Origin of the sequence: Bordetella hinzii LMG 13501 (genome assembly GCF_001548475.1) — a bacterium.
Taxonomy (GTDB): Bacteria; Pseudomonadota; Gammaproteobacteria; order Burkholderiales; family Burkholderiaceae_B; genus Bordetella; species Bordetella hinzii.
In genome coordinates this window covers 56,372-103,026 of the sequence record NZ_LRUJ01000015.1, presented here as the reverse complement: position 1 = coordinate 103,026, position 46,655 = coordinate 56,372, and the positions used below count along the sequence as shown (strand labels likewise).

Sequence of the window (46,655 nt, the reverse complement as noted above, 5' to 3'; positions counted from 1 at the left end):
CAAGCAGAAGTACGGCAACAAGATTTCCTGGGCCGACCTGCTCATCCTCACCGGCAACGTCGCGCTGGAGACCATGGGCTTCAAGACCTTCGGTTTCGGGGGCGGCCGCGAAGACACCTGGGAGCCGGATCAGGACGTCTATTGGGGCAATGAACGGACCTGGCTGGGCGGCGACCTGCGCTATGGCAAGCAGGCCGGCGGCAAGGACGAAGGCACGGTCGTGGCCGACGAGCAGCTGCATGGCAAGGAGAGCGGCCGCAAGGACGAAGGCCGCAATCTGGAGAACCCGCTGGCCGCCGTGCAGATGGGCCTGATCTACGTCAACCCGGAGGGTCCGGATGGCAATCCGGATCCGCTGGCTTCGGCGCAGGACATCCGCGACACCTTCGGCCGCATGGCCATGAACGACGAGGAAACCGTCGCCCTGATCGCCGGCGGCCATACCTTCGGCAAGACGCATGGCGCCGGCCCCGCCGACCACGTGGGACCCGAGCCGGAGGCCGCCGAACTGGAGAACCAGGGCCTGGGCTGGAAGAGCAGTTTCCGCAGCGGCAAGGGTGGCGACACCATCACCAGCGGCCTGGAAGTCACCTGGACCTCCACGCCGACCCGGTGGAGCAACAACTTCTTCTGGAATCTTTTCGGCTACGACTGGGAACTGACCAAGAGCCCGGCCGGCGCCCACCAATGGATACCCAAGCATGGCGCCGGCGCCGGCTCCATCCCGGATGCGCACGATCCATCCAAGCGCCACGCCCCGTCCATGCTGACATCGGACATCGCACTGCGTGCGGATCCGGCCTACGAAAAGATCGCCCGCCGTTTCTACGAGAATCCCGACGAATTCGCCGACGCCTTCGCCCGCGCCTGGTTCAAGCTGACTCATCGCGACATGGGTCCGCGGGCGCGCTACCTGGGCCCGGAAGTCCCGGCCGAGGCGCTGATCTGGCAGGACCCCATCCCCGAGGTCGATCATCCGCTGGTCGATGACAAGGATGTGGCCGCGCTCAAACAGGCGGTGCTGGCCTCGGGCCTGACGGTGGCCGAACTGGTATCCACCGCCTGGGCGTCGGCATCGACCTTCCGCGGTTCCGACAAGCGCGGCGGGGCCAATGGCGCGCGCATCCGGCTGGCACCCCAGAAAGACTGGGCCGCCAACCAGCCGGAGCAATTGGCCAAGGTCCTGAAGACGCTGGAAGGCATCCAGGCCGACTTCAATGGCAAGGGCGACAAGAAGATCTCGCTGGCCGACCTCATCGTGCTGGGCGGCTGTGCCGGTGTCGAACAGGCGGCGGCGAAAGCGGGCTACACGCTCACCGTGCCGTTTGCGCCGGGCCGCATGGACGCCTCGCAGGAGCAGACCGATGTCGAATCCTTTGCCCCGCTGGAGCCGCTGCACGATGGCTTCCGCAACTTCCTGAAGGGACGTTATGACATCCCTGCCGAGCACTTGCTCATCGACCGCGCCCAGCTGCTGACGCTGACCGCGCCCGAGATGACGGTGCTGATCGGCGGCCTGCGGGTGCTCGACGTGCGCAGCGGCAAGGACAAGCATGGCGTGTTCACCGACCGTCCGGGCGTGCTGAGCAACGATTTCTTTCGCAACCTGCTGGACATGGGCACGGAGTGGAAGCCGCGGTCGCCCGCGCGCGAAGCCTTCGACGGCCACGACCGCAAGACGGGCAAGGCCAAATGGACGGCCAGCCGTGTTGACCTGGTGTTCGGCGCGAACTCGCAGCTGCGCGCGCTGGCCGAAGTCTATGCCAGCGATGACGCGGGCGAGAAATTCGTGCGCGACTTCGTGGCCGCCTGGGACAAGGTGATGAACCTCGACCGCTTTGACCTGAAGTAAAGGCGGTATCGCACCCGGCCCCCGGCCGGCCTTCGGGCCGCCGGGGGTTTTTCATGCGCTCCCGCCTTGCAAAAAAGAATGCCGCCGCGGCATTCTGTCTGGAGCACGGGCGGGATCAGCCGCGCTTGGCGGTTTCCGCCTGGCGCGCGATGCTGCGCGTGATGCTCCACTGCTGCAGGATGGACAGCGTATTGTTGACGCACCAGTACAGCACCAGGCCCGCCGGGAAGAAGAACATCATCCCGCCGAAGACCAGCGGCATGACCATCATCACCTTGGCCTGCACGGGGTCCGGCGGCGTGGGGTTCAGCTTGATCTGCAGGAACATGGTGGCCATCATCACGGCCGGCAGGATGAAGAAGGGGTCGCGCACCGACAGGTCATGGATCCAGAGGATCCAGGGCGCGCCGCGCATCTCGACGCTGGCCAGCAGCACCCAGTACAGCGCGATGAAGACCGGGATCTGCACCACCATGGGCAGGCAGCCGCCCAGCGGGTTGATCTTCTCGGTGCGGTACATCTCCATCATGGCCTGGTTGAGCTTCTGGCGGTCATCGCCGAATTTCTCTTTCAGGGCCTGCAGGCGCGGGGCCACCTGCTTCATGCGGGCCATCGAACGATAGCTGGCCGAGGCCAGGGGATAGAACAGCGCCTTGATGATGACGGTCAGGGCGACGATGGTCCAGCCCCAGTTGCCCAGCAGGCTGTGCAGCCAGGTCATCAGGGTGAACAGCGGCTTGGCGATGATGGTCAGCCAGCCATAGTCGACGACCAGTTCCAGCCCGGGAGCGACGGCCGACATGGCTTTTTGGTCCTGCGGGCCGACCCACAGCTGCGCCTCGGAAGACACGCTGGCGCCCGGCGCCACCTGGCCCAGGGCCTCGATGGAGCGCACCGCGTACAGATTGGGCTGCAGCTGCAGCAGTTCGTTGGCGCGCGGCTTGCCCTGCTGCGGCACCCAGGCCGTGGCGAAGTAGTGCTGGACGATGCCGATCCAGCCGTTGTCGGCCTGCTTGATGTAGTTGGCCTTGTTCTTGGCGATGTCGCCGAAGGTGACCTTCTGGAACTTGTCCTGCTCGGAGTAGACCGCTACGCCGGTGAAGGTGTGGTAGAAGCTGGACGTGCCGGCCGGATCGTTGCCGTCGCGTTCGAGCTGCAGGTAGACCGAGGGGCTTTGCGGGCCGGAGCCGACGTTGGTGACGTCATGGCGCACGTGGATGTCGTAGCTGCCCCGGTCCAGGGTGTAGGTCTTGACCACGCGCAGGCCGCCGGACTCGGCTTCGAAGCGCACGTCCAGTTTGTCGCCCGAGAGTTCGCGCTCGGTCGTGGTGACAGCGAACGGCGTCAGGTGGGTGGGGAAGTTCTGGCCCGAGCCGATCACCCCCGTCTGCGCCGTGTAGGTCAGGTCGCGGGAGTGGTCCAGCAGCACCATGGGCTTGTCGCTGTCGGCGCTGGCGGGATACTTGAGCAGTTCGGCGCGGATGAGCTGGGCGCCGGTGGTGCTGAAGGTCAGGCGCAGGACGTCGGTCGTGATGACCACCTCCTGGGCCTGGGCGGGCGCCGCCGCGGCGCTGCCGGGCACCGAGCCAGGGGCGCCGGCCGCCGCGGGGGGGCTGGGCACCGACGGCGTGGCCGAGGCATTGGCCGGGGCGTTGGCCGTATTGGCGTTGGCTTGCGCGTTCTGCTCGGCGCTGGCCGGGGGCGCGCCGAACAAGGACGGCTTGCCGTTATGGATCTGCCAGTTGTTCCACAGGAGCAACAGCGAGAAGGAAAAAATCATCCAGAGGACAGTTCGTCGAATATCCATGGTGCCTGAGGAAGAGAGAGCGGACCAGCAAAGCCCGCCAGTTTAACTGCAATCGTGTCCGGTACGGGGATGGTTGCCTCGGCAGCCGCCGCCCCGGGTTTTTTGAGCCTGCCCGGGATCCGGAACGGGATCCAGCCCGCCTGGCGACCAGGGGTGGCAGCGGCCGATGCGGCGCGCCGCCAACCATAGACCGCGCACCGCGCCATGGCGTTCAATCGCCTCGATCGCGTAGGCCGAGCAGGTAGGCGTGAAACGGCATTGCCGGCCGATCCAGGGGCTCAGGAAAAACCGGTAGAACCGGATGGGTGCGATGAGCAAGGCCTTGATCATCGCGCGATACGCCCAAAGTGAGCGTCCGCTTCGGTGCGCGCGGCGCGCTTCAGTGCAGTCAGGGACAGCGGCCCCACCTTGCTGTGCAGGCGGACCACATAGTCTTGCGCGGGCAAGGCCAGGCGCTGGTGGCGGAAGGCCTCGCGCAGCACACGCTTGATGGCGTTGCGGGTGGTCGCCAGCGCCGCATGGCGCTTGGCGATGACCAGGCCCAGGCGCGCGCAGGCGGCCTGCCCGTCGGTTGGCGAAGCGGGGGCGGCGCTCACAATGAACATCGCCCCTCGGGCCAACCGCCGGCCTTTCAGGGCGGCGGCAAACTCGGAGGGGCGATGCAAGCGCGCCTCCGCGGGAAGCGTGGCGCGCGACATGGCTGACTGAATCGAAGAGTCGTCCGATTGCCGGAGGGTGACAGGCTTGGGGCTGGGCGCTAGGCCGTGGCCAGGGGCTTGTTGCGATCCGGGCAATGGGTCGGGCTGCGATCGCGTCGGGCTTAGACGGCCAGACGCTTGCGGCCCTTGGCGCGACGGGCGTTCAGGACGGCGCGACCGGCGCGAGTCTTCATGCGCACGCGAAAGCCGTGGGTGCGCTTGCGGCGGGTGACGGAAGGTTGGTAGGTGCGTTTCATGGACGATCCACAAAAAGAACAAAGTCAGTAGGAAGCTGCCTGGAGGTTCCTGGTTGCAATGACCCGGGCGGGTATCCCGGCGCCGGCACGGGGCTGGCCATGGGACGGGGCTCGAGGCTGGGAACATTACACGGCGCTCGCCGAACCGGTCAAACCAGGGTGCTGGTGCAAAAGGGGCCGAAGCAAAGTCCGGTTGGATTCCGGGCGGAACCCCTCGCTGCGTACAACAAAATGGGTGACAGTTCTGCGGCACCCCCGCGGCGGCAATCGGTCTGGCGGGCATGGGTAACACCTGCCGACCCATTCACCAATTTGGGGCGTAACGCTTGCGGCGTAAGCCCCTGAGATACTGGGGGTTTTCGCCGCTTCCCGTGCAGTTCCAACGGAACCTTCTGACAGGCAGAATTCGGAAAAGCCCACCATTTCAGCAAGTTTTCCCAGTCTTGTCAATCAGTTAGGTCGCAGCGTGTACGCCAGGGGCACCCCGGGGCTGTGGATAACTCATGCCCAAAAGCGGTAGAATCGAGGTTTGAACAAGAGCGACATGAAAGAATTCTGGCAGACCTGCGTCAGTCGTCTTGAGCAGGAACTCCCCCCCCAACAAATCAGCGCGTGGATACGGCCGCTGGTCCCGCTTGCCTATGACGAAGCGCAGGCGGTGTTGCGCGTGGCTGCCCCCAATCGCTTCAAGCTGGATTGGGTGCGCAAGAACTTTTCGCATCAGATCGAGGCGCTGGCCACCGAGTGGTATCAGCGCCCCGTGCAGGTGCAGTTCGAATTGCCCAGCCACGGCGCAGCGCCACGCATGTCCATGACGCCGCGCGCGTCAGCCCAACCGGTGCCGCAGGCCGCCGCGCCTCTGGCCGCGCCCGCGGCGCCCGCCGCCCCGGCCCCGCGGCCCGAGGCGGCGCCGCCGCCCGCGCCCGCGGTGCCGATATCGGCCGCCGCCGATGCGGCCAACATCGTGTACGAGCGCTCGCGCCTGAACACCGACCTGACGTTCGAGAATTTCGTCACCGGCAAGGCCAACCAGCTGGCCCGCGCCGCGGCGCTGCAGGTGGCCGAGAACCCGGGCACCTCGTACAACCCGCTGTTCCTGTATGGCGGCGTGGGCCTGGGCAAGACCCACCTCATCCATGCCATCGGCAACGCCATGGTGGCCGCCGGGACGGGGGTGCGGGTGCGCTATGTGCACGCCGACCAATACGTCTCCGATGTGGTCAAGGCCTACCAACGCAAGGCCTTCGATGATTTCAAGCGCTACTACCATTCGCTCGACCTGCTGCTGATCGACGATATCCAGTTCTTCTCGGGCAAGAACCGCACCCAGGAAGAGTTCTTCTACGCCTTCGAGGCGATGGTGGCGCAGCGCAAGCAGATCATCATCACCAGCGACACGTATCCGAAGGAGCTCTCGGGCATCGACAGCCGCCTGATCTCGCGCTTTGATTCGGGGCTGACGGTGGCCATCGAGCCGCCCGAGCTGGAGATGCGCGTGGCCATCTTGCTGCGCAAGGCCGAGTCCGAAGGCGTGCCCATGCCCGAGGAAGTGGCTTTCTTCATCGCCAAGCACCTGCGCAGCAATGTGCGCGAGCTCGAAGGCGCGTTGCGCAAGGTGCTGGCCTATGCGCGCTTCCATGGCCGCGAGGCGCTCAACGTCGATGTCTGCAAGGAGGCGCTCAAGGATCTCCTGTCCGTCTCCAACGGGCAGATCACCGTCGAGAACATCCAGAAGACCGTCGCTGATTTCTACAAGATCAAAGTGGCCGACATGTATTCGAAACGCCGGCCCGCGAATATTGCCCTTCCGCGCCAGGTCGCCATGTATCTGGCCAAGGAGTTGACACAGAAAAGCCTGCCTGAAATCGGTGATCTGTTCGGCGGCCGCGATCACACCACGGTGCTGCACGCGGTGCGCAAGATTTCCGACGCCCGCGCCAAGCAGGCCGAGCTCAACCATACCCTGCACGTGTTGGAACAAACTCTAAAAGGATGACCATGCAACTCGTACAAACCACACGCGATGCATTGCTGAAACCGCTGTCGACTGTGGCGGGCATCGTCGAACGACGCCATACCCTGCCCATCCTGGCGAACATCCTGATGCGCAAAGAGGGCAACAAGGTCGCGTTCATTGCCACCGACCTTGAAGTGCAGATCACCACGCACGCCGATTTCGGCGTGGGGTCGGACAACGAGTCCACTACCGTGGCCGCGCGCAAGCTGCTGGACATCCTGAAGGCCCTGCCGGACACGGGCGATGTCAAGCTGGCGCTGGCCTCGAACAAGCTGTCGGTGCAGTCGGCCAAGAGCCGTTTTGCCCTGCAGACGCTGGCGGCCAGCGAGTTTCCGACCGTGGCCCAGCCCGAGCAGTGGGATGTCTCCCTGACCATGCCGCAGCGCACCCTGCGCCATCTGTTCAACATGGTGCACTTCGCCATGGCCCAGCAGGACATCCGCTATTACCTCAACGGCATGCTGCTGGTGTTTGAACCCGGCCGCGTGCGCGCCGTGGCCACCGACGGCCACCGCCTGGCGCATTGCGCCACCGAGGCCGATGGCATCAGCGAGCGCCACGAGGTCATCGTGCCGCGCAAGACCGTGCTGGAGATGCAGCGCCTGCTGGAAGACTCCGACGAGCCGGTGGCCCTCGATGTGGCGCCGGGCCAGATCCGTTTCCGCTTCGGCGATGTCGAGCTGGTGTCCAAGCTGGTCGAAGGCAAGTTTCCGGATTTCTCGCGCGTGATTCCCACCAATTACACGCGCCACTTCTCCGTGAACCGCGAGGCCCTGCAGGGCAGCCTGCAGCGCGCCGCCATCCTGACGACCGACAAGTTCAAGGGCGTGCGCCTGCAACTGGGCCAGAACGTCATGAAGATCTCGTCTTCCAACGCCGAGCAGGAAGAAGCGCAGGAAGAAATCGACATTGATTACGGCTACGAGGCGCTGGACGTGGGTTTCAACGTCGGCTACCTGCTCGACGTGCTGGCCAACGTCAAAGTGGAAAACGTGCAGTGGTCGGTCATGCCGGACGCCAATGCGTCGGCGCTGATCACCCTGTCAGGCGACGATCAGTTCAAGTACGTCGTCATGCCCATGCGGATCTGATCCGCGCAACGTGGGTGTAGACCGCTGGCGGTTTGCGCCAGCGGATCGGCCGTGAGGCCGCCTTTTATTTTTGAACACAGATATGTCAGATCAACAGAACACCACTCCTGAGAACAACGGCTACGGCGCCGATTCGATCAAGATGCTCAAGGGGCTGGAGGCCGTGCGCAAGCGCCCCGGCATGTACATCGGCGACACCTCCGATGGCACCGGCTTGCACCACATGGTGTTCGAAGTGGTCGACAACGCCATTGACGAGGCCCTGGCCGGCTATTGCGACGATATTGTCGTCACCATCCACACCGACAACTCGATCTCGGTCACGGACAACGGCCGCGGCATTCCGACGGCCATCCACAAGGACGACGAGTTCGGCCGCAGCGCCGCCGAAATCGTCATGACCGAGCTGCATGCCGGCGGCAAGTTCGACCAGAACTCCTACAAGGTGTCCGGCGGCCTGCACGGTGTGGGCGTGTCCTGCGTGAACGCGCTATCCGAGTGGCTGCGGCTGACCATTCGCCGCGATGGCCAGGTGCACGAGATGGAATTCCGCCAAGGCGAGCGCGTCGCGCCCCTGGCGGTGACCGGCACCACTGACAAGCGCGGCACCGAGGTGCGTTTTCTGGCCGACCCGGTCATCTTCACCAATATCGAGTACCACTACGAGATCCTCTCGAAGCGGTTGCGCGAGCTGTCCTTCCTGAACAACGGCGTGAAGATCCGCCTGATCGACCAGCGCCAGGGCAAGGAAGAGAACTTTGCCTTCTCCGGCGGTGTGAAGGGCTTCGTCGAGTACATCAACCGCGCCAAGACCGTGCTCCATCCGAATGTCTTCGCGGTGAGCACGGACTCTTCGGCCGGCGGCGTGCCGGTGGGCGTGGAAGTGGCCATGCAATGGAACGACAGCTACAGCGAAAGCGTGCTGTGTTTCACCAACAACATCCCGCAGCGCGATGGCGGCACCCACCTGACGGGTCTGCGCGCGGCCATGACGCGCGTGATCAACAAATACATCGCCGACAACGAGCTGGCCAAGAAGGCCAAGGTCGAGACCACCGGCGACGATATGCGCGAAGGCCTGGCCTGCGTGCTGTCGGTCAAGGTGCCCGAGCCCAAGTTCAGCAGCCAGACCAAGGACAAGCTGGTGTCCAGCGAAGTCCGCCCCGCCGTCGAGGACGCCGTGGCGCGTTCGCTGGAGACCTGGCTGCTGGAGCATCCCAACGACGCCAAGGCCCTGTGCGGCAAGATCGTCGAGGCCGCGCGCGCGCGCGAGGCTGCGCGCAAGGCACGCGAAATGACGCGGCGCAAGAGCGTGCTCGAAGGCGCCGGTCTGCCCGGCAAACTGGCCGACTGCCAGGAGAAGGACCCCGCGCTGTGCGAGCTCTACATCGTCGAGGGCGACTCGGCGGGCGGCTCGGCCAAGCAGGGCCGGGACCGCAAGTTCCAGGCCATCCTGCCGCTGCGGGGCAAGGTGCTCAACGTCGAGAAGGCGCGCTTTGACCGCCTGATCGCCAGCGAGCAGATCGCCACGCTGATCACGGCGCTGGGCACGGGTATCGGGCCGGATTTCAATATCGAGAAGCTGCGCTACCACCGCCTCATCATCATGACCGACGCGGACGTCGACGGCGCGCACATCCGCACGCTGCTGCTCACCCTGCTCTATCGCCAGATGCCTGAGCTGGTCTCGCGTGGCCACGTCTACATCGCCCAGCCGCCGCTCTACAAGGTCAAGGTCGGCCGCGAAGAGCGCTACCTTAAGGACGAGGTCGAGGAAGCGAAGTTCATGCTGCAGCTGGCGCTCAAGGACGCCGAGCTGATCCCCAGCCAGGGCGCGCCCGCCATTTCCGGCGAAGCCCTGGGCGAGCTGGCGCGCCAATACGTGCTGGCCGACGCCGTGATCTCGCGCCTGTCGCGCGTCTTCGACGTGCCCGCCCTGTCGGCCCTGGCCGAAGGCGTGCAGGTCAACCTGGACGACCAGGCCAGCGCCGAGGCCTCGGCCAAGCGCCTGCACGATGCCCTGCACGACGCCACCAGCACCAATGGCGTGGACGTCACGGCCGAGCTGGAGGAGGACAGCGGCAAATACCGCCTGGTCATCCGCCGCATGCACCACGGCAACGTGCGCATCAGCATCATCGACGCGGACTTCGTGCGCGGCGCCGACTATGCCATCCTGGCGAAATCGGCCCAGACCTTCCTGGGCCTGATCGGCGCCGGCGCCATCGTGGCGCGCGGCGAAGGCGACAAACGCAAGGAACAGTTCGTCTCCGACTTCCGCGAAGCCATGCAGTGGCTGCGCGCCGAGGCCGAGCGCGGGCTGTCCAAGCAGCGCTACAAGGGCCTGGGCGAAATGAATCCCGAGCAGCTCTGGGAAACCACCATGGACCCCACCGTGCGCCGCCTGCTGCGCGTGCAGATCGAGGACGCCATCGCGGCCGACGAGGTCTTCACCACCCTCATGGGCGACGACGTGGAGCCGCGCCGCGCCTTCATCGAGACGCACGCGCTGTCGGCCGGCAATATCGACGCCTGAGCGCGACGGCTTGCGCCGTGCAAAAGGCCGCCCCTCGGGGCGGCCTTTTTTTCATGGGCGGGCATGGCGCTTGCCGCCCGGGGTGGACTGACTGTCAAAGGAGTCGGATCATGACGAGCAAACCGCGAAACCCGAAACCGGCGGCCGACGATACCCGCCGCCAGGACCAGGCCAGCCACGGCGATGCGCAGCACCGCAGCAAGAAAGCCGGCCATGCCACCCAACTGGGCTCCGGCCAGGACCAGCAAAGCCAGCGCCAGCGCGGCGCGGGGGCGCGCAGCCGGCACTAGCCCGGCCTTGCGGGCAGGCCAGGGGCAAAAATTCACGCGGGGCCGCCCGGGATCGTGCGATTCCGGCCCGCGCTTGGCTACACTGGCGCGTGCCCCACCGCTTCCTGGAGAAAGCCCGCATGAACACAGCTACGCCGACGGCCACGCGCGACGACGGTATGGGAAATATCGCCCTGCTCACGGCCGCCGCCGAATGCTTCATGGAGCAGGGCTTTTATGCGACCAGCATCGACGACGTGGCCAAGCGGCTGGGGGCGACCAAGGGGCGTGTCTATCATTATTACCGCTCGAAGACGGATCTGTTCTTCGATGTGCACCGCGAGGGGATGCGGCGCAACTTCGAGGCGGTCAGGCCGGCCATGCAGGGCGGGGCGAACGGGGCCGAGCGCCTGGCCGCGATGTTCCATCGGCATGCGTTGACGATGATGGAGAACCTGGCTTTCGAGACGGTCGTCGTGCATGGCGTGCACATGCATCGCCAGGCCGCGATCACGCCGTCCCAGCGCCGCACGCTTGACGAGCTCATGGTCATACGCGACGACTTCGAGGCCTTGTTCAAGAGCGTGGCGGCCGAGGGCGCGCGCGATGGCTCGCTGCGCACCGACGATGCCTCGGTGGCGGTCAAGGCGGCGCTGGGCGCGATCAACTGGATGGCCATCTGGTATCGCCCGCGCGAGGGCGAGACCCGGCAGGACCGCGAAGTGCTGGCCCGCAAGATCGTCAGCGGCATCATGTCGGGCCTGGCCGCGCGCTAGCCCGCGCCGGCGCGTTCAGTGCTGGGCGAAGTGCTTGTAGCGCCGCTCGGTGTCGTCGCGGCGCGATTCGAGTTCGGTGACCACGGCCGCGGGCGGGCCGCGCCGCATCCATTCGAGCATCTGGTCCACCTGGTCCGGCGTGCCCTGCACCATGGCCTGGACCGTGCCGTCTTCCATGTTCTGCACCCAGCCGGTAGCGCCGACCAGATGCGCGCGCCGCACGGTGGCGTGGCGGTAGCCCACGCCCTGGACCTTGCCATGCACGACGACGAACACGGTTTCGATATGGGGGTCTTGCATCGGTGATTCCTGTAGAAGCGGTGTTGCGCCGCAGCATGGCCGCGCACCAAGGCGAATTATCGGGCGGGCGGCCCGATATCGCCAAGCCGGCATCGTATACTTGCCCTCGCTCCCGGGATGGCCCCGGAGACGTCAGGCGGTGCGCCCAAGCCGCATTCTTCCTTGGATCCATGAGCCAGAATCTCTCCACGATGACCTGCATCGAAGATCTGCGAGCCGTTGCAAAACGCCGCGTGCCGCGCATGTTCTACGATTACGCCGATTCTGGCGCCTGGACCGAAGGAACCTATCGCGCCAACGAGAGCGAGTTCCAGAAGATCAAGCTGCGCCAGCGTGTGGCGGTCAACATGGACGGCCGCTCGCTGGCGACCACCATGGCGGGCATCGACGTCAAGATGCCGGTGGCGCTGGCGCCCACCGGCCTGACCGGCATGCAGCATGCCGATGGCGAGATCCTGGCCGCGCAGGCCGCCGCCGAGTTCGGCGTGCCCTTCACGCTGTCGACCATGAGCATCTGCTCCATCGAGGACGTCGCCCAGGCCACGCAGAAGCCGTTCTGGTTCCAGCTCTACGTCATGCGCGACCGCGAGTTCATCGGCAACCTGATCGACCGCGCCAAGGCCGCGGGCTGCTCCGCCCTGGTCCTGACGCTGGACCTGCAGATCATGGGCCAGCGCCACAAGGACATCAAGAACGGCCTGTCCGCGCCGCCCAAGCTGACGCTGGCCAATATGTTCAACCTGGCCTTCAAGCCGCGCTGGTGTCTGGGCATGCTGGGCACCAAGCGGCGCACCTTCGGCAATATCGTGGGCCATGCCAAGGGCGTGACGGACCTGGCCGCGCTCTCGTCGTGGACCGCCGAGCAGTTCGACCCGCGCCTGAGCTGGGACGATGTGGCCTGGATCAAGGAGCGCTGGGGCGGCAAGCTCATCCTCAAGGGCATCCTGGACGTCGAGGATGCGCGCCGCGCCGCGGCCACGGGCGCCGACGCCATCATCGTCAGCAATCATGGCGGGCGCCAGCTTGACGGCGCGGTGTCGACCATCGAGATCCTGCCGGCCATCGTCAGCGAGGTGGGCTCGCAGATCGAGGTCTGGCTCGACAGCGGCATCCGGTCCGGGCAGGACGTGCTCAAGGCCGTGGCGCTGGGCGCGCGCGGCACCATGATCGGACGCGCCTTCTTGTATGGCCTGGGGGCCTATGGCAAGGCGGGCGTGAGGCGCGCGCTGGAGATCATCTACAAAGAAGCGGACGTGACCATGGCGCTTTGCGGCCGCCGCAATATCTCGGAAATCGACCGCAGCATCCTGGTGCCGGGCACCTATCCCACCTGAACGGGCGAAGACCGCAAGATCCGCAAACGCGGCGCGGGTAAGGTCCGGGTTCAGGAGCCGCGCATGAAACCCACAACCCGAGCCCAGTACGCCGCCCGTCTCGAACCCGTCCTGCAATGGCTGGCGAGCCATCCGCAGGCCAGCCCCGACCTGCACCAGCTGGCGGATCTGGCCTGCCTGTCGCCCTACCATTTCCACCGTGTCTATCGCGCCATGATGGGCGAGACGGTCAGCGACACCGCCCAGCGCATGCGCATGCAGCGCGCGGCCGTGGAGCTGACCCGCGGCCAGGATGACCTGGCCCGGGTGGCCCGCCGGGCGGGCTATCAGTCCCTGGCCTCGTTCAGCCGCGCCTTTGGCGCGAGCTACGGCGTCCCGCCGGGCCGGTATCGCGCGCAGCGCCTCCTGCAACGTTCATCCAAGGAGCCTGTCATGTATACCGTCCATATCCGTCCCTGTCCCGCCCTGACCCTGGCCGCCCTGGCCCACCAGGGCGATTATCAGCGTATCGGCGAGAGCTTCGACCGCCTGACCATGCTGGCCGTCGGCCAGGGCCTGCTGGGCGAGGCGCCCGGCCCCTGGATCGGCGTCTATTACGATGATCCGCAGCAGGTCGCGGCCGCCCGGCTGCGTTCGCATGCGGGCGTGGCGCTGGCGGCCGGCCGCACCGTGGCCGCGCCCCTGGAGACACTGGCCATACCCGCCATGACCTGCGCGGTGCTGGAGTACGTCGGGCCTTATTCCGAGATCGACCACGCCTACAACTGGATGTTCTCGGCATGGCTGCCCGACAGCGGCAGGGAGCCGCACGACTTTCCCATGTTCGAAGAGTATGTCAACGACCCGAGGACCACGCCCGCCGCCGAGTTGCTCACACGCATCCACCTGCCTTTGCGGGGCTAGCATCACAGGGGAAACCTCAAGTCTGCGCGGCGGGGATTGAGCGTAGAATCAAGCCGAAGCCAAATGGCATGAAAGGTCACTCAATGTCCCGCCGCAGCGCCAATTTGCCCACCTTGCGTCAACTGGAGCTCCTGCTGTCCCTGGTGTCGGCCGAGGGCATCGCGGGCGCGGGGGCGAAGATGGGGATGTCGCCGTCGGCGACCAGCCATGCGCTGCGGGCGCTGGAAACCGCGCTGGGCACCGAGCTGATCGACCGCAATACGCCCGGCGTGGCCCTGACCTACACGGCCGAGCAGGTCTTGCCGCATGTGCGCGATGTGTTCGCCTCGCTGCAGCTGATACAGGCCACCGCCCTGGCCGGCGCGGAACTGAAGTCGGGTTTTCTCAAGCTGGGCTCTTTCGGCGCGAGCGCCACCATCAAGGTCCTGCCGCCCCTGCTGGAGCGTTTCAAGGCGCGCTATCCGGGCATCGAGGTCCTTGTCACCGAAAAGCCGGATGAGCAGACTTCGCGCGATCTCATCGAGCGCCGCCTGGAGCTTGCCGTGGTCACGCTGCCCAAGAGCGAACTGGAGACCCAGACCCTGGCCGTCGATGAGCTCGTGGCGGTGCTGCCGCAGGACCATCCCCTGGCCGCCCTGGAGACTGTGCACGTCGGGCAGCTGACCGGCGAGCCCTTCATCCTGACACGCGCCGGTTCGCAGGAGCTGGTCACGCGCCTGTTCGCGCGGCATGATCTGAGTCCGCGCGTGGGCTATGAGGTCCTGCAGTTGATGTCCATCCTGGAGCTGGTCTCCAAGGGCAAGGGGATCTCGGTGCTGGCCAAGCTGGCCCTGCCCGAACGTTACCCGGGCACGGTCTTCCGGCCGCTTGTTCCGAGCACCACGCGCAGGATAGGCCTGGCCTGCCTGAACCAGCAGCGCCTGTCGCCCGCCGCCAAGGCCTTCTGGCAGGAAACGCGGCGGGCCACGGCGGGCAAGGCCTTGTTCAGCTAGGGCCGGCATCGCTTGAACGCAATTTCAATTGGACTTGACCGCGCCGGCGCTTAGACTCTAGACAGCCGGCAGCCGCGGTGCAGGCAGGGCCTTTCCTCGTGCGATCCCAGGCCATCCCGCATCGATGGCCCGCGATCAAAACAAGAGGAGACATCATGAAGAACATGCCTGCAAAGTTTGTGGATTTCACGCGCCGCTTCACCGCGCTGGTGGACAGCGCGGCGGGCAATGAGCAGCGCATCCTGGACAGCGGCACGGGGCTGGTGGCCGAGCTGGTCCAGGAAGACGATTGGCTGCCCGAGGCCTACGCCCAGCCGCACCCCCAGTACTACCAGCAATATCTGCTCTACGCCGATCCCGAGGACCGTTTCTCCGTCGTCAGCTTTGTATGGGGACCGGGCCAGAAGACGCCCATTCACAATCACACGGTCTGGGCCATCATCGGCGTGCTGCGCGGCGCCGAGCGCTCGGAGATGTTCACCCGCGCCGAGGACGGCCATTCCATGATCCCGGGCCACACCGGGATCCTGCAGACACGCACCATCGAGACTCTGTCGCCATCGACCGGCGACATCCATCGCGTCTCCAATGTGTACGAAGACCGGGTGTCCATCAGCATCCATGTGTATGGCGGCAACATCGGCAAGATCTCCCGCCATGTCTTCAACCAGGAAACTGGCGCGCCCAAGACCTTTGTGTCGGGATACTCCAACGAGGCCGAGATCTCCGCCCGCTGACACTTGAGTTTATTTTCAATTGTGAGTGATGTTGTTGAACCATAGACTGCACAGATACCGATTAAGGAGATCACATCGTGCAGGCGGTTCAACCCTCGGCATTGCAAGGCATCCGTGTTCTCGATCTGTCGCGCATCCTCGCCGGTCCCAGCGCCACCCAGCTGCTGGGGGATCTGGGCGCCGATGTCGTCAAGGTCGAGAAGCCCGATGAGGGCGACGACACGCGCAAATGGGGCCCGCCCTACATCAAGGACAAGGCGGGCGTGGAAACCGAGGAGAGCGCCTACTATCTGTGCGCCAACCGCAACAAGCGCTCCATCGCCATCGATATCGCGACCGCCGAGGGGCAGGCGCGCATCCACGAGCTGCTGGGCCGGGCCGATGTGCTGGTCGAGAACTACAAAGTGGGCGGGCTGGCCAAGTACGGCCTGGCCTATGAGCAGCTGAAGGACCGCTATCCCGGCCTGGTCTATTGCTCCGTGACGGGCTTCGGCCAGACCGGCCCCTACGCCAAGCGCGCCGGCTATGACTTCCTCATACAGGGCATGGGCGGCATCATGAGCCTGACCGGCGAGCCCGAGGGCACGCCCATGAAGGTCGGCGTGGGGATCGCCGACGTCATGACCGGCATGTACGCGGCGGTCGGCATCCTGGCGGCGCTACGCCACCGGGATGCGACCGGCGCGGGCCAGCACATCGATATTTCCCTCCTGGACAGCCAGATCGCCTGGCTGGTCAATGCCGGCACCAACTATCTGGCCGCGGGCCAGCTGCCCACGCGCCTGGGCAATGGCCATCCCAATATCGTTCCCTACCAGGTCTTCGATACGGCCGATGCGCCGCTCATCCTGGCGGTGGGCAACGACGCCCAGTTCGCCCGCTTCTGCGAAGTGGCGGGCCTGGCCGGGCTGTCCGATGACGAACGCTACCGGACCAATGTGGCGCGCATCGCGCACCGCGACGAACTGTGCGGCCTGGTGCAGCAGGCCTTGCGGGGCCGCCGGCGCGCGGATTGGCTGGCCGCGCTGGAGGCCGTGGGCGTGCCCTGCGGGCCGGTGAACAACTTGGAGGACGTCTTCGGGGATCCGCACGTCAAGGCGCGCGGCGCCCGCGTGGACCTGCCCTGCGCCTGGGCCCAGGAAGGCCATGTCAGCCTGCTGGCCAATCCCTTGAAGCTGTCGGAAACCCCCGTCGATTACCGCCGCCCGCCGCCGCGCCTGAACGAACACGAGCAGGAGATCCTGGCCGATTGGCTGGCCCCTGCGGCGGCGCGCGCCCACCACGCTTGACCATGGAGAGACAATGACACCGCTTAGCCAAGACCAGATCGCCCTGCAGCAACGCGCCCGCGAGCTGGCGCAGACCGTATTCAAGCCGACCGCCGCCGAGACCGATCGCTCCGAGCAGTATCCTGTGGACAACGTGCGCCGGCTGCGCGAGGCCGGTTTCATGGGGATGACCATCCCCAAGGCCTATGGCGGCCAGGGCCGGAGCTATCTGGACACCGTCATCGTCATCGAGGAAATGGCCAAGGCCTGCGCCACCATGGGCCGCATCACGGTGGAGGCCAATATGGGCGCCATCGGAGCCATCATGCAATATGGCTCGGAAGAGCAGAAGACGCTGGCCGCGCAATGCGTGCTGGCCGGCGACAAGCCGGCGATCTGCATCTCCGAGCCCAAGGCGGGCAGCGCGGCCAGCGAGATGACCACCCGCGCCGTGCGCAAGGGCGATGACTACATCATCAACGGCGAGAAGTACTGGATCACGGGCGGGGGCGTTTCGCGCCTGCACCTGATCTTCGCCCGTGTCTTCGATGACGGGGTGGACCAGGGCATCGGTGCCTTCATCCACATCAAGGAGCCGGGCGCGCAGGGCGACGGCCTGACCGTCACCAAGCGCAGCTTCGCGATGGGCGTGCGTGGCATCCCCGAGACCTACATCAGCTTCGAAGACCTCATAGTCAACAAATCGATGATGGTGGTGCCGCCCGAGGGGCTGAAGCGCGGCTTCGCCGGCCTGATGCAGGCTTATAACGCCCAGCGCGTCGGGGCGGGCTCCGTGGCGCTGGGCATCGCGCAAGGCGCTTTCGAGGAGGCCGTGGAGTACGCCAAATCGCGCCAGCAGTTTGGGCGCGCCATTGCCGAGTTCCAGGGCCTGCAGTGGATGATCGCCGACATGGCCATCCAGCTCAATGCCGCGCGCCATATGCTGCACTGCGCCGCGCAGAGCGGCACGCCCGCGACCTTCGGTTTTCCGGATCTCTCCCTGGCCGCGCAGGCCAAGATCTTCGCGGCCGAGACGGCCAACCGCGTCACCAATGACGCGCTGCAACTGCATGGCTCGTCCGGCTACGGACGCGATCTTCCGATGGAGCGGCATGTGCGCGATGCGCGCATGTTCACCATCGCCGGCGGCACCGCGCAGATCCTGCGCACCCAGGTGGCGTCGTCCATCCTCAAGATGAAGCTGCCGCAGACGCGCGACGGCTATCTCAAGAACCGCTGATCGCTGTCCGCGGGGCATGGGGCCGGGTTTTCCGCCAGGGCGGGACCCGGTTTTTTTGCGCTTTCCGGGCGCCTGGAGGACTTGACCAAACATTCAATTGCGATTGAGCACCGTGCTCATCAAGAATGGCTGCGCATACAAAAAATCCTGCTTCCGGATGTTTCGCACAGGGTCGGCCCGGCGGTTTTGCGTGGCGGCACGGATGGGAGAACGGACGGCGCAGACACAAACAGGAGACATTGCAATGACTGTGCGCTTCGGTGGTAAACGGCAGCCCCTGGCGGCGCTGCTGATCGGCCTGACGGCCGGCCTGGCTGTCCCGCCCTCGGCATCGGCCGACACGAACTGGCCCACCAAGCCGGTCAAGCTGGTGATTCCCTTCTCCGCGGGCGGCGCCTCCGACGCGGCCGGCCGCATGCTGGCCAATGAGCTGACGCAGCGCCTGGGCCAGACCGTGATCACGGAAAACATGCCTGGCGGCGGCACGGCCATCGCCGCGGCCAGCGTGGCGCGCGCCACGCCCGATGGCTACACGCTGCTGCTGGCGCCCACGGGCCAGCTCACCATCCTGCCCGCGGTCGAGAGCAAGCTGCAATACGACCCCGTCAAGAGCTTCCTGCCGGTGGCCCTGGTGGCCTCGTCGGCCTATATCGTGTCGGTCGCGGCGGATTCCAAGATCCAGTCCTTCAGCGACTTGGTGGCCCAGGCCAAGAAGAAGCAATTGAGTTATTCCTCCTGCGGGCCGGCCTCCGTGTGCAACGTCACGGGCGAGCTGCTCAACACCCTGGCGGGCATCAATCTGATGCATATTCCTTTCCAGGGCAGTTCGCCGGCCATCCTGTCGGTGCTGGGCGGCCACGTCGATGTCGCGGTGGATACCGAGGCCGTGCAGGTTCCGCAGGTGCAGGCCGGCAAGCTGCGGCCGCTGGTCATCACGGCCGATCGCCGCAGCCCCGTGCTGCCCAATGTGCCTACAGCCGCCGAAGTGGGACTGCCCGAGTTCACGTCGAGCTATTGGGTGGGCGTGGTGGTGCCGGCCGGCACGCCGCCGGCCATCGTGCAGAAGCTCAATGGCGCGATCAACGACTCGGTCAAGAGCGCCAAGATGCAGGCCTCGCTGGGCGAGATCGGCATGGTCCCGCTGGGCGGCAGCCCCGCGCACTTCTCCGACGTGGTGGCGTCCGACCTGAAAAAATGGACGGCTATCGTCGAGCGCACCGGCATGAAGAACAAGAACTGAGCGCGCGGCTCAGGAGCGGCCGTCGTACCGCTCTATCGTCACCATGCAGGTGTGCGCCGAACATCCCTGGCCGAAGGCGGAGCTGCCTTTGTCCAGGGTCAGCGCATTGGGATTGCCCGCCAGCTCCAGCGGGTAGGGAGATTCATCTTGCGGCTCATACCAGGCGCCGGTGGGCAGGATGGCCACTTGCGGCCGCACCAGGTCATTCAGGTGCGCGCTGGCCAGACACTGCCCCCGGGCATTCCAGACGCGGACCACGTCATGCTCGGCGATGCCCAGCCGCCGCGCATCGTCGGGATGCAGCCAGATGCACTCGCGTCCGTCGTGCTTGGTCGCCATGCTGGCCGGCGCGTCGTCGAGCTGGCTGTGCAGCTTGCCGGCGGGCTGGCGCGACAGCAGATGGAATTGCCGGTCGGTCGTTCCGCGGCCGCCCAGCCACTCGGCGGGCTCCAGCCAGCTCGGATGCGGCGGGCAATCCGCCAGGCGCAATCGTTCCAGCGCCTGGCTGTACAGCAGGATGCGGCCGCTTTCGGTGCGCAGCGGATGGTCTTGCGGGGCTTGGCGGAAGGCTTCCAGATAGGTGTAGTGATCGCGCGTGGGCACGCGCGCATGGCCGCGCGCCCAGAACTCCTCGAACGCCGGCATGGCGTGGTCAAAGCGCTGGGCGGCATCGTGGCGGGTGGATTCGTACAGCGTGCGTATCCAGTCCATCTCGCCGCGCCCTTCGCTGAAGGCGGCCTCCACGCCCAGGCTGGCGGCCAGGTCGCGGCAGATGTCGTAGTCGCTGCGCGCCTGGCCCAGGGGTTCGATGGCCTTGTGCATGGCGATGATATGGTCGCTGCGGCGGGCGCCGGCCAGGTCATTGCGTTCGAGCGAGGTCGAGGCCGGCAGCACGATGTCGGCCCGCCGCGCCGTGGCGGTCCACATCGGCTCTTGCACGACGATGGTCTCCGGCCGCGACCAGGCCAGGCGCAGGCGGTTCAGGTCCTGATGATGGTGAAAGGGGTTGCCCCCCGCCCAATAGACCAGGCGGGTGTCGGGATAGCGCCGCGTCTGGCCCTCGTAGCTGAAGCTGCCGCCTGGGTTGAGCAGCATGTCGGCGATGCGGGCGCAGGGGATGAAATCGGCGTTGGGATTGCGCCCCAGCGGCAGGCTGGGCGACCTGGCCGCCGCCAGCGGCGCGCCCACGCCGCCCAGCGAGCCATAGCCGAAGCCCACGCCGCCGCCGGGCAGGCCGATCTGTCCGATGACGGCGGCCAGGCCGAGCGCCGACCAGAACACATGCTCGCCATGGTCGGCGCGCTGCAGGCTCCAGCTGACGGTGAGCATGCTGCGGCTGTCGACCAGGCGGCGCGCGAGCTCGCGCAAGCGCCCGGCATCGACCTGGGCGATGTCCGCGGCCCATCCGGCCGTTTTGGGCTGGCCGTCGCGCTCGCCGCGCAGATACGCCAGGAAGGGCTCGCTGCCGCTGCAGCAGCGGGTCAGGAAATCGCGGTCGTGGCGGCCGGCCCGCACGATCTCGCCGGCCAGGCCCAGCATCACGGCCGCGTCGGTATTGGGGCGCACCGGCCACCATTCGGCCGGCACCCATGCCGGCAGGTCGTCGCGCGCCGGCGAAATAAGGACAAACCGCAGGCCGCGCTGGACCATGGCGCGCAAATGGGTTTGCAGCATGTGCCGCCCGATGCCGCCGGCCTCGGATTGCGCGGTGCGTGGCGAGAGCGCGCCGAAGACGACCACGGTCTCGCTGTGCCGCGCGATGGTGTCCAGGGTGCTGGCGCCGCCCGCGCAGGCCTCCTGGTCGCCCAGCACATGGCGCAGGATCACCGGCCCGGCGGCGGTGCTGTAGGTGTCCACATGCCCCGTATAGCCGCCGACCAGCGACAGCATGCGCTTGAGCTGCGAGGCCGCATGATGGAAGCGGCCGCAACTGGTCCAGCCGTAGGAGCCGGCGAAGATCGATCCGTTGCCGTGTTCGGCGCTCACGCGCCGGATCTCGCCCGCCACCAGGCCGATGGCTTCATCCCAGGACACCGCCACAAAAGCCTCGTCCGGACGGCGCGGGCCGGGCGCGCGGCGTTCCAGCCAGGACTTGCGCACCATGGGCCGCAGCACGCGGCGGGACGGGTCGGCCCATTGCCTGACGGATTGGATGATGGGCGATGGCGCGGGATCGTGCTCGAACGGTTCGACCGCCGCGATGCGGCCCGCTTCGACGACGAGCGTGTAGGCGCCCCAGTGACTGCAGTGGCTGAAACGTTGTGTGGCCAAGGCGAGGTCCGCGAAGAAGTGTCGTGGGATCGGTCCAATGATAAAGACACCGCGGTTCAAACCAAATTGATTCTTTTCTCACATGGCGCGCACCGATCGGAATTTCCGATGCTCAGGCTGAAAAAAATTTGGCCCGTTCGGATTCATCGATGCCTATCATCGACCCTGAAGGCGCGCCTTCCGTATAGAACAATATCCCGGAGACAAGATGTTCAATCCGCTCATGAGCGTTGACGACATCGCGGCACAGATTGCCGACGGATGTCGCCTGGCACTGCCCGTGGACTACGCCGGCGTGCCCATGGCATTGATGCGGCCCCTGTTGCGCCGCGCCCCGCGCGGCCTGGCGCTGGTGGGCGTGCCGACGGCCGGCCTGCCCTTTGACCTGCTGATCGGCGCGGGCCTGGTGCATAGCGTGGAGACCAGCGCGGTCACGCTGGGCGAGGCGGGCGGCGCGCCCTGCTTCATGCGGGCCATTTCGCGCGGCCTGATCGTCATGAAGGACAGCACCTGCCCGGCCATCCATGCCGGCCTGATGGCCGCCCAGAAGGGCGCGCCGTTTACCTCCCTGCGCGGCCTGATCGGCACCGATGTCCTGCGCCACCGCAGTGACTGGAAAGTGATCCAGAACCCCTGCTCCGAGTCTCCCGACCCGGTGGTGGTGATCCCTGCCCTGCATCCGGACGTGGCGGTCTTTCATGCGCCCATGGCGGACCGCGAAGGCAATGTCTGGATCGGCCGGCGGCGCGAACTCGCGGCCATGGCCTATGCCAGCAAGCGCACTTTCGTGACGGTCGAGCGTATCGTCGAGCAGCGCCTGCTCGACGACGAAAAGACCGCGGCCGGCGTGCTGCCCGCGCTCTATGTGGACGGCATCGCGCAAGCCGGGCGCGGCGCCTATCCCTATGGCCTCTGGGGCGAGTATCCGACCGATATCGAGGCCCTGCAACGCTATGCGCGGATGGCGCGCAGCGAAGAAGGTTTCCGCCAATGGCTGGCCGAGGAGATGGCATGAGCGCGGCAACTTCACGTGAACGCCTGATCGTGACGATCGCCGGGCTGCTCGAGGGCGTGCGGCATGTCGCGGTCGGCGCATCTTCCCCCATCCCCGCGGCGGCGGCCATGCTGGCGCGCGCCCGCGCCCAGGCCGGCGGGGCAGAACCGGTGCGCATCTCCATCCTCGGGTCCGTGGCGCACAACTTCTTCACCAATGGCTCGGCCGAGCTTTTCGATTGCGCCGGCCAGGGCCGTATCGACGCTTTCTTCCTGGGCGGCGGGCAGATAGACGGCCAGGGCAATATCAACCTGGTCGGCACGCAGGGCTATCCGCAAAGCGCGGTGCGCTGGCCGGGTTCGTTCGGCTCGGCCTACCTTTACTTCGTCGTGCCGCGCGTCATCCTCTTTCGCGAGGAACATTCGCCCCGCGTGCTGGTGGACAAGGTGGATTTCATCAGCGCCCCAGGAACCAGCGCGCCCGGGGTGTACCGCAAGGGCGGCCCCTATGCCCTGCTGACCAGCATGGCCCTGTTCATGTTCGAGCCCGCCAAGGGAGGCTTCCGGCTGGTCAATATCCATGCCGGCCATACGCTGGAGGAGGTCAGGCAGGCCACGGGCTTCACGTTTGAGGTCGACGCCGATCTGGCGCAGACGCCCGAGCCCGATAGCGCAACCATGGCCTTGCTGCGAGGCCGCGTGCTTGAAGAACTCAAGGAAACCTATCCCGGTTTTGCCGCACAACTTTCCGAGGAGATTGCCGCCAATGTGGAATGACAAGCCCAACGCCAGCGCCGGTTCTTTGGCCGGCCTTCGGGTCATCGACGCCAGCCGCGTCCTGGGCGGGCCATTCTGTGGCCAGGTGCTGGCCGATCATGGCGCCGACGTCATCAAGGTCGAGCCGCCGATGGGCGACGAGACGCGCGGCTGGGGCCCCCCTTTTGCCGGCGACGCCGCCAGCTATTTCATCGGTGTGAACCGTAACAAGCGCGATATCTCCATCGACATGACCCAGCCCGCCGGCCAGGAGCTGCTCGCGCGCCTGCTGGCCGATGCGGATGTCTTCATCGAGAACTTCAAGATCGGCACGCTGGAGCGCTGGGGACTGGGCCAGGACAGCCTGCGCGAACGCTTTCCGCGTCTGGTGCATTGCCGTATCTCCGGCTTTGGCGCCGACGGCCCTTATGGCGCGCAGCCGGGCTACGACGCGGCCGTGCAAGCCATGAGCGGCCTGATGAGCGTCAACGGCGAAGCGGATGGCCAGCCGCTGCGCATGGGCGTGCCGGTCATCGATCTGGTGACCGGCCTGAATGCGGTGATCGGCATCCTGATGGCGCTGCAGGAGCGCGGGCGCAGCGGCCAGGGCCAGTTCGTCGAATCCACGCTCTACGACAGCGGCGTGTCGCTGCTGCATCCGCAATTGCCCAATTTCTATCTGAGCGGGAAGGTGCCGCAGCGCGTGGGCAACCGGCATCCCAATATCTGCCCCTACGACTCCTTCGAGACGCGCACCACGCCGCTGTTCCTGGCCGTGGGCAATAACCGCCAGTTCGCGACGCTGTGCAAGGTGCTGGGCCGTCCCGAGCTGGCCAGCGATGAGCGCTACGCCAGCAATGCGCTGCGCAACAAGCATCGCGACGACTTGCGCGATACGCTGGTGGCCTTGCTCAAGGAGCACGACTGCATCGAGATTTCGCAGGCGCTGATCAATGCCGGCGTGCCCTGCGGGCCGGTGCGCACCATCGACCAGGTGGTGGCCGACCCGCATACGCACCATCGCGGCATGATCGTGGACATCGACGGCTATCGCGGCACGGGCAGTCCGGTGAAACTGTCGCGCACGCCGGCCACTTACCGCCGCCCGCCGCCCGCCTTTGCCCAGCATACCGACGAGGTGCTGCGCGAACGGGGCATCGATCCGGGCGACTACGAGGCCGTGCTGCCGCGCCAGCCTGCCGCTTGAGGCCGCGCTCCACGGGGCGGGTGCTGCCTTGCGGTAAGGTAGCGCTTTGTCCCCGTGGGCCGGTTGGGCTTTGCCATGCTGATTCGATCCTTACGCTCCTTTCTCGCCCTGCACCGCTACGGAACCATCGTCGCGGCCGCGGAAAAAGTCCATTTGTCGCAGGCCGCGATCAGCGTGCAGCTCAAGAACATGGAGGACGAGCTGGGGGTGGCGCTTTTCGTGCGCACGCGCCGCTCGCTGGAGTTCACGGCGGCCGGGCACCAGATGGTGCCGCTGGCCGAGCAGATGGTGTCACTCTACGAGGAAATGAAGGCCTTGCAGACCGGGCGACCCCTGGGCGGCGTGCTGTCGCTGGGGGTCATCATCAGTGCGCTGGCCGGCGTGATGCCCGAGGTCTTGCGCCAGATGACCGAGGCCAATCCGGGCCTGGAGGTGAAGATCATCGCCGGGATCTCCGGCGACCTGGTCGCGCAGGTGGACCGCGGCGCGCTGGACATGGCCATCGTCACGCAGCCGCCGGAGCGCTTTCCGACCAACCTGGCGGTGCATCATCTGTACAGCGAGCCTTTCGCGCTGATCACCCCGGCCCAGGCGCCTTGCGACGATGTGGTCAAGGCCTTGAATTCTTCCATGCCCTACATCGCCTTTGATCGCGGCACATGGGCCGGCCGCTTGATCGATGAATACCGCCTCAGGAGCGGCCTGATCAACCGGCCGTCCATGGAGCTCAATTCGCTCGACGCCATCGCCGGTCTGGTCAGGCAGGGGCTGGGCACCTCCATCGTGCCGCTCATCCGTGGCGCGAGCTGGCATCGGAGCAGCGATCTGCATATCGTGCCCCTGCCCAATTTCGTGCGCCCGGTGTCGCTGGTCACGCGCCAGGACCAGCGCGATCCCATGCGCATCGCCCTGCTGGACGCCATCAATACGGTGCTGGCCCGGGCCTGTTCGCGCTAGGGGGCGGCACGCGCCGGCCCTCTAGGTGAACGCGGTGAGCGCCTGCCGCACCGCCGGGCGGCTTTGCACCGTCTCGAACCAGGCGCGCAGGCGGGGATGCTCCGGCCACAGGATGCCGTGTTTCTCGGAGGCGCGCAGCCACGGAAAGACTGCCATGTCGGCGATCGAATAGTCGTCGCCGCCGAAATAGGCATGCGAGGCGAGGTGCTGCTCCATGACGCCGTGCAGGCGCTTGACCTCGTTGCCGAAGCGTTCGATGGCGTAGGGCAGCGTCTGCGGCGCGCTGTGGCGGAAATGATTGGACTGGCCCATGACCGGGCCCACCGCGCTCATCTGGAACATCAGCCATTGCAGCGTCCGATGGCGCGCCGCGCCATGGGCGGGCAGGAACTTGCCGGTCTTCTCGGCCAGGTAGATCAGGATGGCGCCAGACTCGAACAGCGTCAGGGGCTGGCCGCCGGGGCCGTCGCTGTCGACCAGCAGGGGAATCTTGCGGTTGGGGCCCAGCGTGCTGAAGGGCGGCTGGAACTGATCGCCGCGGCTGATGTCGACCGGAAGCAGCCTGTGCTCCAGCCCGCATTCGCGCAGCATGATGTGGACTTTGTGGCCGTTGGGCGTGGCCCAGGAATACAGATCGATCATCGCGCCTCTCTCCTGTGAGGATGAGAAATATAGGAGAGAGGCGCCGCGAAGAACATCAAGTAATTGCAATGCTGAATATCGGATTTCGCGATACTCGGGTCAACGCCCCAGCTGGAAATCCACGCTGTCGGGCCGGCCCGGCAGGTGCAGGCTGGCGCGCGCCGGCGGCGTGGTGGCGATAATGCGTCCGCCACGCAGCACGGCCAGGCGCGTGGCGCGCAGGCGCAGCGCCTCGACCGGATCGCGCGCCTGCAGCAGGACCAGGTCGGCGCGCTTGCCGACTTCCAGGCCGATGTCCTTCAGGCCCAGGATGGCCGCCGGGGTGACCGTCACCGCATCGAAGCAGGCGCGCATGGCGTCGCGGCCGGTCATCTGCGCCACGTGCAGGCCCATGTGCGCGACTTCGAGCATGTCGCCGCTGCCCAGGCTGTACCAGGGGTCCATCACGCAATCGTGGCCGAAGGCGACCGGGATGCCGGCGGCCAGCAGCTCGGGCACGCGCGTCATGCCGCGGCGCTTGGGGTAGCTGTCGTGGCGGCCTTGCAGCGTGATGTTGATCAGCGGGTTGGCGATGGCCGCCACGCCGGCTTCGCGCATCAGCGGCAGCAGCTTGGAGACGTAGTAATTGTCCATCGAGTGCATGGACGACAGATGCGAGCCCGTCACGCGGCCCTGCAGGCCCAGGCGTTGGCTCTGGTAGGCCAGGCTTTCGATGTGGCGCGACAGCGGATCATCGCTTTCGTCGCAATGCATGTCCACCAGCAGGCCGCGCTCGGCGGCCAGCTCGCACAGGATGCGCACGGACTCGGCGCCGTCGGCCATGGTGCGCTCGAAATGCGGGATGCCGCCGACCACGTCCACGCCCATGTCCAGGGCGCGCTGCAGGTTCTGCAAGGCATTGGGCGAGCGCAGCAGGCCGTCCTGCGGGAAGGCCACCAGCTGCAGGTCCAGATAGGGCTTGACCCGCTCGCGCACGTGCAGGAGGGCTTCGACGGCCAGCAGGCGCGGATCACAGACGTCGACATGGCTGCGGATGGCCAGCAGGCCGCGCGCCACGGCCCAATCGCAATAGGCCAGCGCGCGCTCGACCAGGGCTTCCTGGGTGAGCAGGGGCTTGAGTTCGCCCCATAGCGCGATGCCTTCGAGCAGCGTGCCGGATTGGTTCACACGCGGCAGTCCATAGGACAGCGTGGAGTCCATGTGGAAATGGGCATCGACAAACGGCGTGCTGACCAGCTGGCCGCCGGCCTCCAGCGTCTGGCCGGCTTCTGCGGCCAGGCGCGGCGCCATGGCCGCGATGCGGCCATCCTCGATGCCGATGTCCAGGGGGCCGCGGCCGTCGGGCAGCATGGCGTTGCGGATGATGAGATCAAGCATGGGAAGTCCTTGGAATCAGCGCTCGCCCTTGCGGTAGGGCTTCATCAGGGCCTGGGGATAGGCGGCGCGGCGCGCCACGATGACCAGGGCCAGTATGGAAAGAATGTAAGGCAGCATCAGGTAGACCTGGTACGGCAGCGCGGGCAGGCCCGGCAAGGCGCCTTGCTGCAGGCGCAGCTGCAGGGCGTCGAAGAAGGCGAACACCAGGGCGCCGGCCAGGGCCTTGCCCGGCCGCCAGGAGGCGAACACCACCAGGGCCACGCAGATCCAGCCCCGGCCGTTGATCATGTTGAAGAAAAAGGCATTGAAGGCGGCCAGCGTGAGAAAGCTGCCGGCCACGCCCATGAGGGCCGATCCCGCGACGATGGCGCCCATGCGCAGCTTGATGACCGACAGGCCCTGCCCTTCGGCGGCGGCGGGGTTCTCGCCCACCATGCGCAGCGCCAGCCCCATGGGGGTGCGGTTGAGCAGCCAGGCGATCAGGGGCACGGCCACCAGCGCGCCCAGCGTCATGGGCGTCAGCCCCGCAAGCACCGGGCCGACGAGCGGCAGCCCCGCCAGGAATTTCATTTCGGCATAGGGCACGATGGTCGGCGGCGTCTCGACCTTGGGAAAGCTTACGCGGTAGGCGAAATACGACAGGCTGGTCGCCAGCATGGTCACGCCCAGGCCCGAGACATGCTGCGACAGGCCCAGGGGCACCGTCAGCACCGCATGCAGCAGGCCGAACACGGCGCCGGCCAGGGCGGCGGCCAGCACGCCCACGTAGAGCGGCGCGCCGAGATAGACGGCCAGCCAGCCCGTAAAGGCGCCGGCCACCATGATGCCTTCGATGCCCAGATTGAGCACGCCGGCGCGTTCGCACATCAGCACGCCCAAGGTGCCCAGGATGAGCGGCGTGGCCAGCCTGAGCGTGGCGATCCAGAAGCTTGCCGATCCCAGCAAATCCATCCATTCCATTGCGAGATCCTCAGGCGGGGTTGCGGCGCAGCCGGTATTGCGAGAACAGCGTGGCCACCAGCATGGACAGCAGCGAGGCGGCGACGATCACGTCGGCGATGTAGTTGGGCACGGCGATGGCGCGGCTCATGCTGTCGGCGCCGACCAGCATGCCGGCCACGAAGATGCTGGCGGCAATGACGCCCAGCGGATGCAGGCCGGCCAGCATGGCGACGACCACGCCGGTGTAGCCATAGCCGGGCGACATGTCCAGGGTCACGTAGCTGGTGCGGCCCGCGACTTCCAGCGCGCCGGCCAGGCCGGCCAGCGCGCCCGACAGCATGGCCGTGCCCAGCATGACGCGATTGACCGGCAGTCCCAGAAAGCGCGAGGCGTGCGCATTGGCGCCCACCGCGCGCATCTGGAAGCCGAAGACGGTGTAGCGGTTGAGCAGCCACAGGCCGATGGCCAAGCCGACGGCCCACAGAAGGCCGGTATGGGCGCGGGTGCGCTCGATCAGCTTGCCCAGTTCCAGGTCGCTGTTCAAGGCCACCGATTGCGGCCAGCCCATGGCCATCGGGTCCTTCATGGGCCCGTCCAGCATCATGGACACGAAGAGCAGCACGATGAAATTGCCCAGCAGCGTGGTCACCACTTCGTCCACGCCCAGGCGTGATTTCAGGATGGCCGGGATGAGCAGCAAGAGCGCGCCGGCCGCGGCGGCGGCCAGCAGCATGCCGCCAAAGAGCAGCGGCGCCGGCAGGTCAAAGCCCGTGCCGCCATGCATGCCGCCCACCGCCACGGCGGCCAGCGCGCCGAGGTAGAGCTGGCCCTCGGCGCCGATGTTGTAGAGGCGCGCGCGAAAGGCCACCGCGCAGGCCAGGCCGGTCAGCATGAGCGGCGTGGCGCGCGTGAGCGTCTCGGACAGGGCAAAGCGCGAGCCGAAGGCGCCGTCGAACAGCAAGGCATAGGTGCGGCCGATGGGCGCGCCTGCCCAGGCCACCAGCAGGGTGCACACCAGCAGGGTGAAGACGATGGCCGTCAGCGGCGCGACCGCCAGCACGAAGCGGCTGGGTTCGGGACGCCGCTCCAGGATAAGACTCATTTTGAAACTCCAGTCATGGCCAGCCCCACGGTGGCGGGGGTCCATTGGTCCACCGGCCGGTCGGCGACAAGCTTGCCGGCGCACAGCACGGCGATGCGGTCGGCCAGCGCGAAGATTTCTTCGAGATCTTCGGAGACCAGCAGGATGCCGGCGCCGCGCTCGCGGGCGGCCAGCAGTTGTTCGCGCACATAGGCCACCGCGCCGATGTCCAGGCCCCAGGTGGGCTGGTCGGCGACGATGAAGCGCGGCCGGCGCGACAGGGCGCGGCCCAGGATCAGCTTCTGCATATTGCCGCCGGACAGGCTGCGGGTGCGCACATCCAGCGAGGCGGCGCGCACGTCGTACTGGCGCGCGATGTCCGCGGCATGGGCGCGCGCGGCCTGCGCGCGGATCAGCCCGTGGCGGGCGAAGCGCGGATCGCCGAGGTCTTCGACGATGGCGTTTTCCCACAAGGGACTGTCGCCGATCACGCCTTCATGATGACGGTCTTCCGGGATGCGGCCGACCTGCGCGGCGGTCCAGCCGGCCGGCGTGTGCGGCGCCGGGGCGTTGGCGCTGCCCAGGCGGATGCTGCCGTCCGACGGCTGGCGCAGGCCGGTCAGCACCGACACCAGCGCCTGCTGGCCATTGCCGGCCACGCCGGCGATGGCGACGATTTCATGTTCGTGCACGGTGAGATCCAGGGCGTCCAGCAGGGGGACTTTGCCGGAGGCGGCCCGCACCGTGACCTGGGACAGGCGGATGACGGGCGCCAGCGGGTCGCGCGGCGCGGCCGCCTGGACGCGCGGCATGACGACCTTGCGGCCCACCATCAGTTCGGCCAGTTCGGCGGCATGGGTGTCGGCCGTGGCGCGCTCGGCGACCAGGCGGCCGGCGCGCAGCACGGCCACGCGGCGCGATACCGCCATCACCTCATCGAGCTTGTGCGAGATGAAGATGACGGCCAGGCCCTGCTCGACGAAGCCGCGCAGCGTGGCGAACAGACCCTGGGCTTCCTGCGGCGTGAGCACGGCCGTCGGCTCATCCAGGATAAGGATGCGCGCGCCCCGGTACAGGGCCTTGAGGATTTCGACGCGCTGTTTTTCGCCCACCGACAGCGTGCCCACGCGCGCGTCGGGGTCCACGGCCAGGCCAAAGCGTTCGCCCAGCGCCACCAGCTTGCGGCGCGCTTCGCGCCGCGCCGAGGCGAGCTTCCAGAGCGATTCGGTGCCGACCATGACGTTGTCCAGCACGGTCATGTTGTCGGCCAGCGTGAAATGCTGGTGGACCATGCCGATGCCGGCGGCCAGCGCCGCATCCGGGCGGCCGGGCGGCAGCGGCTGGCCAAAGACTTCGATGCGTCCCGCATCGGCCACGTAGTGGCCGAACAGGATGGAGACCAGGGTGGACTTGCCCGCGCCGTTCTCGCCCAGCAGGGCGAGCACCTCGCCCGCTTCCAGCGCGAGCGAGATGTCGTCATTGGCCGTCAGGCTGCCAAAGCGCTTGGTAATCCCTGTCAAGCGCAGGGCAGTGGCGGCTGGCTTCATTTGCTGGACTTGGGTTCGCTGTCGACGACCTTCACGGTGAAGCTGCCGTCCAGGATGGCCTGCTGGCGCGCCTGGACACGGGCCATGACCTCGGCGGGCACCTTGCCCTCGAAGGTGCCCAGCGGCGCGAGTTCGGAGCCCTTGTACTTCATCAGCGAGTATTGGCCGTAGTCTTCGGCCTTGAAGCTGCCGGCCTTGACCGCGTCCAGCGCGTGCGCGATGGTCGGCTCCATATTCCACAACGCCGAGGCGACCACGGTTTCCGGGTATTGGGCCTGCGTGTTGACCACGTTGCCGATGGCCAGCTTGCCGCGCTCCTTGGCGGCGTCGGACACGCCAAAGCGTTCGGCATAGAGCACGTCGGCGCCCTTGTCGATCATGGCGAAGGCGGCTTCCTTGGCCTTCGGGGGATCGAACCAGGAACCGATGAAGGTCACCGTGAAACGGGCCTGGGGATTGATTTCCTGGGCGCCCGCCATGAAGGCCTGCATCAGGCGGTTCACTTCGGGGATGGGGTAGCCGCCCACCAGGCCGATCTGGCCGCTCTTGCTCATGCCGGCGGCGATCATGCCGGTCAGGTAGGCCGGCTCCTGGATGTAGTTGTCAAAGACCGAGAAGTTGGGCTGCTGCGGCTTGCCCGAGGACCCCATCAGGAAGGCGGTCTTGGGATAGTCCTTGGCCACCTTGCGCGCGGCGGCCTCGACGGCGAAGGCTTCGCCCACGATGAGGTTGTTGCCCTGCTCGGCGTATTGGCGCAGCACGCGCTCATAGTCGGCGTTGCTGACATTCTCGGAATAGACGTAGTCGATATCGCCGTGTTCCTTGGCCGCGTTCAGGGCCTTATGGATGCGCGATACCCATTGCTGCTCGACCGGCACGGTATAGATCGCGGCGACCTTGGTCTTGGCCGGCGCCTGGGCATGGGCCATGCCGCCGATCAGCGCCAGGCTGGCGGCCAGGCCGAGTTTGAGCAGACTGCGACGCGCAGCACCACGAAAAAAGGATGTCATGTGAGTTCCTATGGAGGTCGGGACCGGAGCGGCGGCGCGGCGCGCCCGCCCCTGGCGAAGCAAGTTGTATGCCATTGTCGCGACGCGCGAAAGTCGGGCAAACCTTCGGGCGGACTGGCACCGCGGGGGGGAATTGTACGCACCAGGACGGCGCCCTGCCTGCACCCTGGGGGGGCCCGGCCGACACGCGGACAGGGATGTTGCCCGGTTTGGGGGCGGTCCGGCCTACACTTGGCGCATTGGCCGCCGCGGCCCCAAGGCTTCGTTTTATGCACGATATTCTGTCCCTGTTAGCCCAGTACGGCGGCTGGCTGGTGTTCTTCAACGTCCTGACCGAGCAGGCCGGCCTGCCGGTGCCGGCCTATCCCCTGCTGGTGGCCGCGGGCGCCATGTCGGCCGGCCCCGGCGATTGGCTGCTGGCCTGGCTGCTGGCGGCGCTGGCCTGCGCCTTGGCCGACACGGCCTGGTACCTGGCCGGACGGCGCTATGGCGGGCGTCTGCTGGGCCTGGTCTGCAAGCTCTCGCTGTCCCGGGATTCCTGTATCCGCCAGACCCAGGGCCTGTATCTGCGCGTGGGGCCGCGCTCGCTGCTGGTGTCCAAGTTCCTGCCCGGCGCGGGCGCCCTGGCCACCATCATGGCCGGCCTGACCGGCACCCCGTACCGGCGTTTCCTGGCCTATCAACTGGCCGGCTCCCTGCTCTGGGCGGGCTCGGGCTTGCTGTTGGGCGCCCTGTTTCGAGGCATCGTGACCGATGTCCTGGACGCGCTGGGCCACTATGGCGTGATGGGGCTGGGCATGCTGGCCGGCCTGTTGGCGCTGTATCTGGCCGTCAAGGCGCTGCGGCGCATGATCCTGGTGCGCAGCCTGCGTGTGGTGCCCCGCCTGAGCCTGGAGGAAATGTTGCGCTGGCAGGCGGACGGCCGGCCCATGGTGATGATCGATGTGCGGCCCGAAGGCCAGCGCGAAGCCCAGCGCATCCCCGGCGCGATCGCCCTGGATGTGCGGGCGCCGCTGGAGACGCTGCAGCTGCCCGAGGCGCGCATCGTGGTCTATTGCGCCTGCCCGAACGAGATTTCGGCGGCCCGCCTGGCCGCCAGGCTGCGCGCGGCCGGTTTTGTGGATACCTGGGCCCTGGCCGGCGGCTACGAGGCCTGGCTGCGCCGTGAACAGGCTGGCACCGGCCTGGCGGCCGATAATGCCGGCCACTGAAGAGATGAGGAGATGGGCATGAGGATTCTGGTGTTGGGCGCCGGCGGGACCGGCGGTTTCTTTGGCGGCCGGGCCCTGGAGGCCGGCGCGGATGTGAGTTTCCTGGTGCGCCCGGCGCGGGCGCAGAAGCTCCAGGCCGAGGGCCTGCGCATCAAGAGCCCGGCGGGCGACGCCACCCTGCATCCCAAGCTGGTCACGGCCGACACCCTGGCCGCCGATTACGACGTGATCATCCTGAGCTGCAAGGCCTATGACCTGGACAGCGCCATCGAGGCCCTGCGCCCGGCCATGGGCGAGCAGACCACCGTGCTGCCCATCATGAACGGCGTGCTGCAGTACGACATCCTGGACCGCGAATTCGGCGCGCACCGCGTGCTGGGCGGCCTGTGCCAGATCAATGCCACGCTCGGGCCGCAAGGCGAAATCGTGCAGATGGGCACGATGGCCAGCCTGGTCTTCGGCGAGCGCGCCGGGCAGCCACGCAGCGCGCGCTGCGTGGCGCTGGAGGCGGCGCTGGCCGACGCGGCCTTTGCCAGCCGCCTGAGCGAGAACATCCACCAGGACATCTGGGAAAAATTCGTCTTCCTGACCACGCTGGCCGCGGCCACCTGCCTGATGCGCGGCTCGGTGGGCCAGATCTGTTCGACCGACGGCGGCATCGAGTTCATGCGCGATTTGTTGCGCGAATCGCAGCAAGTCGCCGCCGCCAGCGGGCACCCGGTGCGCCCCCAGGCCGACGCCGCGGCCATCAAGCTGCTGACCGATCCCGCGCAGCCCATGACCGCCTCCATGTTCCGCGACCTGCGCCAGGGCTTGCGCGTGGAGGCGGAACACATCGTGGGCGACATGGCGCACCGCGGCAGCACGCTGGCGGTGGACACGCCGCTCCTGCGTCTGGCCCGCAGTCATCTGCAGGTCTATCAGGCGCAGCGCGCGACTGGTGCGTGAATTGCAATAGTGTGTCTGCCCGGGCGGGATAGGCGGCCGGCCGGGCGGCGGCTAGCATGAAGGCATTCGTCGGCGCCTGTTCCGGGCGCCCGTTCAAGGAGTGCATTCATGAAAGTCGCCCTGATAGGCATTACCGGCCGCGTGGGTTCGCGCCTGGCCGATGAACTGCTGCGCCGCGGCCACCAGATCACGGGCATCGCCCGCCAACCGGCCGAGGTGGCGCCGCGCCAAGGACTGACGGTCAGGCAGGGCGATGCCGCCGCGCCGGCCGCGCTGGCGCCGCTGCTCGCCGGCCACGACGCGGTCATCAGCGCCGGGCGTTTCGTGTCCATGGACGCGGGCGCCCTGCTGGCGGCGGTCAAGGAGGCCGGCGTGCCGCGCCTGTTGGTGGTCGGAGGCGCCGGCAGCCTGGAGGTGGCGCCCGGCCGGGCCTTGATCGATACGCCCGAGTTTCCCGCCGCCTACAAGCCCGAAGCCAGCGCCGGCGCGCGCTTTCTGCAGACGCTGCGCGGCGAAACCGCCGTGGACTGGACCTTTCTGTCGCCGGCCGCGCTGTTCGAACCGGGCACGCGCACCGGTCATTTCCGCCTGGGCGGCGACCAGCTGATGGCCGACGCCGCGGGCAACAGCCATATTTCGATGGAAGACTACGCCATCGCCCTGGTCGATGAGCTGGAGACGCCCCGCCACAGCCGCCGGCGCTTCAGCGTGGCCTACTGAGGCCGTCCACCGTTGTATTGAGCCGACCGGCCGCCGCGGGCGGCCGGCTTTCCCTTACACTGGCCTGCCACGATCTCGGGGCAAGGCATGAAGAAGTTCAAGACGTTGATGCTGGCCTGGACGGCCTGCGCCTGTCTGGCGGCGGCTTGCGCGGCCCAGGCGCAGGGCATCCAGCAGAACAAGGAACTGGTGCTGTCCTTTTTCCGCCTGATGTTCCAGGAACACCGGGTGGAAGAGGCGGTGTCGCGCTACGTGGATAAGCGCTATGTCCAGCACAACCCCTACCTGGAGTCGGGCACCGCGCCGCTGGTGGATTTCTTCGTGCTCTATTTCGAGCAGAATCCGCAGGCCTCGGCCGAAATCAAGCGCGTCATCGCCGAGGGCGATCTGGTGGTGGTGCACAGCCTGTGGAAAGAAGCCGCCGAAGACCGCGGCCAGGCCGTGGTCGACATCTTCCGCGTGGCCGAGGGCAAGATCGTCGAGCATTGGGGCGTGAGCCAGGAGATCCCCGAGAATCCCGCCAATGCCAACGGCATGTTCTGACCGCAGGACACAAGCATGCAACGCATCTATCTCGCCGGCTTCGACGTCTTCCGCGCCGATTCGCTGGCCCATGGCGAGCGCCTGAAGGCCTTGTGCCGCGAATACGGCTATGAAGGCCTGTATCCGCTCGATAACCAGGCGCCGGCCGGGCTTTGCGGTCCGGCGCTGGCCGACTGGATCTACCGCCAGAATGTCACGCTGATCCGCCGGGCCGATCTCGTCATGGCCAATCTGAACCCCTTTCGCGGCGCCGAGCCGGATTCCGGCACGGCCTTCGAGGTGGGCTATGCGGTGGCGCTGGGCAAGCCCGTGTGGGCCTATGCCCAGGATGGGCGTCCCCTGATCGAGCAGTTGCCCGCGCAGCGCGCCCCCGATGGCCGGCATGTCGATGCCGAAGGGTATACGGTCGAGGATTTCGGCCTGCCCTTGAACCTCATGCTGGCCTGCGGCGCGCGCTGGGTGCAGGGCGATGCGCGCGCCTGCCTGCGCCGGCTGGCCGCCGGCGCCTAGACGCCGCCCTGCCTAGGCCGCGGCCGCCAGCGCCTCCTGCCGCGCCAGCAGGTGGCTGGCCAGTTCGGCGATGGTCAGCGCCACCAGGCCCTGGGCGGCCGCGTAGCGCTCCAGCGCGGCGCCGCGCATCATGGTGCCATCGGCATTCATCAGCTCGCACAGCACGCCGGCCGGACGCAAGCCCGCCAGCCGGGCCAGGTCGACCGAGCCTTCGGTGTGGCCGCGGCGGGCGAGCACGCCGCCGGCTTGCGCGCGCAAGGGGAAGACATGGCCCGGGCTGACGAGGTCGCCGGCCTGGGCGCCGGGGGCGATGGCCGCGCGTATGGTCGTGACGCGGTCCACGGCGGACACGCCCGTGGACACGCCGTTGGCCGCCTCGATGGAAACCGTGAAGGCCGTGGCGTAGCGGCTCTGGTTACGTTGCACCATGGGCGCCAGTTCGAGCCGATCGAGGGTCTCGCCCGGCAGGCAGAGGCAGACGATGCCGCTGCCGTCGCGGATCAGCTGGGCCATGACGGGCACGGTCAGCTTGTCGGCGGCCACGATGAGGTCAGCCTCGTTTTCGCGGTCGAAATCGTCCATGAGGATGATGGGGCGGCCCAGGCGCAAATGATGCAGGGCGCGGTCCAGCCGCATGGAAAACGGCTGGGCAAACAGCGGGGAAATGGTGTGAGTGGACATTGAAACGCTCTCGCTAGAGTAAATGGGCGAAAAACGTTCCAGGGCTACGACAGCCAAACGCAATACCGCCTGGACGCCTGGCCCGGGCGGGTTGTGCCGGCACATCTTCTTTCATCCGGACTATGACCGTCGGCCCTGGCATCTCACCAGATCTGCTGACCCCGGCGTGTGCCGGGCGCTCGCGGGCTCGCCGCATTGCGCGGCATACCGCCGGTGGGGAGTTTCACCCCGCCCTGAAGACGTACTGCAAGGCCGTGTGTTTCCGACACGGCAAGCGAGATTGTACGCCGCCGCCGCGCCGGCGGGGAAATAACCCCATGAACGGCGGGCAGGCATTGTTCATGTCAGCCGGACAATGAATTCCATTTCCGGCCATTGCCCCGGCGCGTTGGAGTGTCTATCTTCCATGGGTGGTAATGCATCAAGGAAAGTCATGCCGATGGAAAATGAAACCGTTTTGGTTGTGGGTGCAACGGGTCGGTTTGGCAGTCTGGTCGTTCCGGCGCTGAAGTCCCGCCAGCTGCGCGTGCGGGTGCTGGCGCGCCATTCGGCCAAGGCCCAGGCCGCCCTGGCCGCCGGCGCCGACGAGGCCGTGCTGGGCGATCTGCGCGATCCGGCCAGCTTGCTGGCCGCGGCGCGCGGCGCCACGGGCGTGTACTACCTCGGGCCGGCGCTCGTTCCCGACCAGAAGACACTGGGCCTGAACATGGTGGGCGCGGCACGAGCGGCCGATGTGCGGCGCTTTGTCTTTTCCTCGGCCATCCGGCCGCTGGACGATCCCCAGGCCAAGCGGGATGTGGAAAACGCCTTGTATGAATCCGGGCTGCAATACACCGTGCTGCGTCCGGCGCACTTCATGCAGAACCTGCTCGATATCTGGCCGGCGGTGCAGCGATCGGGGCTGCTGGCCGAGCCCTACGACAGTTCGGCGCGGCTGGCGCGGGTCGATTATCGCGATGTGGCCGAAGTGGCGGCCATCGCGCTCAGCGGCGACCGGCTGGCGCATGCCTCGCTCGAACTCTGCGCCGAGGGCATGCACAACCGCCATGATGTCGCGGCGATGATGAGCCAGTTCCTGGGGCGCAACGTGCGCGCCGGCGTGCAGGATGTCGGCAGCTGGGCCGAGCAGGCCCGCCTGCGCTATGACCCGCAGCAACAGGCGCAGATGCGCCGCGTGTTCGACTATTTCGACCGCCAGGGGTTGCAGGGCAACGCCATCACGCTGCGCGCCGTGCTGGGGCGCGAGCCCCGCAGCCTGCGCGACTTCCTGGCCGAGATGGCGGGCGTGGCCCGCCCGGTCCGCGCCCGCGCGCGGCCCGCGCCGTCGCGCACGCCGCCGCGGACCTCGCAGCTCAGCTGGATGGATCTGTCCTGAGCCGCCGGCTCAGGCCGCCTTGGCCGTTTTTTTGCCGGCCTTTTTCTTCTTGGGCAGTGCCAGCATGGTGCCGCGGCAGTTTTCCGTGCCGCACAGGCAGCGGTAGCCTTCCTTCAGGGTCTTGGTGATCTTGCCGTCGAGCACCAGGCCATAGTCATAGGCCAGTTCTTCGCCGCGCGCGATATCGCGCAGCGCGACGATGTATACGCGCTTGCCATGGCGGCCTTCCTGGGCTTCGCAATTGGGCGTGCAGGAGTGGTTGATCCAGCGGGCGTCATTGCCTTGGTCGCCGCCGTCGATGACCTTGCCCGAACTCAGCGCGAAGAAAAAGGTGTGGAAGGGGTCGTCCGGATTGGTGGGATGGCGCCGGTCGGCCTCGGCCGCGCTGATGCGCTCGCCGCCGTACTCGATGATGCGCGTGCCCGCCGGGATCTTGCGCGCGGCGAACACGCCGTTGCCATGCAGCTTGGAGCGGCGCACGGCATACCAGGGTTTTACGGTCTCGGTGGTCATGGAGAGGGGCTTTATGCAGGAAGCCGCGGAAGTGCGGCCGGGCGCGCGCCATTATATCGGCCGCTTCCGGACAGGCGTATAGTGGGCCCGCTATCTTTCCCGGTCCGCCGCATCATGATCGTCCGCCCGCGTCCTTCCGCCCTGGCCTTGCTCTTCATCCTGCGTGGCTCCATCCTGCCGCGCATCGCGGGCAAGCTGCTCTTCATGATCGTGGTGGCCTGCGCCGTCGCGGCGGTCCATGCGGCCGGCGACTTCACGCCCGGACACCTGAGCGCGGTGCCGTTCTCGCTGTTCGGCCTGGCCCTGTCGGTCTTCCTGGGTTTTCGCAACAACGTCTGCTATGACCGCTGGTGGGAGGCGCGCAAGCAATGGGGCGAACTCATCGTCCAACTGCGCGCGCTCTCGCGCGAGACGCGGGCCGTCTGGGGCGCGCCGGCGCAGGATGCCGAGGTGCAGCGCCAGGTGCGGCGCCTCATCGCCTTTCCCCATGCGCTGGCCGCGCGCCTGCGCGAGCAGGATGAGCGGGCGGCGGCCGCGCCCTGGCTGGATGCGCGCGATGCCCAGGCCCTGGAGGGCCGTGTCAATCCGCCCGATGTGCTGCTTGGCCTGCTCAACCAGACCTATCGCGAGGCCGCGCAGGCCGGCCGTTTCGGCGAAGTGGTCTACCAGGGCCTGGTGCAGCGCCTGGGGGCCTGCGGCGCCGTGCAGGCCGCCTGCGAGCGCATCCGCTTCACGCCCACGCCCTTCGCCTATTCCCTGCTGCTGCACCGCACGGCCTGGATCTTCTGCCTGCTCTTGCCTTTCGGCCTGGTCGGCACGCTGGGCGCCCTCATGCCGCTGGCCGTGGCCATCATCGCCTACACCTTCTTCGGCCTGGACGCGCTGGGCGATGAGCTGGAGGACCCTTTCGGCCTGGACGACAACGACCTGCCCCTGAACGCGATGGCGCGCCAGGTGGCCATCGACCTGCTCGAAGGCCTGGGCCAGACCGACCTGCCCCCGCCGTGGAGGCCCCGGCGCTATCAGCTGGACTGAGGCGGCGGCACGAGCGGCAGGCGCGCCTCCTTGAGGCTGCGCAGCACGAAGCCGGATTTGCTGTGGCGTATCCCCGGAATGCGGTAGAGGCGCTCGCGCAGCAGGCGCTCGTAGTCGCGGGTGTCGCGCACCGCGATCCGGATGTAGTAGTCGTAATCGCCCGAGACCAGGAAGGCCTCCAGCACCTCGGGGATCTCGGCCAGCGCGCGCCCGAACTCGTACAGCGTTTCTTCGCTATGGCTCTCCAGCGTCACGTGCACGATGACCGTGTCCATGAAGCCCAGCTTGGCCGGGTCCAGGTCGACGGTGTAGCCGCGGATCACGCCGGCGTTTTCCATGCGCTTGATGCGGTTCCAGCACGGGGTCGATGACAGGCCCACCGCCTGGCCGATGTCGGCCAGGCTGGCGCGGGCATTGTCCTGCAAGACCTTGAGTATGGCCAAGTCGAATTTGTCCAGATTCATTTTCTTTGAATCCGCAATTGAAAAGATAAATTTACTGCTAATTGCGGTCCAGTGTGGAAAAGAAGATAAAAATTCTGCCGAAAGTCCCATAAGATGTTCAGCATGAATGACCGTCTCCACGCCCAGGCGCTCGCCGCCCTCGACACCTCCGATGCTGTCGACCCCCTCCCCGTTCCCGCGGCCGCCAATGGCGCGCAGATCCTGTTGCAGACCCTGATCGACCTGGGGGTGGATACGGTGTTCGGCTATCCGGGGGGGGCCGTGCTGCCGCTGTATGACGCGCTGCACGCCGAGCCGCGCCTGCGCCATGTGCTGGTGCGCCACGAACAGGCCGCCGTGCATGCCGCCGAGGGCTATGCCCGCAGCACGGGCCGCACCGGGGTGGTCTTCGTCACGTCCGGGCCGGGCATGGCGAACACGACCTCCGGCCTGCTCGACGCCATGTGCGATTCCATCCCGGTGCTGTGCATCAGCGGCCAGGTCGCCACCAGCGCCATCGGCACGGATGCCTTCCAGGAGTGCGACGCCATCGGGATCTCGCGTCCGGTCACCAAGTGGAACACCCAGATCCGCCGCTGCGAGGACGTGGCCGACGTGGTGGCCCGCGCTTTCACGCTCACGCGCCAGGGCCGCCCGGGCCCGGTGCTGGTCGATTTGCCCAAGGATGTGCAGCTGGCGCGCCCCTGTGCCGATCACATCGAGCCCAGCGCGGCCCAGGTGGCGGCCTCGCGGGCGCGCCGCCAGGCGGGCAAGACCGCCCTGCGCCTGCCCGCCGGGGCCCTGCGCCGCGCGGCGGCCATGATCGCCCAGGCGCGCCGGCCGATCTTCTACGGCGGCGGCGGCCTGATCAATTCAGGCAGCCAGGCCTGCCAGGCCTTTGCCGACCTGGTGCGCCAGACCGGCGCGCCCTGCACGCTCACGCTCATGGGCCTGGGCGCCTTCCCGGCCTCCGATCCGCAATTCGTCGGCATGCTGGGCATGCATGGCACGCTGGAGGCCAACCTGGCCATGCACCACGCCGACCTGGTGGTATGCATCGGCGCGCGCTTTGACGACCGCATCACCGGCAAGCTGTCGGAATTCTGTCCGCATGCGCGCAAGATCCACGTGGATATCGATCCGGCCTCGATCAACAAAGTGGTGCGCGTGGACGCGGCCCTGGTGGGCGACTGCCTGCCCATGCTGCAGGCCCTGAGCGCCGAACTGGCCGGCCAGTCCCTGCCCGCGGCGCGCCTGGCCGGCTGGTGGGCCCGCATCGAGGGGTGGCGCGCGCGCGATTGCCTGGCCTGGCAGCCGCAGCCCGACGCCATCCTGCCCCAGCAGCTCATGGCGCGCCTTGACGCCGCCTTGAGCGGGCAGGACGCCATCGTGTCGACCGATGTGGGCCAGCATCAGATGTGGGCCGCGCAATACCTGCGTTTCGACCGGCCCGGGCGCTGGCTGACCTCGGGCGGGGCCGGCACCATGGGTTATGGGCTGCCGGCGGCCATCGGCGCGCAGGTCGCGCATCCGGACAAGACCGTGGTGTGCGTCAGCGGCGACGCCTCGGTGCTCATGAACATCCAGGAGTTGTCCACAGCCATGCAGCACCGCACGCCGGTCAAGGTCGTGCTGTGCAACAACGGATATATGGGCATGGTGCGGCAGTGGCAGGAATTGATCCACGGCGGCCGCTACAGCCACAGCTATAACGCATCGCTGCCGGACTTCGTGGCGCTGGCGCGCGCCTTCGGCTGGGGGGCGGCACGGGTCGAACATCCCGATGAGCTGGACGCGGCGCTGGCGCAATGCCTGGCGCATGACGGCCCGTTCTTCCTCGACGTGACGGTGGCGGCCCAGGAAAACTGCTTTCCCATGATGCCCGCCGGCGAAGGCCACCATCGCATGATGCTGGCCGCCGGCAAGTGGTTCGAGGAATGACGCGGCGGCAGCGCGCCCGGCCGCGGCGTTACACGCAGCGGCCGCCGTCGACTTCCAGGCAGGTGCCCGTGATGAAGGCGGCTTCGTCGGAGGCCAGGTAGAGGCAGGCGTTGGCGATGTCCTGCGGGGTCGAGAAGCGGCCCAGCGGGATGGTGCCCAGGAAGCGCTGGCGATTTTCCGGCGTGTCCGGCACGCCCATGAAATCCGCCAGCAGACCGGTGGCGCCGATGACCGGATTGACGCAGTTCACGCGGATGTTGTCCGGGCCCAGTTCCGCGGCCATGGACTTGCTGGTCGTGACCACGGCGCCCTTGCTGCCGTTGTACCAGGTCAGCCCGGGACGCGGCCGGATGGCGGCGGTCGAGGCGATGTTGATGAAGGCGCCGCCGCCGTTGGCGCGGAAGTGCGGCACCATGTGCTTGGCCGTCAGGTAGATGCTCTTGACGTTGATCGCATAGATGCGGTCGAACTCATCTTCCTCCACCTCCAGCATGGGGCGGTTGCGGTGCGTGGTGCCGGCATTGTTGACCACCGTGGTCAGGCCGCCGAACGCCTTGAGCGTGGCGGCCAGCAGCGCGGCGATGTCGTCGCTGCGCGAGACGTCGGCGCGCACGAAGACCGCGCGGCCGCCGGCGCCGTTGATGCTGTCGGCCACGCGCTTGCCGCCGGCCTCATTGATATCGGCCACCACGACATTGGCGCCCTCGCGCGCGAACGTCGTGGCGATGCCCTCGCCGAAACCCGAGCCGGCACCGGTCACGATGGCCGTTTTTCCCTTCAGACGCATGTTGTCTCCTTGTGGTGTATCAGTCGTGCTTGATGGCGATGGTCTTGAGCACGGTAAAGCCGTAGAGCGCTTCGAAACCCTTCTCGCGGCCATGGCCGCTGGCCTTCACGCCGCCGAAGGGCAGTTCCACCCCGCCGCCGGCGCCATAGTTGTTGATGAAGACCTGGCCGCTGCGGATCTTGTGCGCCAGGCGCAGCTGGCGCGCGCCATCGCGTGTCCAGATGCTGGCGGCCAGCCCGTATTGGGTGGCGTTGGCGATGCGCACCGCGTCGGCCTCGTCGTCGAAGGGGATGGCGACCAGCACCGGGCCGAAGATTTCCTCCTGGGCCAGCAGGTGGTCCACCGGCACGTTGGCCAGCAGCGTGGGCGCCTGGAAATACCCGTCGGCGCCATCGACCACGGTGCCGCGCGCGGCGGTGGCGATGCCGTCGGCCTCGGCCTGGCGCAGGAAGCTCTGCACCCGGTCGAGCTGGCTCTTGCGGATCAGGGGGCCGCAATCCAGGTCCAGGCCGGCCGGACCGGCGCGCAGGGCCGAAAAAGCCGCCGACAGGCGCTGCATGACCTTGTCGTAGATGCCGCGCTGGATCAGGATGCGGCTGCCGGCCGAGCAGGTCTGGCCGGCGTTTTGCACGATGGCGTTGACCGCCACCGGGATGAGGGCGTCCAGGTCGGCGTCGTCGAAGACGATCTGCGGCGACTTGCCGCCCAGTTCCAGCGTGGCCGGCACGTGGTTCTCGGCCGCCGTCTGGGTCACCAGTACGCCCACGCGCGGCGAGCCGGTGAAGGAGATGTGGTCGATGCCGGGGTGGCGCGCCAGCGCGTCGCCGGCTTCGTGGCCATAACCGGTGATGATGTTCAGCGCGCCCGGCGGCAGGCCGACTTCGGCGGCCAGCTCGGCCACGCGCAACAGCGACAGGCAGGCGTCCTCGGCCGGCTTGACCACGCAGGCATTGCCCGCGGCCAGCGCGCCGCCCACGCTGCGGCCGAAGATCTGCAGCGGGTAGTTCCAGGGCACGATGTGGCCGGTCACGCCGTGCGGCTCGCGCAGCGTGAGCACGGTGTAGCCATTCTGGTAGGGGATGGTCTCGCCCATCAGCTTGTCGGCCGCGCCGCCGTAGAACTCGAAGTAGCGCGCGATGGCCGTGACATCGGCGCGGGCCTGCTTGATCGGCTTGCCGCAGTCGCGCGATTCGATCTGGGTGAGTTCGTCGTGGTGTTCGAGAATCTTGAGCGACAGGGCCAGCAGGAGCCGGCCGCGCTCGGCCGCCGACAGGCTGCCCCAGGCGCCCTCATAGGCGCGCCGCGAAGATTGCACCGCGCGGTCGATATCGGCCGCATTGCCGCGCGCGATTTTTTCGTAGACCGCGCCGGTGGACGGATCGATGACGTCGATGGTGTCGCTGGTCGAGCCAGGAACAAACCGGTTATCGATGAAATGCTGCTTCATGCCTGACCACCCTTGAAGAAAGAATAATGAGAAAAAGCCACAGCAAAACAAAAACATCGTCGCCGCCGGCCGGCGGACGGGTTCAGAACTGGACGGAGAGGCCTCCGTCGACGGCCAGCACCTGGCCATTGACGAACGCGGCCGCTGGCGAGGCAAGGAATACGGCCGCGCCGGCGATTTCATGGGGCTGTCCCCAGCGGCCCATGGGGTTGCGTGCCGCCAGCCTGGGCCCGACCGCCGGGTCGGCCACCATGGCGGCATTGGTTTCAGTGGCGAAGGTGCCCGGCGCGATCGCATTGCTGGTGATGCCGGCCGGACCGAACTCGGCGGCCAGGGCGCGCATCATGCCGGTCAGTCCCTGTTTGGCGGCCGGATAGACCGCGTCGCCGGCGCGGGCCAGTTCGCCGACCACCGATGTGATCGCGATCAATCGGCCGCTGCCCTGGCGCAGCATGCGCTCGGCGGCCAGCTTGGCCAGCATGATGCCGGCCACCAGGTCGGTGTCGATGAGTTCGCGGATTTCGGCCAGGTCCAGCTCGCGCAACGTCTTGCGGTTGCGCGCGCCGACGTTGTTGACCAGGATGTCCAGCCGGCCGCAGCGTGCATCGATCTCGGCGAAGGCCGCCCGCATGTCCTGCTCGTCGGCGACATCGAAGGGCAGCGCCGAGGCGGCCAGGCCGGCTTCGCGCAGGCGCTGCGCGGCGGCCTCGGCGGCGGCGGCGTTGCGGCCGTTGATAAGCGCATGCGCGCCGCTGGCGGCCATGGCGCGGGCGATTTCCCAGCCCAGGCCCCGGGCCGAGCCGGTGATCAAGGCCACCTGGCCGGTCAGCGAGAACTGCTGCAAATAGGACTGCGAGGGAGGAAGCGTTGGCGCGGACATCATTCGCGGAATTCAGGAGCCCAATGCAGCAGTCTACGCTCTAACCAGGTGACGCAATAGACCAGAACAATCCCCACCACCGACAGCAGCGTCACCGCGGCGAACATATCGGTGGCGTTCAGGGTGGCCAGGGCCGTGATCATCAGATAGCCCATGCCGGTGGTCGAGCCGACGAACTCGGCCAGCACCACGCCGATCAGGGCGAAGCTGATGGCGTTGGGCAGGGCCGCGAATGTCCAGGCCGCCGCCGTGGGGATCTGCACCCGCCACAGGATCTGGCGCGGCGAGCCGCCCAGGGTTCGGCAAAAGTCCACCAGTTCGCGCTCGACGCTGCGCCCGCCCTTGTAGGTATTGAAGAACACCAGGAAGAACACCACGAACCACGACGTCACCACCTTGGAGGCCAGCCCCAGGCCGAAGAACATGGTGATCAGCGGCACGAAGGCGATGCGCGGCATGGAGTTGAAGGCCACGATGAAGGGATTGAAGATATCGGCCAGGAGGCGGCTGCGCGCCAGCGCCAGGCCGACGGCAAAGCCGCTGCCCACGCCCACCACCAGGCCGACCAGCGTGGCCTGCAGGGTCAGCCAGAGATGGGGCCAGACGGATTGCGGACCGGGCTGCAGCCATTGCCACAGCCGCAGCGCCACGCGCGAGGGCTGGCTGATGAAAAAGGGATCGAACAGCGTGTTCTGCACGAACCACGGAATGCGGGTCAGCCCTTCCCAGGCGCCCAGGATGAGCGCCAGCACCAGGACCTGCCAGGCGGTGATGCGCAGGCGGCGCGAGACGGCCTGGCGGCGTTCTTCACGCAGATGCCGCGCGGTGTCGGGAGAGAGAGTAGCGGGATTCATCGTCAAGCGGGTCAGGCGGCGGCGCGGAATTGCTGGCCCAGCACGGCCCACAGGCTTTGCACATGGGCGGTGAACTGGGCGGTCTCGCGCAAGGTGAAGACATCGCGCGGATGGGGGATGGTGATGCGCTCGTCCAGCAGCACCCGGCTGGGCGGGCCGGACAGCACCACGACGCGATCCGACAGCGTGATGGCCTCGTCCAGGTCGTGGGTGACCATGACGATGGTCTGGCCCAGGTTGCGCCAGATCTCGCCCAGTTCGCGGTGCAGATGGGTCTTGGTGTGCGTGTCCAGCGCGCCGAAGGGTTCGTCCAGCAGCAGGATGCGCGGCTCGACCGCCAGGCTCATCAAGAGCGCCACGCGGCGGCGCATGCCGCCGGAGAGCTGGTGGGGATAGGCATGGGCAAAGCCTTCCAGGTGGCCCAGCGCCAGCAGTTGCTGCACGCGCGGCGCGATCCGCGCCGTGGGCACGCCCATGAAGCGCAGGCCCAGCGCCACATTCTTGCTCACGGTGTACCAGGGCAGCAAAGTGTCCTTCTGGAAGATATAGCCCAGCCGCGGCGGCACTTGGCCGTGCACGGGTTGGCCGTCGACGCGGATCTGGCCGGCCGACGGCGGCAGAAAGCCCGCGATCATGTTCAGCAGCGTGCTCTTGCCGCAGCCCGAGG

The 46,655-nt window shown here is 67.3% G+C and carries 45 protein-coding genes and 1 riboswitch (1 of these 46 cut by a window edge); of the genes, 25 read left to right on the top strand and 20 right to left on the bottom strand.

Going from position 1 to position 46,655, the window contains the following annotated elements:
* The coding region (gene katG, locus AXA74_RS12175; protein WP_060833160.1) for a catalase/peroxidase HPI at window positions 1-1,852 on the top strand (1,852 nt) is incomplete at its 5' end.
* A gap of 115 nt (window positions 1,853-1,967) precedes the next feature.
* Here the strand turns inward: katG and yidC are convergent.
* The 4 genes from yidC to rpmH form a co-directional block, all read right to left on the bottom strand.
* Window positions 1,968-3,659, bottom strand: coding sequence for a membrane protein insertase YidC (gene yidC / locus AXA74_RS12170; RefSeq protein ID WP_029577877.1), 1,692 nt, complete (start codon window positions 3,657-3,659; stop codon window positions 1,968-1,970).
* A gap of 42 nt (window positions 3,660-3,701) precedes the next feature.
* Window positions 3,702-3,989 (bottom strand): membrane protein insertion efficiency factor YidD, encoded by a 288-nt coding sequence (gene yidD, locus AXA74_RS23900; protein WP_080666487.1) that lies wholly within the window; start codon window positions 3,987-3,989, stop codon window positions 3,702-3,704.
* Window positions 3,986-4,357, bottom strand: a complete 372-nt coding sequence (locus AXA74_RS12165) for a ribonuclease P protein component (protein WP_032962136.1) — start codon at window positions 4,355-4,357, stop codon at window positions 3,986-3,988. Before AXA74_RS12165 ends, yidD begins: the two co-directional genes overlap by 4 nt.
* Before the next feature lie 122 nt (window positions 4,358-4,479).
* Window positions 4,480-4,614 carry a 50S ribosomal protein L34 gene (gene rpmH, locus AXA74_RS12160; protein ID WP_029577875.1) on the bottom strand — a complete coding sequence of 45 codons (135 nt, stop codon included), beginning with the start codon at window positions 4,612-4,614 and terminating at the stop codon, window positions 4,480-4,482.
* 544 nt (window positions 4,615-5,158) lie between these two features.
* Here rpmH and dnaA point away from each other — a divergent pair.
* The 5 genes from dnaA (at window position 5,159) to AXA74_RS12135 (ending at window position 11,303) form a co-directional block, all read left to right on the top strand.
* Window positions 5,159-6,610 carry a chromosomal replication initiator protein DnaA gene (gene dnaA / locus AXA74_RS12155; protein ID WP_029577874.1) on the top strand — a complete coding sequence of 484 codons (1,452 nt, stop codon included), beginning with the start codon at window positions 5,159-5,161 and terminating at the stop codon, window positions 6,608-6,610.
* 2 nt (window positions 6,611-6,612) lie between these two features.
* Window positions 6,613-7,722, top strand: coding sequence for a DNA polymerase III subunit beta (gene dnaN, locus AXA74_RS12150; RefSeq protein ID WP_029577873.1), 1,110 nt, complete (start codon window positions 6,613-6,615; stop codon window positions 7,720-7,722).
* Window positions 7,723-7,804: 82 nt separating this feature from the next.
* Complete coding sequence (gene gyrB, locus AXA74_RS12145) at window positions 7,805-10,258, top strand: DNA topoisomerase (ATP-hydrolyzing) subunit B (RefSeq protein WP_029577872.1); 2,454 nt, start codon at window positions 7,805-7,807, stop codon at window positions 10,256-10,258.
* Window positions 10,259-10,368: 110 nt separating this feature from the next.
* Complete coding sequence (locus tag AXA74_RS12140) at window positions 10,369-10,548, top strand: hypothetical protein (RefSeq protein WP_029577871.1); 180 nt, start codon at window positions 10,369-10,371, stop codon at window positions 10,546-10,548.
* Between the two features lie 119 nt (window positions 10,549-10,667).
* The gene (locus AXA74_RS12135) at window positions 10,668-11,303 is read left to right on the top strand and encodes a TetR/AcrR family transcriptional regulator (protein WP_029577870.1); all 636 of its coding nucleotides are present in this window, start codon (window positions 10,668-10,670) and stop codon (window positions 11,301-11,303) included.
* Window positions 11,304-11,318: 15 nt separating this feature from the next.
* Here AXA74_RS12135 and AXA74_RS12130 read toward each other — a convergent pair whose 3' ends face one another.
* Window positions 11,319-11,603, bottom strand: coding sequence for an acylphosphatase (locus AXA74_RS12130; RefSeq protein ID WP_029577869.1), 285 nt, complete (start codon window positions 11,601-11,603; stop codon window positions 11,319-11,321).
* 170 nt (window positions 11,604-11,773) lie between these two features.
* Here AXA74_RS12130 and AXA74_RS12125 point away from each other — a divergent pair, with 170 nt between their 5' ends.
* The 7 genes from AXA74_RS12125 to AXA74_RS12095 all read left to right on the top strand — a co-directional run bounded on the left by AXA74_RS12125 (window position 11,774) and on the right by AXA74_RS12095 (window position 19,317).
* Window positions 11,774-12,937 carry an alpha-hydroxy acid oxidase gene (locus tag AXA74_RS12125; protein WP_032978963.1) on the top strand — a complete coding sequence of 388 codons (1,164 nt, stop codon included), beginning with the start codon at window positions 11,774-11,776 and terminating at the stop codon, window positions 12,935-12,937.
* Between the two features lie 63 nt (window positions 12,938-13,000).
* Window positions 13,001-13,840: an AraC family transcriptional regulator gene (locus tag AXA74_RS12120; protein ID WP_032962131.1), complete on the top strand. Its 840-nt coding sequence runs from the start codon at window positions 13,001-13,003 to the stop codon at window positions 13,838-13,840.
* 83 nt (window positions 13,841-13,923) lie between these two features.
* Window positions 13,924-14,832 carry a LysR family transcriptional regulator gene (locus tag AXA74_RS12115; RefSeq protein WP_029577866.1) on the top strand — a complete coding sequence of 303 codons (909 nt, stop codon included), beginning with the start codon at window positions 13,924-13,926 and terminating at the stop codon, window positions 14,830-14,832.
* Window positions 14,833-14,987: 155 nt separating this feature from the next.
* The gene (locus AXA74_RS12110; RefSeq protein WP_032957571.1) at window positions 14,988-15,569 is read left to right on the top strand and encodes a cysteine dioxygenase family protein; all 582 of its coding nucleotides are present in this window, start codon (window positions 14,988-14,990) and stop codon (window positions 15,567-15,569) included.
* Window positions 15,570-15,646: 77 nt separating this feature from the next.
* Window positions 15,647-16,858 (top strand): CaiB/BaiF CoA transferase family protein, encoded by a 1,212-nt coding sequence (locus tag AXA74_RS12105; protein ID WP_032962129.1) that lies wholly within the window; start codon window positions 15,647-15,649, stop codon window positions 16,856-16,858.
* 13 nt (window positions 16,859-16,871) lie between these two features.
* Complete coding sequence (gene acdA / locus AXA74_RS12100; protein WP_032978960.1) at window positions 16,872-18,077, top strand: 3-sulfinopropanoyl-CoA desulfinase; 1,206 nt, start codon at window positions 16,872-16,874, stop codon at window positions 18,075-18,077.
* A 244-nt stretch (window positions 18,078-18,321) separates the two neighbouring features.
* The gene (locus AXA74_RS12095) at window positions 18,322-19,317 is read left to right on the top strand and encodes a Bug family tripartite tricarboxylate transporter substrate binding protein (protein WP_051350497.1); all 996 of its coding nucleotides are present in this window, start codon (window positions 18,322-18,324) and stop codon (window positions 19,315-19,317) included.
* A 9-nt stretch (window positions 19,318-19,326) separates the two neighbouring features.
* Here the strand turns inward: AXA74_RS12095 and AXA74_RS12090 are convergent, their stop codons facing one another.
* Window positions 19,327-21,588, bottom strand: coding sequence for a molybdopterin-dependent oxidoreductase (locus AXA74_RS12090; protein WP_029577861.1), 2,262 nt, complete (start codon window positions 21,586-21,588; stop codon window positions 19,327-19,329).
* A 208-nt stretch (window positions 21,589-21,796) separates the two neighbouring features.
* On the opposite strand from AXA74_RS12090, the gene AXA74_RS12085 reads away from it, so the two are divergent.
* The 4 genes from AXA74_RS12085 to AXA74_RS12070 all read left to right on the top strand — a co-directional run bounded on the left by AXA74_RS12085 (window position 21,797) and on the right by AXA74_RS12070 (window position 25,501).
* Window positions 21,797-22,603, top strand: a complete 807-nt coding sequence (locus AXA74_RS12085; RefSeq protein WP_197723096.1) for a CoA transferase subunit A — start codon at window positions 21,797-21,799, stop codon at window positions 22,601-22,603.
* Window positions 22,600-23,358 (top strand): CoA-transferase, encoded by a 759-nt coding sequence (locus AXA74_RS12080; RefSeq protein ID WP_032978958.1) that lies wholly within the window; start codon window positions 22,600-22,602, stop codon window positions 23,356-23,358. Before AXA74_RS12085 ends, AXA74_RS12080 begins: the two co-directional genes overlap by 4 nt.
* A complete protein-coding gene (locus AXA74_RS12075; protein WP_029577858.1) occupies window positions 23,348-24,544 on the top strand; it encodes a CaiB/BaiF CoA transferase family protein in 1,197 nt (398 codons plus the stop codon). Before AXA74_RS12080 ends, AXA74_RS12075 begins: the two co-directional genes overlap by 11 nt.
* A gap of 75 nt (window positions 24,545-24,619) precedes the next feature.
* Complete coding sequence (locus AXA74_RS12070) at window positions 24,620-25,501, top strand: LysR substrate-binding domain-containing protein (protein ID WP_029577857.1); 882 nt, start codon at window positions 24,620-24,622, stop codon at window positions 25,499-25,501.
* Window positions 25,502-25,522: 21 nt separating this feature from the next.
* Here the strand turns inward: AXA74_RS12070 and AXA74_RS12065 are convergent, their stop codons facing one another.
* The 6 genes from AXA74_RS12065 to AXA74_RS12040 form a co-directional block, all read right to left on the bottom strand.
* Window positions 25,523-26,143, bottom strand: coding sequence for a glutathione S-transferase C-terminal domain-containing protein (locus AXA74_RS12065; protein ID WP_051593943.1), 621 nt, complete (start codon window positions 26,141-26,143; stop codon window positions 25,523-25,525).
* Window positions 26,144-26,242: 99 nt separating this feature from the next.
* Window positions 26,243-27,520, bottom strand: a complete 1,278-nt coding sequence (locus AXA74_RS12060) for an amidohydrolase family protein (protein ID WP_029577855.1) — start codon at window positions 27,518-27,520, stop codon at window positions 26,243-26,245.
* Window positions 27,521-27,535: 15 nt separating this feature from the next.
* Window positions 27,536-28,480, bottom strand: coding sequence for an ABC transporter permease (locus AXA74_RS12055; RefSeq protein WP_029577854.1), 945 nt, complete (start codon window positions 28,478-28,480; stop codon window positions 27,536-27,538).
* 10 nt (window positions 28,481-28,490) lie between these two features.
* Window positions 28,491-29,564 (bottom strand): ABC transporter permease, encoded by a 1,074-nt coding sequence (locus AXA74_RS12050; protein ID WP_029577853.1) that lies wholly within the window; start codon window positions 29,562-29,564, stop codon window positions 28,491-28,493.
* Window positions 29,561-31,090 (bottom strand): ABC transporter ATP-binding protein, encoded by a 1,530-nt coding sequence (locus AXA74_RS12045; protein WP_032978956.1) that lies wholly within the window; start codon window positions 31,088-31,090, stop codon window positions 29,561-29,563. The genes AXA74_RS12050 and AXA74_RS12045 overlap by 4 nt, the downstream gene beginning before the upstream one ends.
* Complete coding sequence (locus AXA74_RS12040) at window positions 31,087-32,100, bottom strand: BMP family protein (RefSeq protein WP_029577851.1); 1,014 nt, start codon at window positions 32,098-32,100, stop codon at window positions 31,087-31,089. Before AXA74_RS12040 ends, AXA74_RS12045 begins: the two co-directional genes overlap by 4 nt.
* Window positions 32,101-32,369: 269 nt before the next feature.
* Here AXA74_RS12040 and AXA74_RS12035 point away from each other — a divergent pair, with 269 nt between their 5' ends.
* From AXA74_RS12035 to AXA74_RS12015, 5 genes are all read left to right on the top strand, one after another.
* Window positions 32,370-33,311, top strand: a complete 942-nt coding sequence (locus AXA74_RS12035) for a VTT domain-containing protein (protein ID WP_029577850.1) — start codon at window positions 32,370-32,372, stop codon at window positions 33,309-33,311.
* Between the two features lie 18 nt (window positions 33,312-33,329).
* Window positions 33,330-34,259 carry a 2-dehydropantoate 2-reductase gene (panE, locus tag AXA74_RS12030; RefSeq protein WP_029577849.1) on the top strand — a complete coding sequence of 310 codons (930 nt, stop codon included), beginning with the start codon at window positions 33,330-33,332 and terminating at the stop codon, window positions 34,257-34,259.
* Between the two features lie 108 nt (window positions 34,260-34,367).
* Entirely contained in the window at window positions 34,368-34,979 is a 612-nt protein-coding gene (locus AXA74_RS12025) for an NAD(P)-dependent oxidoreductase (protein ID WP_032978953.1), read from the top strand.
* An 87-nt stretch (window positions 34,980-35,066) separates the two neighbouring features.
* On the top strand, window positions 35,067-35,522 hold the full coding sequence (locus tag AXA74_RS12020; RefSeq protein WP_029577847.1) for a nuclear transport factor 2 family protein: 456 nt from the start codon (window positions 35,067-35,069) through the stop codon (window positions 35,520-35,522).
* Between the two features lie 15 nt (window positions 35,523-35,537).
* Entirely contained in the window at window positions 35,538-36,032 is a 495-nt protein-coding gene (locus AXA74_RS12015; protein ID WP_029577846.1) for a nucleoside 2-deoxyribosyltransferase, read from the top strand.
* Window positions 36,033-36,044: 12 nt separating this feature from the next.
* Here AXA74_RS12015 and ribB read toward each other — a convergent pair whose 3' ends face one another.
* Window positions 36,045-36,713, bottom strand: a complete 669-nt coding sequence (gene ribB, locus AXA74_RS12010; RefSeq protein ID WP_032978950.1) for a 3,4-dihydroxy-2-butanone-4-phosphate synthase — start codon at window positions 36,711-36,713, stop codon at window positions 36,045-36,047.
* A 99-nt stretch (window positions 36,714-36,812) separates the two neighbouring features.
* Window positions 36,813-36,958, bottom strand: a riboswitch (FMN riboswitch).
* Between the two features lie 161 nt (window positions 36,959-37,119).
* Here ribB and AXA74_RS12005 point away from each other — a divergent pair.
* The gene (locus AXA74_RS12005; protein WP_442319776.1) at window positions 37,120-38,088 is read left to right on the top strand and encodes an SDR family oxidoreductase; all 969 of its coding nucleotides are present in this window, start codon (window positions 37,120-37,122) and stop codon (window positions 38,086-38,088) included.
* A 9-nt stretch (window positions 38,089-38,097) separates the two neighbouring features.
* On the opposite strand, the gene AXA74_RS12000 is transcribed toward AXA74_RS12005, so the two are convergent.
* Window positions 38,098-38,601, bottom strand: a complete 504-nt coding sequence (locus AXA74_RS12000; protein ID WP_029577843.1) for an SET domain-containing protein — start codon at window positions 38,599-38,601, stop codon at window positions 38,098-38,100.
* Between the two features lie 114 nt (window positions 38,602-38,715).
* Here AXA74_RS12000 and AXA74_RS11995 point away from each other — a divergent pair, with 114 nt between their 5' ends.
* Window positions 38,716-39,636, top strand: coding sequence for a bestrophin family protein (locus tag AXA74_RS11995; protein WP_032978972.1), 921 nt, complete (start codon window positions 38,716-38,718; stop codon window positions 39,634-39,636).
* Here the strand turns inward: AXA74_RS11995 and AXA74_RS11990 are convergent.
* Window positions 39,624-40,100: an Lrp/AsnC family transcriptional regulator gene (locus tag AXA74_RS11990; protein WP_029577841.1), complete on the bottom strand. Its 477-nt coding sequence runs from the start codon at window positions 40,098-40,100 to the stop codon at window positions 39,624-39,626. The two genes, AXA74_RS11995 and AXA74_RS11990, sit on opposite strands and share 13 nt — an antisense overlap.
* A gap of 93 nt (window positions 40,101-40,193) precedes the next feature.
* Here AXA74_RS11990 and ilvB point away from each other — a divergent pair, with 93 nt between their 5' ends.
* The gene (gene ilvB / locus AXA74_RS11985) at window positions 40,194-42,020 is read left to right on the top strand and encodes a biosynthetic-type acetolactate synthase large subunit (RefSeq protein ID WP_029577840.1); all 1,827 of its coding nucleotides are present in this window, start codon (window positions 40,194-40,196) and stop codon (window positions 42,018-42,020) included.
* Window positions 42,021-42,048: 28 nt separating this feature from the next.
* On the opposite strand, the gene AXA74_RS11980 is transcribed toward ilvB, so the two are convergent.
* The 5 genes from AXA74_RS11980 to AXA74_RS11960 all read right to left on the bottom strand — a co-directional run.
* The gene (locus AXA74_RS11980; protein WP_029577839.1) at window positions 42,049-42,807 is read right to left on the bottom strand and encodes an SDR family oxidoreductase; all 759 of its coding nucleotides are present in this window, start codon (window positions 42,805-42,807) and stop codon (window positions 42,049-42,051) included.
* Between the two features lie 19 nt (window positions 42,808-42,826).
* A complete protein-coding gene (locus tag AXA74_RS11975) occupies window positions 42,827-44,254 on the bottom strand; it encodes an aldehyde dehydrogenase family protein (protein ID WP_032978947.1) in 1,428 nt (475 codons plus the stop codon).
* A gap of 82 nt (window positions 44,255-44,336) precedes the next feature.
* Complete coding sequence (locus tag AXA74_RS11970; protein WP_032972390.1) at window positions 44,337-45,137, bottom strand: SDR family oxidoreductase; 801 nt, start codon at window positions 45,135-45,137, stop codon at window positions 44,337-44,339.
* Entirely contained in the window at window positions 45,134-45,988 is an 855-nt protein-coding gene (locus AXA74_RS11965; protein WP_029577836.1) for an ABC transporter permease, read from the bottom strand. The genes AXA74_RS11970 and AXA74_RS11965 overlap by 4 nt, the downstream gene beginning before the upstream one ends.
* An 11-nt stretch (window positions 45,989-45,999) precedes the next feature.
* Window positions 46,000-46,655, bottom strand: the 3' portion of a protein-coding gene (locus AXA74_RS11960; protein WP_029577835.1) for an ABC transporter ATP-binding protein. Its footprint extends 115 nt past the window's final position; the window shows 656 of its 771 coding nt (coding positions 116-771); its start codon lies beyond the right edge, outside the window; the stop codon is at window positions 46,000-46,002.

Excerpts from the sequence above, each read along its gene's own strand:
- dnaN (WP_029577873.1), top strand. The coding sequence starts at position 6,613 with ATGCAACTCGTACAAACCACACGCGATGCATTGCTGAAACCGCTGTCG.
- AXA74_RS12075 (WP_029577858.1), top strand. The coding sequence starts at position 23,348 with ATGTGGAATGACAAGCCCAACGCCAGCGCCGGTTCTTTGGCCGGCCTT.
- AXA74_RS12025 (WP_032978953.1), top strand. The coding sequence starts at position 34,368 with ATGAAAGTCGCCCTGATAGGCATTACCGGCCGCGTGGGTTCGCGCCTG.
- panE (WP_029577849.1), top strand. The coding sequence starts at position 33,330 with ATGAGGATTCTGGTGTTGGGCGCCGGCGGGACCGGCGGTTTCTTTGGC.
- AXA74_RS12070 (WP_029577857.1), top strand. The coding sequence starts at position 24,620 with ATGCTGATTCGATCCTTACGCTCCTTTCTCGCCCTGCACCGCTACGGA.
- AXA74_RS12110 (WP_032957571.1), top strand. The coding sequence starts at position 14,988 with ATGAAGAACATGCCTGCAAAGTTTGTGGATTTCACGCGCCGCTTCACC.
- dnaA (WP_029577874.1), top strand. The coding sequence starts at position 5,159 with ATGAAAGAATTCTGGCAGACCTGCGTCAGTCGTCTTGAGCAGGAACTC.
- AXA74_RS12135 (WP_029577870.1), top strand. The coding sequence starts at position 10,668 with ATGAACACAGCTACGCCGACGGCCACGCGCGACGACGGTATGGGAAAT.
- AXA74_RS11965 (WP_029577836.1), bottom strand. The coding sequence starts at position 45,988 with ATGAATCCCGCTACTCTCTCTCCCGACACCGCGCGGCATCTGCGTGAA.
- AXA74_RS11995 (WP_032978972.1), top strand. The coding sequence starts at position 38,716 with ATGATCGTCCGCCCGCGTCCTTCCGCCCTGGCCTTGCTCTTCATCCTG.
- AXA74_RS12165 (WP_032962136.1), bottom strand. The coding sequence starts at position 4,357 with ATGTCGCGCGCCACGCTTCCCGCGGAGGCGCGCTTGCATCGCCCCTCC.
- AXA74_RS12085 (WP_197723096.1), top strand. The coding sequence starts at position 21,797 with ATGTTCAATCCGCTCATGAGCGTTGACGACATCGCGGCACAGATTGCC.
- AXA74_RS12020 (WP_029577847.1), top strand. The coding sequence starts at position 35,067 with ATGAAGAAGTTCAAGACGTTGATGCTGGCCTGGACGGCCTGCGCCTGT.
- AXA74_RS12115 (WP_029577866.1), top strand. The coding sequence starts at position 13,924 with ATGTCCCGCCGCAGCGCCAATTTGCCCACCTTGCGTCAACTGGAGCTC.
- AXA74_RS12060 (WP_029577855.1), bottom strand. The coding sequence starts at position 27,520 with ATGCTTGATCTCATCATCCGCAACGCCATGCTGCCCGACGGCCGCGGC.
- yidD (WP_080666487.1), bottom strand. The coding sequence starts at position 3,989 with ATGATCAAGGCCTTGCTCATCGCACCCATCCGGTTCTACCGGTTTTTC.
- AXA74_RS12130 (WP_029577869.1), bottom strand. The coding sequence starts at position 11,603 with ATGCAAGACCCCCATATCGAAACCGTGTTCGTCGTCGTGCATGGCAAG.
- yidC (WP_029577877.1), bottom strand. The coding sequence starts at position 3,659 with ATGGATATTCGACGAACTGTCCTCTGGATGATTTTTTCCTTCTCGCTG.
- gyrB (WP_029577872.1), top strand. The coding sequence starts at position 7,805 with ATGTCAGATCAACAGAACACCACTCCTGAGAACAACGGCTACGGCGCC.
- AXA74_RS11980 (WP_029577839.1), bottom strand. The coding sequence starts at position 42,807 with ATGCGTCTGAAGGGAAAAACGGCCATCGTGACCGGTGCCGGCTCGGGT.
- AXA74_RS12000 (WP_029577843.1), bottom strand. The coding sequence starts at position 38,601 with ATGACCACCGAGACCGTAAAACCCTGGTATGCCGTGCGCCGCTCCAAG.
- AXA74_RS12065 (WP_051593943.1), bottom strand. The coding sequence starts at position 26,143 with ATGATCGATCTGTATTCCTGGGCCACGCCCAACGGCCACAAAGTCCAC.
- AXA74_RS11990 (WP_029577841.1), bottom strand. The coding sequence starts at position 40,100 with ATGAATCTGGACAAATTCGACTTGGCCATACTCAAGGTCTTGCAGGAC.
- AXA74_RS12080 (WP_032978958.1), top strand. The coding sequence starts at position 22,600 with ATGAGCGCGGCAACTTCACGTGAACGCCTGATCGTGACGATCGCCGGG.
- AXA74_RS11975 (WP_032978947.1), bottom strand. The coding sequence starts at position 44,254 with ATGAAGCAGCATTTCATCGATAACCGGTTTGTTCCTGGCTCGACCAGC.
- AXA74_RS12015 (WP_029577846.1), top strand. The coding sequence starts at position 35,538 with ATGCAACGCATCTATCTCGCCGGCTTCGACGTCTTCCGCGCCGATTCG.
- AXA74_RS12055 (WP_029577854.1), bottom strand. The coding sequence starts at position 28,480 with ATGGAATGGATGGATTTGCTGGGATCGGCAAGCTTCTGGATCGCCACG.
- AXA74_RS12050 (WP_029577853.1), bottom strand. The coding sequence starts at position 29,564 with ATGAGTCTTATCCTGGAGCGGCGTCCCGAACCCAGCCGCTTCGTGCTG.
- AXA74_RS12040 (WP_029577851.1), bottom strand. The coding sequence starts at position 32,100 with ATGACATCCTTTTTTCGTGGTGCTGCGCGTCGCAGTCTGCTCAAACTC.
- AXA74_RS12005 (WP_442319776.1), top strand. The coding sequence starts at position 37,120 with ATGGGTGGTAATGCATCAAGGAAAGTCATGCCGATGGAAAATGAAACC.
- AXA74_RS11970 (WP_032972390.1), bottom strand. The coding sequence starts at position 45,137 with ATGATGTCCGCGCCAACGCTTCCTCCCTCGCAGTCCTATTTGCAGCAG.
- AXA74_RS12095 (WP_051350497.1), top strand. The coding sequence starts at position 18,322 with ATGACTGTGCGCTTCGGTGGTAAACGGCAGCCCCTGGCGGCGCTGCTG.
- AXA74_RS12140 (WP_029577871.1), top strand. The coding sequence starts at position 10,369 with ATGACGAGCAAACCGCGAAACCCGAAACCGGCGGCCGACGATACCCGC.
- AXA74_RS12120 (WP_032962131.1), top strand. The coding sequence starts at position 13,001 with ATGAAACCCACAACCCGAGCCCAGTACGCCGCCCGTCTCGAACCCGTC.
- AXA74_RS12045 (WP_032978956.1), bottom strand. The coding sequence starts at position 31,090 with ATGAAGCCAGCCGCCACTGCCCTGCGCTTGACAGGGATTACCAAGCGC.
- AXA74_RS12035 (WP_029577850.1), top strand. The coding sequence starts at position 32,370 with ATGCACGATATTCTGTCCCTGTTAGCCCAGTACGGCGGCTGGCTGGTG.
- ribB (WP_032978950.1), bottom strand. The coding sequence starts at position 36,713 with ATGTCCACTCACACCATTTCCCCGCTGTTTGCCCAGCCGTTTTCCATG.
- rpmH (WP_029577875.1), bottom strand. The coding sequence starts at position 4,614 with ATGAAACGCACCTACCAACCTTCCGTCACCCGCCGCAAGCGCACCCAC.
- ilvB (WP_029577840.1), top strand. The coding sequence starts at position 40,194 with ATGTTCAGCATGAATGACCGTCTCCACGCCCAGGCGCTCGCCGCCCTC.
- acdA (WP_032978960.1), top strand. The coding sequence starts at position 16,872 with ATGACACCGCTTAGCCAAGACCAGATCGCCCTGCAGCAACGCGCCCGC.
- AXA74_RS12125 (WP_032978963.1), top strand. The coding sequence starts at position 11,774 with ATGAGCCAGAATCTCTCCACGATGACCTGCATCGAAGATCTGCGAGCC.